Raw genomic sequence first — 57,318 nt, 5'->3', positions numbered from 1 at the left:
CTCTTAATTGCCACTATTTCTTATTTCTAACTCAAGGGGATAAGTATGCGCTATCGATTAAACTCACTGCCGCTCAAACAGAAAATCATCTTTTGTCTTGCTGCCTACTTGTGTGGTGTCGCGTTAGCCTGGTTGATTGACGGTTAATCTCCCCGACTGCTACTTCCCAAGTCAGGTCTCGCCAAGTCAAATAATGTTTTCCGGAGTTTTTATGATCGCAGCGTATAAAGCCTCGTTTAGAAAATACACCTTAGCTTTATGCGCAATGGCTGCAGCGGGTTCAATCGCATGGTTTTGTTCCGGGCAGCTTGCAGAGAATATTTTTGAGCAGCGCTTGAATAACGTTCACGACGATTTCAGTGCCGCTCAAGTCGAACCCAACACGCAAATCGATAAAGCACTGGAAGCCCTCAGCCGTTTTGATCGTTCAAGCCAGGAATGCTCCGGTGAGCAGTACTCACAAATAGCGGACACGGTGAAGAACTTTCGATTTATTTATCAAGCGGCAGTCCAACTTGAGAATGGCAGGATCTGCTCATCCTACGGGCAAAAAATCACATCGGTGTCAGCGGGAAACGAAAGCAACCGGATCCTGGTTAAAGGGCGAACCTATGAGATCAGTTCCGACCAGGCCACCTCCGCGGATACAGACTTCATCATTATTTCGCAGCAATCAGCTTACGTTTGGGTCAACAAGGAAATACTTCTGGACAATATGAACCTTCCGGAAGAGGTGCAATTGGACCTGCGCGGTCCAGGCGGTATGGCGTCCATTACCTCTATGAACCGCCAGCCCCTGAAGTTGCAAGAGCCGTTCCCCCTTGAAGAACTAGTTACCACGACAGACAAAGCCTATGTCGCCTTTCCCAACAACCGTAACGAACTGATCTCAGTCCTCTCAGTTGCGCTGAGTGACCTGACAGCGCTCAGATGGAAGTTGTTCGTTGTTCTGGCGTTCATGCTGGAAGCGTTGGTCTACATCGCATGGCGGATTCACAGCTATTACACCTCCACCGTCGTTCAGTTACGCAAGGCCACAAGAGCGAACAAACTGAACGTTCACTACCAGCCTATTGTTAATTTGAGGACAGGACATCTGGTCGGCGCCGAGGCGCTGTCTCGCTGGAGCCTCAAAGGAGCCGCTATTCCGGCGGATGTATTCATCGCGGCGGCAGAGAAGTCCGATTGGATTTGCGAGCTTACGCGCTCGGTCATGCGCCAGGTCGCGGAGGATTACAGCACCTATTTTTGGGCATGCAAGGATTTCTACATTGCGGTGAATCTTTCCGCTCAAGACATTCTCGATTCAACCTTTCCAGACTTTGTCGCCAGCATCATGGCTACGTACAACCTACCGGCGTCTGCCATCGCCTTTGAAGTCACGGAAAGAGCCTTGTTAGACCATGAAAGTGCATCCATTCAATTGCACCGACTTCGGGCGTGCGGGCATCGGATTGCCATTGATGACTTTGGCACGGGCTATTCCAGCCTCTCGTTCATCGAGTCAGTGCCTGTCGACATGCTGAAGATAGATCGCTCATTCATCACGAAGGACAAAATCGCCGCCAAGGACGCCTTGTGGCGACACATCACCCACATTGCCAAAGCGCTAAAGCTCGAGGTCGTCGCCGAGGGTGTCGAAACTCAACAACAACTACCGCACCTCGCTTCAGAAGGCATGTTGTTGGCTCAAGGTTGGTTATTTTCTAAAGAACTCCCCGCACATGCGTTGGCAAGACGTTTCTTTCAATGCCCTGTGAGCCTCAATCCTCAGACTGATTGAAGTAACCCATAAATATAAATCAATGACTTCTATCAATCTGCGCAGTCACCCAAATTCTTGGCGAACACCTCACAATCGACAACCTGTAGAAGGACTCCACCTCACATGCTATTTCGCAACCTTGCCTGCGCTACTCTGCTTTCGTTGCTGTCTTTTCAGGCACTCGCGGACGACAAAGGTTTGTATCTTGGAGCTGGCGTAACCAACATTGAAACCGACAAATCTCACCTGAGCGATGAAGACAACAGCTATAAGGTTTTTGCCGGCTATCGTCTCAACGGTTATCTGGCCTTTGAAGGTGCCTTCGTTGATCTCGGCCAATTCGAGGACAAGGATCTTGATTTCGATGGCAAATCTGTTCAGGCCGCCGCCCATATCGGTTTTCCGCTGGGAGACCGGCTGCGAGTTTTCGGTAGCGTCGGTGCTCACGCCTGGGATGCTGATGGCAATGCCAGCGATGATGACACTGGCGTGGATCTGACCTACGGTGCGGGCATTGAGTTTGATGTATTCCGCAACATTGGCATCCGCGCGGAATATGAAGTACTGGAGGTCGGCGATATCGACCTGAATCAAACAACGGCATCTGCCTACGTTCTTTTTTAACGCCAACTTGAATTTGAGCGACCCTGCTGGTCGCTCAATGCACTCCCTGCCACTTACTCCCTGTCTTTCGTCGTGCGGATGAGATTGTTCCGCAGTTTCACAATAGCCTTCTGCATTTGTACGAAGTCTTCGGGATCAAGTCCGGTTTGCGGAAAGCCATCTTCGGTCAGGCCTTCACGCAGTTGTCGCCCCTCTTTTGTGAGTCTGATCCGCACTTGCCGCTCATCTTCCGGGTCGCGCTGGCGCAGCAAATAACCCATCGCCTCCAACTTCTTCAGGATTGGCGTGAGGGTATTGGATTCCAGGAACAGCTTTTCGCCAAGGCTGCCAACGGTCTGGTTGTCTTCCTCCCACAGCGCAACAAGAGTGATGTATTGCGTGTAAGTCAGGCCGAGCCGTTCGAGCATAGGCTTGTAAGCCTTGCCAAAGGCGAGGTTGGAGGAATAGACCGCAAAACAGAGGAAGTCAGAAAGCTTGAGATCGAGGGCGGAAGTCTTCTTAGCGGGTTTCATGATCATTCTCTGTGGCCAAAGACGTTTGGGGTTGTAAGGCTCGACTATACATCGCATGCGATGGTATCGGAAGTGCCAACCCTTCTGCCGTTGTTATCTGACCCGCTCACCAGGGATGCCCCTGGTGAGCCGGCTGTTCGGTGCATCAAGCGGTAAGGACGTTAATGGCAACATCAATGTTGCCGCGTGTTGCCTTGGAGTAAGGGCAGATTGCATCGGCGTTGTGCGCCAGTTCGGTCGCTACCCCCTCTTCCAGACCCGGCACACGCAGAGTCAGTCGGGCCTGGAGGAAGTAGGCCGCGCCGGTCTGACCCAGATCGACTTCGATGTCGACGGCCGTATCGGCCGGCAATGTCACCTTCATCTGCTGGGCCGCCAGCCCCACTGCTGCGATGTAGCAGGCCGACCACGCTCCGGCGAACAGTTGCTCGGCTTTCGGGTGCGGCTGAACGCCCGTAAACGCGTGTGCCAGTGCGCCGCCGGGCGATGACAGTTCGATGTCCACGTTGCCGTTATGCCCGCGCGAGGTGCTGCCTGCACTGCTCAGGGTTGTGTGGGTTTTACCGCTGACGAGTACTTTCTCGATCTTGCTCATGATGATTTCCTTCAGGTTTATAGTTTGCGCTGTTCGCATGCGCTTGTATCGCACGCGATATTAGTGACACATCCAGGATTCACGCCGTAATAACGTTCAGGGCAACGTCGATATTGCCGCGTGTTGCTTTGGAGTAAGGGCAGATGGAATCGGCGATGTGCGCCAGTTCGGTCGCAACATCGTGTGCCAGCCCCGGCACGCGCAGGGTCAGTCGGGCCTGAAGGAAATAGGCCGTCCCAGTCTGGCCCAGGTCGACTTCGATGTCGACGGACAGATCCGCTGGCAACACGATATTTCGCTCCTGGGCCACTAGCCCTACTGCCGCGGTGTAGCAGGCCGACCACGCACCGGCGAACAGTTGTTCGGCTTTCGGGTGCGGCTGGGTGGCGGTAAACAGGTGGGTCGGTTGGGCGGAACCGGGGGACGACAATACGATATCAAGGTTGCCGTTATGGCCACCGACACCGCTGTGGGTGGTGTGGGTTTTGCCGGTAGCCAGTACTTTTTCGATTTTGCTCATGGATGTTTCCTCGGGATTTCATATTTGCGCGATAAAATCGCATGCGATGCGTATAAGTAAAAAAATGCCTTTTATCAATCAGCGGAGGCAGTGATCCAGTTGTTGCCGTTGTGACTATGGGAAGCGTGATCGCTGAAGTGAGAGATTGTGTAGCGGCTTCCGGTGTTCATGGCTGAATCTCCAACGGCAAAGGTTGTGGTTGATTGTTATCGCTTTCGATCTGATCGCATACGATGTATTAATACTCAGCCAAAGCCCCAATCATGTCAAAGATTATTTTACGACTCGGCGATGAGCGGTACATGCGGCTCATCGCCGGGGCCGAACCGCTGGTTGCGCGATTCGGATCGCTTTCACGATCGCTGCTGGAAATCCTGCACATCAGTTCCGAGACGGATTACCTGACCATCGAGCCCGGCATGCTTCCCGGCATGAACCCGGGAGTGCATGAGAAAGTGTTTGGGTCATTCCATAAAAACACTGTTGCGCGACCTCAAGATCAAGAGCAGCCTCAGTGACAGGTTCTACCTCGATACGCCTCTCATGATGAAGGTTGTCGGACACATTCATCATGGCCCTCAAGTGAGGAAATGATGATCAAGCATTCATCCGTACTCGCCGCCATTGCGACGGCTATCGTACTTGCTGTTTCGCCCTTCATCAGCGCCGCTGACGCCGACAGCAGCAAATCCATCCGCGCCTTCCACGTCGATGTTCCGCAACAGGAGCTTGTCGATCTGCGCAATCGAATTGCAGCGACACGTTGGCCGGACAAAGAAACGGTGACCGATCGCTCTCAAGGCGCACAACTGGCCAAGCTACAAGAGCTGGTTCGCTATTGGGGCACAGACTACGACTGGCGCAAGGTCGAAGCGCAGCTCAATGCCTTGCCGCAGTACACAACCACCCTCAATGGCGTAGACATCCACTTCATCTGGGTTCGCTCGCCAAACCCGAACGCGATGCCGCTGCTCATGACCCACGGTTGGCCAGGTTCTGTGCTCGAGTTCCTCAAAGTCATCGGGCCGCTCACTGATCCGACAGCGCACGGGGGCAATGCCACCGATGCATTCGACGTCGTGATTCCGTCGATTCCAGGCTACGGTTTCTCCGGCAAGCCGAATGGCACCGGTTGGGACCCGGACGCTATCGCGCAGGTTTGGGCGCAACTGATGCAACGTCTTGAGTACACCCATTACGTCGCCCAGGGTGGCGACTGGGGTGCTCCGATTACCAGCGCAATGGCGCGCCAGGCTCCGCCCGGCTTGCTTGGCATTCACCTTAACTTGCCAGCCACAGTACCGCCGGAAGCGGTCGCGGCGCTCGCTGCCGGAGGTCCCGCGCCAGCGGAATTTTCCGAGAAGGAGCGCGCGACCTTCGACGCCCTCGCCACGCTCGTCAAACAGGGCAATCTGGCTTACAGCGCAATGATGGCCGCGCGGCCACAAATGATGGGCTACGGCGTATCCGACTCCCCGGTATTCCTGGCGGCGCTTATGCTCGTGCACCCAGGTTTCGCCCAGTGGACATACGGCGCCGACCCTCAACAGTCACCGACGAAAGATGAGGTGTTGGACGACATCACACTGTACTGGCTCACGAACAGCGCTGCCTCCGCAGGACGGCTCTACTGGGAGAACATGGGACGCAGCCCGCTTTTTTCGGCAGCCCAGAAGACTGCTGACATTTCATTGCCGGTGGCCGTCACGGTGTTTCCACAGGACGTCTACTGCCCTCCCGAGTCGTGGGCCCGGCGCGCCTATCGCAACTTGATCTACTTCCACCAAGCCGCCAAGGGCGGTCATTTCGCGGCCTGGGAACAGCCGCAGCTGTTCACCGAAGAACTTCGTGCGGCGTTCCGAACGATACGCTAGCCGACCTGAAGAACCTGAAAAAACGGGCGCCTTATCGGCGCCCGTTTTCGTTCAAGGGGTCGGTGATACATCGCTGTAATTACCCTCTCCCCCGGACTGCCACTTGCCGCCCATTCTGATATGTTTTTTTTCACTATATTGATTTATGAAATATTGTGTGCCAATCATAGTCTCGCAAACCGGCCCACCTCGCCAGATCGGTCGGCCGTTCGTATCACCCAAACGCCCCCTCCAAGGAGTCAACAATATGAACAAGACAGAACTTCTAGGTGCTCTGGCACTGTGCGCCGCAAGCTTGCTGGCACACGCCGACGAAAGCAGCTTGCGTATCGGTATCGAAGCCGCCTACCCACCCTTCTCCTTCAAGACGCCAGAGGGCAACGTCAGTGGTTTCGACTACGACATTGGCAACGCGCTGTGCGAAGAGATGAAGGTCAAATGCGAGTGGGTCATCCAGGAATTCGACGGCATGATCCCGTCGCTGAAAGTGCGCAAGATCGATGCGGTGCTGTCGTCGATGTCGATCACTGAAGACCGCATGAAGTCGGTCGACTTCAGCAAAAAGTACTACCACACGCCGGGCAAGTTCGCGATGAAGGCCGGCAACGTGATCAACGACCCGCTGGTCGATCTCAAAGGCAAGAAGCTCGGCGTGCAACGCTCCTCGACCTATGACCGTTTCGCCACCGAGCAGCTTGAGAAAGTCGGCGTCGAGGTGGTGCGCTACTCCTCACAAAATGAAGCCTTCCTCGATCTGGCTGCAGGTCGCCTGGACGCCACGCTGGCAGACATCGTCAACACCGATGAGAGCTTTATCAAAACACCATTGGGTAAAGATTTCGCACTGGTAGGGCCGGACATCAACGACCCGAAATACTTCGGCAGAGGCGCCGGGATCGCGGTACGCAAAGGCGACAGTGCGAACGTTGCGCGCTTGAGTGCGGCGATTGACGCGATCCGCGCCAATGGCAAGTACCAGCAAGTGATGGGCAAGTACTTCGCCTTCGATATCTACGGCGAATAAGCCCTACCCGAAACCCCGGCGCCGGCCCCTTGCGGGCGCCGCTTTTGGCTTGTCTCGTGCGCCTCCCGGCGCTCGCTTGAGGAACTTCATCATGCTTCACGGCTACGGATCGAGCATTCTCGATGGCGCCTGGCTGACCATTAATCTGGCCCTGACTTCCATGACCCTGGCCATTTCCCTGGGACTGATCGGCGCGGCCTTTCGTTTGTCGCCGTTTAAATGGCTGGCGGTGTTGGGCGAAGGCTATACAACCCTGATTCGCGGCATTCCTGACCTGGTGTTGATCCTGCTGATCTTCTACGGCGGCCAGGATCTGATGAACCGCATGGCCCTCGCACTCGGTTACACCCAGTACATCGACATCAACCCCTTCATCGCCGGCGTCTGCACCATGGGCTTCATTTTTGGTGCCTATCTTTCGGAAACCTTTCGCGGCGCCTTTATGGCGATCCCCAAAGGTCAAGGCGAGGCCGGCGCGGCTTATGGCATGAGTGGCGCTCAGGTGTTCTGGCGGATTCTGGTGCCACAGATGATTCGTTTCGCCATTCCCGGGTTCACCAACAACTGGTTGGTGCTGACCAAATCCACCGCGCTGATCTCGGTGATCGGTTTGCAGGACATGATGTTCAAAGCCAAAAACGCAGCGGACGCCACCCATGAGCCGTTCACGTTTTTCCTCGCGGTTGCCGCGCTCTATTTGATGCTGACCAGCGTGTCATTGCTGGTGCTGCGCTATCTGGAAAAACACTACTCGGTCGGCATCAAAGCCGCCGAACTGTGACTGGGAGCACACCCATGATTCTCGACTACAACCTGATTTGGGAAAACCTGCCGCTGTATTTCAATGGCGTGTTGGTGACCTTGAAAGTGCTGCTGATTTCCCTGGCCGTTGGCCTGGTGCTTGCGGTTCCTTTGGCGCTGATGCGCGTCTCCCGCTCACCGCTGATCAACTTCCCGGCCTGGCTCTACACCTACGTGATTCGCGGCACCCCAATGCTGGTGCAATTGTTCCTGATCTATTACGGGCTGGCGCAGTTCGAAGCGGTACGTCAAAGCGCGCTCTGGCCTTACCTGTCCAGCGCGACCTTTTGTGCGTGCCTGGCCTTCGCGATCAATACCAGCGCCTATAGCGCGGAACTCCTGGCTGGCAGTCTGAAGTCCACGGCCCATGGCGAGATCGAAGCCGCCAAAGCCATGGGCATGTCGCGCCTGACTTTGTACCGCCGCATCCTCCTGCCATCGGCCTTGCGCCGGGCGCTGCCGCAGTACAGCAACGAGGTATTGATGATGCTGCAAACCACCAGCCTGGCGTCCATTGTCACGCTGGTGGACATCACTGGCGCCGCGCGAACCGTCAGTTCGCGCTTCTATCTGCCGTTCGAGGCGTTCATCACGGCCGGCCTCCTCTACCTGGTCCTGACCTTCATCCTGGTTCGTCTGTTCAAACTGGCCGAGCGCCGCTGGCTGGCCTATCTGGCACCGCGCAAGCACTAAGGAGCGTTATGAAGCACATTCAATACCTTTTGCCGTGGAGTGCCTCGGGCACAGAGCGAAAGTTGTCGCTGTTTCGTTTTGGCAGCGGACCGCGCAAGGCCTACATCCAGGCCTCCTTGCATGCCGACGAGCTACCGGGGATGCGCGTCGCTGTTGAGCTCAAGCGCCGTCTGCAGGAACTGGAAGAGCAAGGTCGCCTGAACGGGATAATCGAGTTGGTGCCGATGGCAAATCCGATTGGTATTGCCCAGATGTTCCAGGCCACCCATCAGGGGCGCTTTGAGTTCTCCAGCGGGAAGAATTTCAATCGCGACTTCCCGGAACTGACTGAGTCCGTAGCGCAGCAAGTGGAAGGTCAGTTGGGCGAGGATGCCAACGCCAACATCGCACTGATCCGTAGCGCCATGCGCGACGCACTCACCCACCTGCCGGCAGCGACATCGGAGCTCGATGGTTTGCGGCGACTGTTGATGCAGCATGCTTGTGATGCCGATGTGGTGCTGGACCTGCACTGCGACTTCGAGTCGATCATGCTGCTGTATGCAATGCCGCAAAACTGGCCGCGCTTGAGTTCATTGGCCGCCCGCCTGGACGCTGAGGTGGCCCTGCTGGCTGAGGCGGCGGGAGGTAACGCTTTCGATGAAGCCTGCGCGATTCCCTGGCTGCACCTGGCCGAGCGCTTTGCGCACGCCAATATTCCACTGGCATGCGTGGCCACCACCATCGAATTGCGCGGTATGGCTGACACCGAACGAGAGCAATGCGTCGACAGTGCGCAGGCCATTCTTGGCTATCTCGCCGACCAAGGCCTGATTAGCGGAGTCTGGCCCGCCGCGCCACCGAGTCGTTGTGAAGCGACACCGTTCGCCGGTGCGCAGTACGCCTATGCGCCGCATCCGGGGGTGGTGAGTTATCTGCAACCGTTGGGCGCCCACGTCAAGGTCGGCGATCCGCTGTTCGAAGTGCTAGATCCGCTGACCGATCAACACAGCGTGGTGCACGCCAGCACCGACGGCATCCTGTATGCCCGCGAACGCCTGCGCTTTGCCCAGCCCGGTTTGTGGCTGGCCAAAGTGGCCGGCAAGTCCCCTATTCGCCAAGGCCGTTTGCTCAGCGATTGATTCCAGAGAGTTGAAACCATGTACAAACTTGAAATTCAGGATCTTCACAAAAGCTACGGCGCCCATGAAGTGCTCAAGGGTGTTTCCCTGGAAGCGAAGGCCGGTGATGTCATCAGCATCATCGGCTCCAGCGGTTCCGGCAAAAGCACCTTCCTGCGTTGCATCAATCTGCTGGAGCAACCCAACGCCGGCAACATCGTGCTCAATGGCGAACAGCTCAAACTGGTGACCAATAAACTCGGCGGGCTCAAGGCTGCTGAACCCAAGCAGCTGCAACGCATGCGTTCGCGACTATCGATGGTGTTTCAGCACTTCAACCTCTGGTCGCACATGAGCGCCCTTGAAAACGTCATGGAAGCCCCGGTACATGTGCTGGGCATGAACAAGAAAGAGGCCCGGGAAAAAGCCGAGCACTACTTGAACAAAGTCGGCGTGGCGCACCGCATGGACGCCTGGCCCGCGCATATGTCGGGTGGTGAGCAGCAGCGCGTGGCGATTGCCCGTGCACTGGCCATGGAACCTGAAGTAATGCTGTTCGATGAACCGACGTCGGCACTCGACCCGGAACTGGTCGGCGAAGTGCTTAAAGTCATGCAGGATCTGGCACTCGAAGGACGCACCATGGTGGTCGTGACCCACGAAATGGGCTTTGCCCGCGAGGTCTCCAATCAACTGGTGTTCTTGCACAAGGGCCAGGCCGAAGAGCGTGGCAACCCGCGCGAAGTGCTGGTCAATCCTCAGTCCGAGCGTCTCCAGCAGTTTCTGGCCGGCAGCCTGAAATAATCACCGGCTCGCTCACCACTCCTTGGCCTGGCGATGCACAACGAGGTTCGGCTTCGGATACACTCCAGCCAACCTTATGCCAGGCCTTCCCTAACCCTTTGGAATTGTTGAGCCGGATATGCCGACCCCTTCGAAAAACACCACGGTCTATGCCGCGCCGGTGATGCGCAAACTGGCGGAAATCGTTTCCGATTTACCGCCGTCACTGCGCAAGGTGGCGGATTTTATCCTGCGTCACCCGCTGAGGGCCGCGACGCTGACCATCGAAGAAATGGCCCATGAAACGTCCACCTCACCCGCAGCGGTCAACCGTTTGGCCAAGGCGCTGAACCTGGGTGGCTATACCGGCATGAAGTCCGAACTGGTCGCGACGTTGCAGCAGATGGTGTCGCCGGTCGACAAACTGCGCAACGAACTGGCGCATCGTCCTGGCGGCGCGTTTGGTCTGCATGAACAAATTCAGAGCGCCACCAGCAACCTTGCCGCGGCGGCGACCAACAACCATGCAGACACCTTTGAGGCGTTCGTCACTCGCCTGACCAAAGCCCGCAAAATTTACATCCTGGGTTTTGGCAACAGTGTCTACTTCGCCGGTCTCGCGGCCTCAACCCTGATGCCCTTCTGTGCGGACGCCACCGCCATCAGCATGGAGGGCGGCAACGAAAACGCCGCTTACCGCCTGGCTGCAATTACCGATCAGGACGTGCTGCTGGCTATCTCCCTGCCGCGCTATTCCCTCGACACCTTGCAACTCGCCCGTTTTGCCAATGAGCGCGGGGCTTCGGTGCTGGCAATCACTGACTCCCCCGCGTCACCTCTCACCGGCGTTGCCGAACATGTTTTATTTGCCCCTGCCGACCATCCGGTAATGACCAGCTCCAACATCGCTGTGCTCGCTTTAATCGAAGGGTTGGTGGCGGGTGTGATGGCGCGCAACAAAGAAGCCGTCAAGCTGGCGACCGAACTGACTGAAAGCGTCATGTCATACCTGCATATCCCTTCCAGAAGCAAATCGCCGAAAAAGTGATATCGCTAGGGGACAGTCATCATGAGCGCCTGGAGTAGCGTCAAAACATTTCATCTCCTCTGCCGATTCATTTAGACTTTGCGATTGGCTCATAGGGCCATGCCATGCCCTATAACGGATATCCAAGTTAAATCCTTATGAAAAAAATAATTGATGCCGTTCGAAATCATTATTGGAAAAAATGGATTCGCAAGCATAAATGCAAAGTGGCAGGCGGCCTATTGTCATTGCACAAGAGGTCGACACTGACACTAGAAGAGGAAGTATCTCTAGGGCATGTTGTTATAGAAGCGAAAAATTTAAAGATCGGCGCTCATACCTATATCAGAAGTGATTGCGTGCTTTCGGCGGTATCCTCTATCGGCAGGTTCTGCTCTATTGGAAGCGGCTGTTTTATCGGACAGCAAAAAAGCTCACATCCGTCAGACTGGCTCAGTTCACATCCTTTTCAATATACCGATACGCATTTGTCTTTCGACCCCGACGTTGCTGATATAACGATTGGGCATGACGTTTGGGTGGGGCACAGTGCGATGATCCTTGAAGGGGTTACCGTAGGCACAGGTGCGATTATCGCAACCCGCGCCCTGGTTGCCCACGACGTGCCGCCCTACGCGATAGTTGCTGGGGTCCCTGCAAAAATCATCAAGTATCGACACGCGCCCGAGGTCATTGAAGAATTGCTCGCCAGTCAGTGGTGGGCGTGTGATGTCGGGTTCCTCCAGACGTTACCGTTGAACGACCCTAAAACCACTTTGCCTCTATTGGCTGTCCAGCATAAAGAAAAACGTGCTGACTATAAGTCCATCCAGATAACACGCAAAAAGTGCAGCGTTCTGTCCTGAACAAACCGCCTGGAAAAACCGGGCGGTAGCAGACGTATCTCTGACAAGACCCCCTCGCCAAATCACCCTTCGGACATCGACAGCAAGCCATTATCCAGTCAAACGATCGTGCTTCTGATTCCGCCAGGGTTTGGCGGTCAGCATGACAAGGCGGGCTGGCGTAGCGTCTGATCGCGTCTTGCGCCGTCATAAATCTATTTTTGATAATTATTAATTTCCCGTCCCCTTCCCATCAGTTTGAAATGCGCTTCGATGAGGTTAGTCATACCTGTCACGTGTGGGTTTTGATGGATGCCTCGAATGCAGTCAAACCTGCATTTTGGAGAGATTGTCCTCCTCACAATTTGTGTTGTTTCTCCCTGCGTCTTCACCCAAGACACGCAGACGAAAGAACACATGCAGCACTTCGATTGTTCCAGATTCGAGACTGCGCCAAGCCACTACATGGAGGGATTCCAGAATGCTGATAAAAATCGAGAAAGCGAGCACGCCGGAAGGCTGGAATGTATGGATGAACGAGTGGTGCGTTAAGTTTCACAGCTATGCACAAGCGTTGGCGTTCGTGAACAGATTGGAAGGCAGGATAAATGCATCACACACCTTGCCTGTTAGCGTAGACGCCCTTGAGTTGGAACCGTCTTAACCTGAGGCCACCCTGACTTCGGTGAACTTGAAGTATAAAAAAGCCCCGCGCTCTGGCGGGGCTCTCAATATGCACGCATTAGCGGGCATCCGACGTTAGCTTGCACTCAGGCGCAATCCGTAGCCTCAATCGAAACCGACGAACCTTGGAAAACGGCGAGCTCGCCCCGCATAACTTCGTAAAGATGTTGCGAAATAGGGGTGAAATCGTTGCCAGTGAAGTCAGCGGGACCACTTGCAGCTGAGTGACTGATTACCGTTAACTCGCCATTCTGTTCATTAACCTTAAGGTGGGAAGCAGGCGTGAATGGAGAGAAACCACCGTCTATGGCCGGGCATCGAGCGTTTTGAGGCTGAAATAGGTGCAAACCTATTTCAGGACTAGACATTTTTGACCAAGTGCATGTTCGCGTCGCCCGACCAGGCTACTGTATTTACACACCGTCCGAGTGGGAGGCAGCCGGTCACCAACGTATCGCATGTATACAATTAAAACCAACAATTTTCATGAGTGAATACAAGCATACTTTTAGCGAATGAGATTCAATGAAGCTTCGAGCACCTCACGCGGCAATGGCACGTCACTAGTCAAGACCTGTTTATCCTGAGTATATCGGAACGAAAACACCAGAAGAATGCCCTCTAACCTAGCTTCGTCGATGTATGGAAACGGCTATTAGGGTGGAGCATAGTCTCTATGCACCATTTGAAAAAAAGCGCATCCGTGCTAAAACCAATGTATTCAATATTATGTATTTTCGGATTCAATTAATGCGCACGACTCGTGTAATCGATGATTCGGCCAAGGACTGGCGGCGCAGAACGGCCGCGAGGTGCCAGGCGCTGGCTCATGGGCGCTACGCTCTTTTGCTCGTCATGTGTCAGATGTTCGCCAGCGTAGCCATGCGCCAGCTTCAGGAACGATAGCGAGCTAATATGCCCTCCAAAAAATCATCGTTAAGAATGGGCGGGCCTGGAGAAATTAGCACAAGCCCATTCCGTCGATTCCCGGAAGTAGTTGACGCGATAGGGGGTTCCTCGCGAGGCGTTTTCAAAGACGCGGGTATCAGCCTTGAGCAATTTGCATATGAAGACAACCATCTCGCCTACATGGACGTTGCTCGCCTGTTCAACACGGCATTCGAACACACTCAGTGCCCCCATATTGGCCTGTTGATCGGTGAGCGCTTTTCGCTGGATCATTTGGGTCCGGTGGGTCAGCTTATGCGTCTTGCGACTACACCAGGCGATGCATTGAACGACCTGGTCGGGCATGCCAATCTCTATGATCGTGGCGCGACCCCACTCCTTCTTCCCTTGGCGGGCCAACACAGTTTGTTGGGATATGTCATTTATCGCCACGACCTGCCCAATCAATCATTACTTGTTGACACTGCCGTCATGGTTGGCCTCCAAATGCTGCGGGCCTTATTAGGCGCTAACTGGACGCCCGCTCGCGTGCAGTTTTCATATCGCAAGCCATCAGACATCACCCCGTACGTCAGAAAATTTCGCTGTAACATTCAGTTCAATGCAAGCATTTCCGGACTTGTAATAAACAATCAGAAACTCCGACAAATTCAATGTACGGCGAATCCACGCTTACACCATCTGCTTAAACTGGCTATTTCGACCGCCACGTCACATTTGACGATTTCAGAACAAATAAAGAGCCAGACATACGCTTTATTATTGAAAGGCCAGGCGAATTCCAAGCACATCGCCAGTCAATTCTCATTGAATGAAAGAACGCTGCGACGCCGGCTGGATGCAGAAGGTTCTCACCTCAAAGAACTGATCACCGACTCCAGAAGCAACTTCGCGCGGCAGCTCTTGAAAGATACCAATTTGCCGATATCCACAATCTCTCAGACCCTTCAATACCAGGATCCAAACGCCTTCTCCCGTGCATTCAAAACGTGGACAAATACGTCACCACAGCATTGGAGAGATGGACTGGAGGTCGCCTCCATTTAAGGGTGATCCCACTGTTTCCACGCACCCGTAATACCGCGCGTCGGTGTCCGAAAATGCAAGATGCCTTTCTGATGATTGCCGTAAAGTGAACGCGACAACAGGCTAACTGCAAAGCTGATCTTCGGCTTTTTTGTGCTGTTCATGAGGCTGGCGATTAGTTGCACCTGCGGTTGGAGTTCCGCGCAGACACTCAAAAAAGCCGCACGAGTAAAAGACGGCGCCCTGGACTTGGGGCGATCTAAAGATATCGATTGAGTCATCTGCTGAGAGGGATTTCATGCCATTAAATAAAAGTGTGTTGTCGATTACTGTCCTTGGTGCGCTGACACTCTTTACCAGTGGCCGCAGTGTTGCCGGTGGCCTGATGTTGTACGAAATCGCCACCGACAACGTCGGGCTGGCCAATGCCGGTGCAGCGGCTCGGGCACAAGGCCCTTCAACCATCGCCAGCAACCCCGCTGGCTTGAGTTACCTCAGCGGAACACAGATCTCCGCTGGTGCTCAGGTTCTTTTTGGGGACTTATCGTTCGATAGGAACAGTGAAACCAATACGCCGGGCGCTGGCAGCGGTAACGCGCTCGACCCCATACCGGGCGGCAGTTTCTTCATCAGCCATCAACTGGATGATCGGTGGTCCGTCGGTTTCGGCTCCTATGGCGATTTCGGCCTCACTGAAAACTACGACAACGACTGGTCCGGCCGTTATTTCGTGCAGAACGCGAGCATTGCGGGACTGTCACTGGTACCCAGTGTCGCCTATCGCTTCAACGATCAATGGTCCGTCGGCGTCGGACTGAAAGCCATGTACGGGATGCTGAAGAGCGAAGCCGCCATCGATCAGGCGCCGCTCGGACTGACACAAAGGGGCGACGGCCAATACAAATACCGGGACAGCACATGGGGTTACGGCGCCAACGCAGGCGTCATTTATGCACCAAAACCAGGTACCCGGATTGGCCTGGCCTACACCAGTCAGGTTGACCTCGACTTCGAGGATCGCCTGGATGTGGAGAGCAGTGCTCCGCTGGTGAGCCGCCTCAACAGCGTCAACACCAAGATCGACCTGAAAGTACCGCAAACGGCGACCCTCAGCCTGTACCAGCAACTGGACACGCAATGGGCTGTCCTGGCCTCGGTCAATTGGCAGGACTGGTCGAAATTCGGTGACATCGGCATTGACGTAGACACGTCCCGAACCGGTTCCCGGTCTACCTCGATCGATGCGCATTACAAGGACACGTATCAATTGGCGCTTGGCGCTCAATACCAGATGAACCGGGACTGGCTCTGGGACTTCGGCGTTGCCTATGACACGTCCGCCGTGTCCGACGCAAATCGTACGCCCACCGTGCCCATGGGCGCCGCCTGGCGCTTCGCCACAGGCTTTACTTATTCACTGAATAAAGAGACAGACGTGAATTTCAGTTGGGTCACGGTGTGGATGGGGGACATGTCCGTCGATCAGCAAAAAACGCTGTCAGGCAATCGAGTCTCAGGCGAGTTCGACAACGCCTGGATTCAAGCCCTGACGGCCAACATGACTTGGCGCTACTGAGAAAAATCCAGGATCGTTTCAGGTGTCATGCCTAGTATCTAACCGTGGGCATGAACGCTCACGACACCGGTTTGTACAAAACTAACGAGGTGAAAATGAACAGGAAGTCTCACAGTGGCTGGACATTGGCTGCGGCGGTCGTCGTAGGTTCAACGCTTTTCACCGGGTGCACGAGCAAGCTCGATCCGATCACACAGGCCGACAAGGCGGATGTGGCCAAGGGCGTTCTCGCGCCGAGCCTGGAGCAAACCAAGGCGATCGCCGAGGAAGGCTTTATCTACGGCTTGCCGCTGGTCATGAACTACGCCGTGATGAACGAATTCGCAGTGAATTCCAAGTCCAGCCAGTTCAAGGCGCCCTTCAACCAACTGCACAACGATCATCAGGTCGCGACACCGGCTGACACGGCCATCATTACACCCAACAGCGACACGCCGTACTCCTTCCTCTGGGCCGACCTGCGCGCCGAGCCGCTCGTGATCACCGTGCCGGCCGTTTCCAAGAAACGCTACTACGCGGTTCAAATGATCGACGGCAACACCTATAACTACGGCTACATTGGGAGTCGGGCAACTGCCAGCGCGCCCGGGAACTATCTGATTGCAGGTCCTGACTGGAAGGGGGTGACACCTCCAGGCATCGAGAAGGTGTTCAGCTCCACGACCCCCTTCGCGCTGACACTGATCCGGACCCAGTTGTTCAATCCGGCCGACATGCCAAATGTCGAGAAGGTGCAGGTGGGCTACAAGATCCAGCCGCTGTCCGCCTTCCTCCATCAACCTGCGCCGCCCGCCTCGCCGAAGATTGCTTTCGTGCCGGCCACGACGGGGGGCATCAAGGCCAACTTCTTCGAGTACCTGTCAGCCGCGTTGGAGTATGTGCCGCCATCGGCAGACGACAAGGAGATCCGGTCCAAGCTGGCCAGCATCGGCGTAGGCCCCGGCCGTAGCTTCGAATTCAAGGACCTCTCGCTCGAGCACAAGGCCGTGGTCCTGCTCGGGATGAAGGCCGGCGATGAGCAGGTCGACAAGTTCCTCTCGAGCGGCATGAAAAACATCAACGGCTGGAGCGTCGGCGCGTTTTTCGGCGACCAGGCGTTCTACAAAGGCGACTGGCTGATGCGGGCTAGCGCCGCGAAGGCGGGTCTGTACGGCAATGACGCTGCCGAGGCGATGTACCCCATTACGCGTACCGATGGCAACGGCCAGACGTTGAATACCGGCAAGCACAACTACACGCTGACGTTCCCTGCCGGAAAACTGCCGCCCGTAAATGCCTTCTGGTCGGTGACCATGTACGACGGCAAGAGCCAGTTGCTGATCAAGAATCCGATCAACCGCTACCTGATCAATTCGCCGATGTTGTCGGCGATGAAGAAGAACGCGGATGGTTCACTGACCCTGTACATCCAGAAGCATTCGCCGGGCAAGACCAAGGAGTCCAACTGGTTGCCGGCGCCTGACGATACGGCCTATCTGGTGATGCGCCTCTATTGGCCGAAGACCACGCCGCCTTCAATTCTTCCCGCTGGTGCGGGCAACTGGCAGCCGCCGGCAGTGGTGGCATCGAAGTAACGCGACGCTTGCGACTGCTTGCAGTTGGCAAGCAGTCGTTCGATTGCTCAGGCTGAGATCCAGTGGGCCCTGTTCCGAAAGGGCTGAGGCCACAGGGTCTGACCTTGAATAAAAGACATTCAGGAACACATCCCTCAAGGAGTACCGTTATATGAACTTCGCGCACAAATGGATAACGGGTGCCGCACTGAGCAGTTTGTTATTGACCGGCTGCGTATCGAAAGTCACTGAAGCCGAGCAATACTCGGGCTACCTGTCCAACTACAACAACTTGCAGGAAGTCAAAACGGCAAGCGGCGGCACAACAATGCGTTGGGTCAGTCCGTCGTGGAACCCGAATGCCTATGACACGGTGGTGTTCAACAAGCTGGAGCTCTATCCCGCGCCCAAGCCCGATGAGCGGGTCAACCAGCAAACGCTGACCGACATCCAGAACTACATGACCGGTAAGGTCAAAGGCACCCTGGGTCAGAAATACCGTGTGGTTTCCAATACCAGCGCCGCGCCGGTGGGTTCCAACACCCTGCTGATGCGTGCGGCGATCACCGGGGTGAATGCCGAAAACGAAGGGATGAAATGGTACGAAGTGGTGCCGATCGCCGCCGTGGTCGGAGCAACACAGGCCGCCACCGGCCACCGTGATCAGGACAGCACTTTGTTCATCGAGGCCGAGATTATCGATGCGAGAACCAACCAGACGGTAGCCAAGATTGTACGCAAGGTGTTTGGTACAACGCTGGAAAACGAGAGCCAGAAGATCACCGCCCAAGACTTCAAAGCGGCGATAGACAAGTTGAACGTCGATCTCTGGGCGTTCATTCGCAGTTAAGCCTTGATTGAACTGCCAACAGACGTTGGCTCAATACACGTCCAGCAGAGGATGCTGACATGTCTTCCTCTTCATCGCTTCCGTCGCGGCCTATGTCACAGGTCCTCTGTGAAGCCGGGACATAGAAACGATTCAAGGACGCAGCTGAAAGGCATTGCAATCAAATACCAATAACGAGGTGCACCGCAATGAAAGTAATCCTGTCCTGGCTGTCAGTCACATTGATGACGGTGCTGATAAGTGCCTGCTCCGCCGTCGGGTCAACCGATGGCGGCGCCGGTGAAATCGAGATTCGCTCAGGGAAGATCGAGCAGATATCGCTGACGCAGATGCAAACCAGCCACGACAGTGGTGTCGGCGCCGTACTCGGTGGTCTTGGCGGCCTGGCGGTTGGCAGCTTGATCGGGGGCGGCACCGGGCGTGACGTCGCCATGGTTGCCGGCGCGCTCGCCGGTGCTGCTGGCGGTAACTACGCCGAGAAGAAAAAGTATGACCAACCGGTCGAGGCGCAACAGATCATCGTGCGGGTCAACAGTGGCGTGCTGGTATCGGTGACCCAACCGATCAATCCGTCCCTGACTAAAGGCTCGAAGGTGTATATCCAGGGCTCAGGCAATGATGCCCGCGTTGTGTCGCAAGGCAGTTAAGGCTGACTGTTCGGATTCGTAAAACACCGTACCTGCCTTCTTAACAAATTTTGTAGGAGCGAGCTTGCTCGTGATGGACTCAAGAGCGCTGCGTTTATTCTGTAAACACGCGATTTCGTTAACGACCATCGCGAGCAAGCTCGCTCCTGCAAAACCTCCCACCGGCAAAAAAAGCAAAATGGCCAAATGACCATTAGAGGCATGACCAGCGAGAGGCAGAGGCTACTCATGTAGTAGTCACTGCAACGGTAAACTTTACGCCCCTCTTACCTGGACCCGACAAATACTTGACTGATTGGAGAAGTTAAACTTGTAACGCAAGTAACCTCAGCATGAAACAAGACGTGTCAACAACAGAATTGGGGGCTGTTCGCTGCGCTTCAGTTAATTACGACCCACTGCGATTGAGGTATTCAAGTAACTTCTGCTAGTCGTTAGCAGGCTCCCGTTGATAATCGAGGGGCCCGCGGCGATCGGTATCCAGGGAATTCGACATGAACAAGTACATTGAACGACTTTTGCTATCGTCTTTGGTTTTCGGTATTTCCGTTTCCAGTCAGGCCGACGATCAGGCGGAGCTGGCTAAACAGTCATTAAATCCAGTCGCGGCGCTGTACAGCTTGCCCATCCAATACAACTGGAATCAGAAAATGGGGCCCTCCGGCGATGGAATCCAGAGTGTCACCAATATCCAGCCGGTTTTACCCTTCACACTTAATGACGATTGGAATCTGATCTCTCGCACGATCCTCCCGATCATTGATCAGCATGGGCTGGCACCGAGGGGTATCGCCGATAAAAGCGGAGTGGGCGACACCTCGCAAAGCTTCTTTTTCTCTCCCAAAAAGCCGACCGAGGACGGCTGGATCTGGGGTGTAGGCCCCGCGTTGTTGTTACCGACCGGTAGTGATGAGCTACTGAGTAGCGAACAATGGGGGATTGGACCGACAGCGGTGGCGTTGAAGCAGGCCAACGGTTGGACGAACGGTATTCTGGCGAACCACATCTGGTCGCTGGACAACAACCCGGCCAATGACAAGGAGAAGGTCAATCAGACATATCTGCAACCCTTTCTGGTCTATACCACAGCGTCGTACACCAGTTTTGGCATTAATACAGAATCCACTTACGACTGGGAAGCCAGGGAGTGGAATGTGCCGATCAACCTGTTCGTGACGCAATTGTTCAAAGTCGGCAAGCAGCCCATGAGCCTTCAGGTAGGGCCGCGATACTGGGCGGACAGTCCTGAAGATGGTGCGCACGGCTGGGGCTTTCGGGTGGCGTACACGCTACTCTTTCCTAAGTGAAACTATCCGTAAGATTTATTTTTAGCATCAGAGGACACGTTGCTGTCATGTCAGCAGCGTTGTTTGATTTGCTGCTTATACTGACCGAGCAGTCTGAGCTTGCTATCCGTCGTGTTTCTCCTCGATCAGTGTTGCGCTCGCGCCCACCCACATCATGTAAAACAAAGACTTATAGCAAGACAAGGAGCGTTATGAGATATCAAGTCGTGAGCAAACGCGACATTGAATATCGCCTGATTAGTAGTTAGCTGGCCGACTCAATCATCTAATGAAAAAAAATGGAGTTTCAGGTTCATGATAACCACACTACCGAGAACATTTGGCTGCGCGATGGTATTGCTCGCATCCTTTGGATTTACGCTCGCCCAAGCAGCGGACATCACTCCCGCCGAAACGAAAGCCATCGCCGAGGAAGGCTACATCTACGGTCTGCCCATCGTGATGAATTACGCGACCATGTACGACTATGCCGTGGACAAGAACTCCGGCCAGTACAAGGCGCCGTTCAACCACATCCACAGCATGCACAATGTCTTTAGCTACAAGGACACGGCCATCGTCTCGCCGAACAGCGACACGCCGTATTCCTTGATGTTCATGGACCTGCGTAGCGAGCCGATCGTACTCTCGGTACCGACGGTGGAGAAACCGCGGTATTACTCGGTGCAGCTAATCGATAACAACACCAACAACTTCGGTTACATCGGCAGCCGTACCACCGGCAGCGAAGCCGGCGATTACATGCTGGTCAGCCCAGACTGGAAGGGCGTGACCCCGCCAGGAATCAAGAAGGTGTTTCGTTCCAATACACAACTCCTCTTCGTGATCTTTCGCACCCAGCTCTTCAATCCGGCGGACATGCCAAACGTCGAAAAGATCCAGTCCGGTTATGCGGCTCAGCCGTTATCGGCTTATCTCAAGCAGCCCGCGCCGCCTGCCGCGCCGGCGATCAACTTTCCGAAGTTCGACAAGGCCATGGCGAAGACCGACTTCTTCAAGTACCTGGGCTTTGCCTTGCAGTTTGCCCCGGCCACACCGGATGAAGTTGCGATCCGCGCGAAGCTGGCCCGTATGGGCATTGGCGCCGGCAAAGACTTCAACTTCCAGGATCTCTCCGCCGAGCAAAAGGCCGCCGTGGTTGAAGGCATGCAGGCTGGGCATACGAAGGTCCAGAATGCAGTCAATCATCTCGGCACGCAGGTCAATGGCTGGAACATCGTGAGTTCCGGCGGTGATGCCGCGTTCTACAAGGGTGATTGGCTAAAGCGTGCCGCCATCGCACAAGCGGGCATCTACGCCAACGACGCCGAAGAGGCCACCTATCCGATGGCCAAGATCCTGTCCGATGGTACGCCGCTTGACGGCAGCAAACACAACTACACCATCACCTTTCCCGCTGAACAGCTCCCGCCGGTCAATGCCTTCTGGTCGGTGACGATGTACGACGGCAAGTCGCAACTGCTGATCAAGAATCCGATCAATCGCTACCTCATCAACTCGCCGATGCTACCCGACATGAAGAAGAATGCAGACGGCTCGTTGACGCTCTACGTCCAGAAGGACTCACCCGGCGCGGACAAGGAAAGCAACTGGCTGCCCGCACCGAATGATCTGATCTACATGGTGATGCGCCTGTATTGGCCGAAGACGGAAAACCCTTCCGTCCTGCCTCCTGGCAAAGGAACGTGGAGTCCGCCCCAGATCGTTAAAATCAATTGAGCACCTAACGACCGGTTGCAGCGGACCGCGCTGGCGCGCCGCTGCTGAACCGGGGCGTCAGGGTTTCGCAGAGGCCTTGACCGTCCGCTGTCATTACCCAAAGACCAGAGGTGGCCGCAAACCGTATACGTTGATGTTTGGACGTTATTTGCACGGCACTCCGTATGCCGCGATTCAACGCAATTGGGTGGATACCCCTCCTCAAGAGGGGGGCGGTGTGAGCACAGCCTGTTCACGATGCTCTCAACGCACCGTGTAAATCCTTCCACCGTCCAACAGAGAATAACAAGCATGTTTTATGAAAACATCGACACCTCCTCCATCAACGACAAGGACCTACCGTGGGTTCCGTYCGCACCTTACAGCGATGAAGTCTTCATCAAATACATCAAATGCGACCCGGTTCGCGGGGAAACCATCACCCTGCTCAAGGCCCCGGCCGGGTCTGCTCTGCCCAAGCACTATCACTCCGGCACGGTCATCGTTTACACCATCAAGGGTGGCTGGAAATACCTGGAGCACGACTGGATCTCGACACAGGGCGGCGTGGTGTTCGAAACCGCAGGTTCCAGCCATACGCCTATCGCGCTGACTGAATACGGCGATGAGCTGATCACCTTGAACATCACCCAGGGCGACCTGCTGTATTACGACGATAACAACAACGTCGTTGCCATCGAGAACTGGAAATCCAGCGTGGATCGTTACCTGGCGTTCTGCAAAGCCAATGATATCGAGCCCAAAGACATCACCAGCTTTGCGGTCTGACCAGCCCTCCAATCTCTCAGCCGTCCGGTGTTCGAGCGGGCGGCTGCGCCGTTGTAATGAATAAAAAACGGAGACACCCATGTCCCAGAAGCTGCAACCCGCCGGGCGTTTCACCCTGAAACTCTGCGCACTGTTGGCCAGCTCGGTCGCATCCGCACAAGACTCGCTGCCCTTCCCGCCGACGCCTTCGGCCAGTGACGCCAAACCGACGCTGCAAGAATCGAAGCACCAGAAACGTCAGCCTCAATCTCACCTTCCTGCCGAGGCCCCCAATATTCTGGTGATCATGCTTGATGACGCCGGCTTCGCGCAGTCCGACACCGTCGGCGGCGCAGTCCATACGCCGACCCTGAGTCGAGTCGCCGACAGCGGTGTGCGCTACAACGCTTTTCATACCGCGGCCATCAGCTCCGCAACTCGCGCCGCTTTGCTTACCGGACGCAACCATCACCGAGTTGGCAACGGCGTCATCGCAGAACTGGCCACTGACTGGGATGGCTACACCGGCAAGATAAGCGCCTGATAACTAATGAGGTGGCCAGCATGATCAGCAATCTGAAATATGACATCGAGTTCCGGCGCGAGAAAGCGCTGGAGCTTTCCAGCCAAGTCGAACAGCACCTGGCCACGGGCGGACGCTTCTCCAGAGCAGAGCCAGCTCAGATCAATCCACCACCGGCGGAGCGCTCGGCGAAGATCGATCCCGACACCATCCTCAAGCGTCGGCGGCCCGCCATCACCGCGGCTGAGCGCAAGGCGCTGCGGAAGCTCTCGGAGGAGTCATGAGCAAGCGCAAAGCAAACAACGGCTTCGCCCGGGCCGAACGAAGCTGCCGGGCACTGCTCCGAACCAACCACGTCGCGGTCGTGAACATAGACCCCTGCGGCGCCCAGATCATGGCGAACTGGAAAAGCCGCCGGCAGATCCGAAGTCTTGCGATTGCCAACGCTCTGTTCGACTTCGCCTCGCGGCGCATGCAATCAGGTTAATGCGTTGCAAACACCACACCTACCTCCTCGGCATATTTCAACCATGCTGCCTTGAGCCGCTGTACCGTCTCTGGTCGAGCGGCAGCCAGGTCTGTGGTTTCGCCGCGGTCCTGCGCCACATCGAATAATTGCCATTGCGGTGGCTGCGCGTCGCCGCCAAACCCTGTTTGCGGGCGGATGCCCAACAGTTTCAGGTTTCCCTCTCGGTAATAAGCATTGCCGAACAGTTCACCGGCCAGACTGTCATGACTGTGCGGGCTACCTTCTCCGGCGAGCATTGGCCGCATTGATTTACCTGTAATGGGGTGTTTGCTCTCGTCTGTTGGCACCTCGCTCGGCACAGCGATTCCCGCCAGATCGAGGAAGGTTGGCGCCAAGTCATCAACCCGCGCTATATCACGCTCTACACCCTGACGTCGCAACGCCTTGGGCAGTTGGATGATCGCCGGTACGCTGATGCCACCTTCGGCCGTGGTGCCTTTGAACAAATGGAACGGCGCGGCGCTGACCTCTGCCCAACGCAGTCCGTAATCGATTTGGGACCCTGCCTGACCGAGGTTGGTGTAACTGTTATCCGTGTGCGGGCCTGGCGGATAGAACTGGGTGTGGCTTTCTCCTGCCGCGCCGTTGTCCGACATAAATACGATCAACGTATTGTCGTATTGGCCGCTCTGGCGCAGGTATTCCACCACTCGGCCAACGTTATGGTCGAGGTTATCGATCATGGCCGCGTAGATTTCCATCTTCCGCGCTTCATTACGTTGCTGTTCCGGGGTCAGCTGTTGCCAGCCCGGCAGTTTTGGATTCACCGGGAGCGGATTCGCCGGCTGGGCGTCGCTCGCCATAAGGCCAAGACTTTTCATCCGTTCGATACGCGCCAAACGAACGCTGTCATATCCCTGATCAAACCGCCCTTTGTACTTATCCAGGTATTCCTTGGGTGCCTGCAAGGGCCAGTGCGGAGAGGTGTAAGCGGCGTAGGCAAAAAACGGCTTGCCGTCTTTTTGGCTGTTCTGCAGGTAGCTGATCAGCTTGTCGGTATAAAAGTCCGTGGAGTAGAAATTCTCCGGCAACTCCACCGCTTTACCGTTTTCGCGGTAGTGCACCTGTTCGATTTTTGCCGGGTCAACGCTCGAAGGTTTGAAGTGCGCAGCCCCGCCCTCCAACAGGGTAAAAGACTGCTCAAACCCGCGTTGATCCGGCCCCTGATCCGCTTCCAGCCCCAGGTGCCATTTACCGACCATAAGGGTGTTGTAACCTCCCTCTTTCAACAACTCGGCAATCGAGTAAGAACGTTGATTCAGGTACCCTTCATACCCCGGCTTACCCCGCTGGAACGGCTGCAAGGCTTCAGCCATGGTGCCGAGTCCGGCGAGGTGATTGTCGGTGCCTGACATCAGCATGGAACGTGTTATCGAGCAAGTGGGTGCAGCGTACATGCTGGTGAACTGCAAGCCTTGATGGGCGAGCTCATCCAGCGTAGGTGTGTTGATTTCACCGCCAAAACTACCCAGGTCGGAATAACCCAGGTCGTCGGCCACAATCAGCAAGATATTCGGTTGCTTCGCATCAGCCTTGGCGGCCATGGCCAGGCTGCTACTGAGTGTCAGTGCACCCAACAATAACGTCAGGGGCATGCGCAATAGAGGCATGTTGTCTCTCTTATTGTGATTAATCGAAGACCATGGATTTTGATAGGTGCCCGGCGCGGTGCTTATTCTTCGAATATCGCCACCGCCCGAACAAACCCCGCCGACGCGTGCTTGATCTTGTAGGGGAAACACGACACCACGAACCCGCTGGCAGGCAAGGTTTCAAGGTTGGCGAGCTTTTCCATTTGCCCATAACCGATATCGCGACCGGCTTTGTGCCCCTCCCAAATAATGGAAGCATCTCCGTCAGCGGCAAAACGCTCGCGGGTGTACTTGAACGGTGCGTCCCAACTCCAGGCATCGGTGCCCACAACACGCACACCGCGCTCCAGTAAATACAAGGTGGCTTCACGGCCAATTCCGACACCCGCATCGAGGTAACCCGGTTGACCAAATATTGCGCCGGCACGGGTGTTGATCAGCACAATGTCCAGCGGCTGCAATTCATGGCCAATTCGGGCCAGCTCGGCTTCGATCTCATCGGCGGTCACCACATGCCCGTCCGCCATGTGCCGAAAGTCCAGCTTCACCCCCGGTTGCAGGCACCAATCCAGCGGCAACTCGTCGATGCCAAACGCAGGCTGACCGCCATCAGTGGTCGAGGCGTAATGCCAGGGCGCATCCATGTGCGTTCCACTGTGGGTGGTGATGTGCAGCCGTTCGGCTGCCCAGGATTCATTGCCTGGCATCTGATCGAGTTGCAACCCCGGGAACATTGCCGCCATCTCCGGCCAACCTTGCTGGTGATCCATGTAGTCAATTTTCGGCAACAACGGTGGTGGGTCCGTGTAGGGGTTGTTGTCGAGGGTGACCGAGAGGTCCACAAGACGACGTTTAGGCTTGATTGGCTGCGACATGAATCGTGTCTCCAGTGAGCGACAAGTGGCGTGGGGTGGCGGGATTCAGGGCGTTGCGGATCAGCGTGGCAGCGTTGCCGTCATGGCTGAAACCGGCGGCACGCGCTTGCGGAGTTTTCAGTGGAGGCATGCGCCCGAACAGCGCTTCCAGCTGGATGTCGGCGACATAGCTGATCAGGCTGCGACGTTCCTGCCCATAACTCGCCGCCAATGCGTCCACCACCTGGGCAATCGACAAATGCAATACCGGTAACTGCCACACCCGTTGCGCCCCATGCAAGCCGCTATCCAGTTCTGCAGCGTGGATCAGGTTGTTCACGCAACAACGGGCTGACATCCACCATGCCGTCGCCTCTGGAGATACCGGGCAGCAATAGAATTCACCTTCGGCAAATGCCCGCAACAAATCGCTCATGAATGCCGAGCGCAAGCCATTGGGTTCACGCGGGCGGGCAACGATGCCCGGCAGGCGTAGCACGCGGCCGTCCACTTCCCCACGCCGGCCCAGGTCGATAATGGCGCTTTCGACCATGGCTTTGTGCGTGCCATAAGACAATTGCGGACGCAGCTCGGCCAGCTCGGTCATTTTCGCCGGCAAATGGCCGCCGTACACCGCCACACTGCTGGCGTACACCAGCACCGGCGGCAACGCTTTATTGCGCAATTGGTTGAGCAATTCCAGGCTGGCCAACAGGTTGACCTGGTAACCCAGTTCGAATTTCTCTTCGGCGGCGCCACCAGGGATACTGACCAGATGGAACACCACATCAATGCCGTCGGCCAACACCCGGCGCATCAAGGCCACATCGGTAATGCTGCCGTAATGACGGCGCAAACGCGGGTCCTCCGGCAAGCCTTGCAGGTCGGTATCGAGCACCAACAATGAGTCGATGACCCGACTGCGCAAGCTGCCCCGCGCCAGCAGGCAACGCACCAATTCACGCCCCACAAAACCATTGGCACCGGTAATCAATACTCGCATGTGCCGCTCCTCAGTCCTGAGCCTGAACAACACGTTGATCGATAGCACCGAACAACGACTGGCCGTCGCTACCCTGAACATCCATGTGCACGCGGTCACCAAAACGCATGAAGCCGGTTTGCGCGACACCCTGCTCGATCATTTCAATCGCTCGACGCTCGGCGATGCAGGCTGAACCCACACTGCGTTCGGCATTGGAGACCGTGCCGGAGCCAATCAGCGTGCCCGCGCCCAACCTGCGGGTCAGAGCAGCATGGGCGATCAACTGGCCAAAACTGAAGTTCATCTGCCCGCCGTGAGGATGACCAAACCATTGACCATTCCAGTGCACCTGCAGTGGCAAATGCACACGTCCGTCACGCCAGGCATCACCCAGTTCGTCCGGCGTGATCGCCAGCGGGGCAAAGCTGGATGAGGGTTTGGCCTGCAAAAATCCAAAGCCTGTGTGCATTTCCCGTGGGGCCAGGGCGCGCAAACTGACGTCATTGATTTGCAAAATCAACTTGATGTGTTGCAGCGCCTGTTCGGCGGCGCACCCCATGGGCACGTCATCCACCAGCACCACAAACTCGCCTTCAAAGTCGATGCCCTGGCTTTCGCTTGGCAGCGCGATATCGTCGCGGGCGCCAATGAAGTCGTCGCCGGCCCCCTGGTACATCAGCGGCGTGTGTTCGACGCCATCAATGGGGTCAAGGTTGAACGCTTTCTGCATCAGCGCACCATGGCTGAGGAATGCCGAGCCGTCGCACCACTGATAAGCACGCGGCAATGGCGCCATGGCCTGAGCGGGGTCAAAGGCAAAGGCATCCACCGCTTCGCCCGCATTCAGTTTGCTGGCAAAGGCCTGCAAACGCGGTTCCACGCCGCACCAGTTCTCAATCGCCTGTTGCAAGGTGGGCGCCACTGAACCGGCATCCACTGCCCACGCCAAATCCCGCGAAACCACCACGAGTCTGCCATCACGGCTACCATCTTTCAGAGTGGCAAGTTTCATGCGGAGGCTCCTTGTTCACGGTTCAACTCGTCAGCGAAGCGCCCGTCGAGGAGGATGAACACCATGCGCGCCATCGCTTCGGTGCGGTTGCTCCAGGCGTGGTTGGTACCGCGTTGCACCACCACATCGCCGCGTTTGAGGTGCACCTCTTCCTCATCCAGCACCAGCCACACTTCACCCTCGGTGACGATGCCGTAGTCGAGGGTTTCAGTGCGGTGCATCAACTTGTGCCTAGTACTGCCAAGCCCGGTACCCGCGTGGGATTGGCCAATTTCGGCGAATACTGCTGCGGCGTTTTCATCGCTGACCTGGTTCTGAGCGCTGTCCGGCGGAATGTCCACCACACGAATGACGCTGCCCTGTGGTCCGGGGCTGAGTTGCAATGGTTTGCTGCTGGGATCACGGGCATTGTCGAGTAACGCCGGGCTGGTGCTGCTGTTCCACAGTTCATGAAACACCGTGCCCGGCACGGCCAACAGCGGAAACACGTTCGGCGTCGGCCCATTGCTGGCGACGATGGCCTGACCCTGTTGATCGTGACCGGTGACTACTCGTTTGAATTCAGGAAGCGCTTGCATGGAGAATCCTCGTTCAATTTCCGTCGCCGATGGTAGTGCCACCGACAACAATGTTCGCGTCGCCCAACAGACCGCCGAGTCGGGGCACGGCCAGACACAACACCGCCACTAACAGTTGCACCCCACCCACAATGGCCAAGGCACGCGGCAGCGCCGTGGCGGTACCTTGGGTCATGCCCAGAACCACCAGGGGGCTGATAAATTCGCCGGCGAAGATGGCGGCGGTAAAACACCCCGCCGCCCGCCCGCGTTGATGGAAATTGACTTGCGCCATGATCCAGGTGATCAGCGTCGGCAACATCAAGCCAATGCCCAGGCCGTTGATCGTCACAGCGACCACGACTTGCACATGGCTTAAGGCGTCAGACATCAACAATCCGCCGATGCCCGCCAGTACATAGGCGATCAGCAGCATGTGCTGCCCGCGCATCCCACTGAACAAACGAAAACTCAGTGCACCGACGAGCACGCCCAGTTGATTGGCGCCCATGGTCATACCGATTTGTTGCGGGGCATCCACCTGCAGCAGGTTGAGGAGATAACCGACCTGCACCGGCACGATAAACAGGCTTAAACCTGCCAACAGCGCGAGCACGTACATGGGTGTGAGCGCGCGCCATGGAAATTTGCCTGTCGGCACCGCCTGTGTTGCTTGCTCCGGATGTGGGCGTGCCTGCGGCTCCCACAACTGCCAGGCCATCAGCGGCAGGAAAATCAAACCCACTGCGTACAACGCAAACGGCGTACGCCAGTCGTTTTGCCCAAGGAAGCCACCCAGCGCGATAAAAACCGCAGCGGACAATGAGGTGGCGACCATCTGCAAGGCGAACAAACGTTCACGTTTGGCGCCGCTGTAATAGTCGCCCATCAGCGTGGTGCAGCAGGTCATGATGCCCGCCTCGGCCAAACCGATACCCGCACGGCTGAGCACGATCCCCTGCAGGGAGTCGAGCCAAAGCGGCAGCACGCCGCAGAGGACGTACAGCAACATACTGGCCAGCAGCAATGGTTTGCGCCCCAGCCTGTCGGCGATCAGTCCGGCGAACGGCGCCAGCACCGCAATCACCAATGCCGGCAGGGTCAGCACGATGGGGACCAGCACGGCGGTGCCGGCCACATCGGCAAAATGCGCCTGCATCCGTGGCAACACCGGGGCGAGCAATACGGCGCCAAGCACAGGCAAACAGCTTCCCAGCAACAGCAACAGCGATTGCGGCAACCCGGCTTGTCGGGTGGGGGTTTCTACGAAAGGATTAGCGACCATGGCAGTGATCCTTGATGCGCAGGTGGTGTACGTTCGCAACAACTGGCGTGTCAGAACCCGCCACGTTGGTCGCACTCCCCGGTACAACCGCTTCGGCCGGAGCGCCGCGTGCAGGTAACAGGAAGTACGCCAATGCCGGCAGCAACACCAAGGCACCGACCATGTTCCAGATGAACATGAAGGCCAGCAGCACACCCATATCGGCCTGGAACTTGATGGGTGAAAACGTCCAGGTCGCCACGCCAATGGCCAGGGTAATACCTGTCAGCATCACCACTTTGCCGGTGGACACCAGGGCGCGATAATACGCTTCGGACAGGCTCGCCCCCTGGCGCAAATGCCCCAGTAGAATGCTCATCACGTACAACGCATAGTCGACACCGATACCGACACCCAAGGCGATGACGGGCAGCGTGGCGACTTTCACCCCCATGTTCAGCCAGACCATCAACGCTTCGCAGAGAATGGACGTCAGCATCAGAGGAATGACCGCGCAGAGCGTCGCGCGCCAGGAACGGAAGGTGATCAGGCACAGCACAATCACCGCGCCGTAGACCCAGACGAGCATCTCGCGGTTGGCTTGTTTGACCACGATATTGGTCGCCGCTTCGATACCGGCGTTACCGGCGGCCAGAAGGAACTGCACCTCGTCGGTATTGTTCTCGGCGGCAAATTTTTCCACGTGGTCGACCAAGCGGGTCAGCGTCTCGGCCTTGTGGTCGGTGAGGTAGGCGTACAGGGTCAACAGACTGCAGTCTTCGTTGTACAAACCACGCGGCGCACTGGCGGTGATCATGTTGAGCATCGCCTGGTTGTTCTGTAGCTCGTACCACTTCGGGTTGCCTTCACTGAGGCCGACCAGCATGCGACGGTTCAGCAACGCCAGTGAGTTGGTCGAATCCACACCCGGCAAAGCGCGCAACTGCCAGTCCAGGGCATCGACCTTGGCGAGGATGTCGTAGCGCGCACAACTGCTGGCTGGCGTTTTCACCATCACCGCAAACAGGTCGCTACTGGCACCGTAGTGACGGGTCAGAAAGGCATCGTCCTGGTTGTAGCGCGAGTCCGCACGCAGCTCCGGCGCACCGACGTCGAGGTCGCCGATTTTCAATTGCAGGCCCACTAGAAAGCCGACAACCGCCAACGCAAGGCTGATGGCGATGCACAAGCTGGCCCAACGACGATGGGTGAACAGATCAAGAAAGCGCCAGAACCCATGGCGCGCCTGACCCGATTGTTCGGCCTGTTCGCTCTTGAGGCTCAGTTGTGCCGCACGGGGAGAAACGCCGACATACGAGAGCAACACCGGCAGCAGAATCAGGTTGGTGAAGATCAGCACCGCGACGCCAATGCTGGCGATCACCGCGAGGTCTTGAATGACCTGGATCTTGATCAGCATCAGCACTGCAAAACCTACGGCATCACACAGCAACGCCGTCAGCCCGGCGAGGAACAAACGCCGAAAGGTGAAGCGCGCAGCCACCACCCGGTGCATGCCACGACCGATGTCTTGCATGATGCCGTTCATCTTCTGCGCCCCGTGGCTCATGCCAATCGCAAACACCAGAAACGGTACCAGCACGGAATACGGGTCCAGTTGGTAGTCCAGCAAGGGCAGCAAACCGAGTTGCCAGACCACCGCGACCAGCGAGCACAACACCACCAGCACGGTGCTGCGCAGGCAACGGGTGTACCAAAACAGCACGGCGGTGGTGATCAGGATCGCGACGGCAAAGAACAGCAGAATCTGTTTCAGACCGGCAATCAGGTCGCCGACTTTTTTCGCGAAGCCGGTGATGTGAATGTCGATTTTTGCGCTTTGATGGGTGCTGCGCAGCGTCTCCAGCTGTTCGGACAGGACCGCGTAATCAAGTACCTTGCCGTCAGAGGTGGTTGCCAATAACGGCACGTAAATAATGCTGGAGGTCTGGTCGAACGCCACCAGCTGACCGAGTTCATTTGAGCGTTGCACATTGCGGCGCAACGCATCGAGGTTGGCTGCGGTGCCGCTGTAGTCATCCGGTATCACCGGACCGCCATCAAGGCCGTCTTCGGTCACCGCGACCCAACGGGTGGCAGGTGTCCATAACGACTTCATGTAAGCCCGGTCGACACCCGGCAGCAGGTAGAGTTGGTCGCTCATGGCCTGCAGGGTTTTCAGGTACTCGGCGTCGTAGATGCTGCCTTGCCGGTTGGCCACCACAATGCGCAGGGCATTGCCTAGACCGGTGAGCTGTTTCTGGTGCTCAAGGTAGTTGGCAATGTACGGCTGTTGTGTGGGGATCATCTTTTCGAAGCTGGCATTGAGTTCAATGCGGGTGGCTTGGTAACCCAATACCAGGGTTGTCAGCACACACACCAGCAGCACCCACAGGCGGTGATTGAACAGCGTGCGTTCCACCACCGAACCGGAGCGTGGATCGAAATTCGCCAGGCTTTGCGTGGCGTTGTCGAAAGACTTCATAACCTCACTCCGAAGCGGTAACGATTGACGGCGAAAGGCGCGTCAACCCAGTGAAACCCGCCAGCACCAGGCTGCCATCGGCGGCCTGAACAACACTGGAAACGGGCTTGCCGAGCGGTTTGCCATAAGGTTGGAGCAGTGCACCGGGCTGGCTGTTGGTGCGGAACAAGGCGCCGGTTTGATTGACCAGCAACAACTGGCCATCATCGGTGCGGATTGCATCGCTGAACGACACCGGCATCGACACGGGCGCTGGCTGGAAGCTCTCGCCCAGGTCGCGGGAGGAAAACGCATTGCCCTTCAGGCCGGCCACCAACAAGGTGCCGTCATCGCGCAATTGCAGGGTGAAAAAGCTGCCCGCGTAGGGGCTTTCCAGCTGAGTGAATGACTTGCCGGCATCGTCCGAGCGCGCGAGGTAACCCTGCTCGCCGGCCAAAAACCAGTGTTCTCCCTGTTGAGCGATAGCGGACAAGTGCGCGCCCATCGGGTTGTCGATTTGCCCCATGATCGAATGCCAGGTGGTGCCGCCATCGTCGGTGTGAAAGGCCAAGCCGTACGCCCCGACAATCACGCCGTGTTGGTCATCCACGAACTGCAGGGCAAGAAACGGCTTGTCAGCGCCCTCCCCGACATAGCGTTCAGCTGTTTGCACACGTGCGGCGGCTGCATCCTGGTCGTTGGCGGCAGGCAATTGCTCCCTGGCAGCGGCCAGCTCAAGTTGCGCCGCACGCAAGCCATCCAGTTGCACGACCCAGTGTTCGCCCCCGTCGCGAGTGGCCAATACTGCACCGCCATGCCCCACGGCCCAGCCCGTGCTGGCGTTGACGAACTGCACCGCCGTAAGGCTGACCGAAACCGGCACGGCGACCTGACGCCAGCTTGCGCCGTTGTCATCGGAAAGCAGCACGATGCCCCGCTCCCCCACCGCTACCAGTCGCTTCCCCGCCCGGGCCAGATCCAACAGCACCGAGGAGGTTGCTTGCGGCACCAGCATCGCCGGGGTGTTCAGTACTTCGCCCACCGCTGCGGCCTGCGCCAGGCTCAACGGCATCGCCAGAGGCAATGCCATAAGCCACATCAGCCGACCAACCACCTGACAGATTCTGTTCATTACCGACCTCGAAAAACCCGTAAAAACCGGATCGCGCTCCGCAAACCACGATCCGGTCTGACTCAACGAACCCCGGCACCCGCCATCGCTGCAGGCGAAAACTCCGAAGCCTTGTAGCGATCCACCAAGCCGTACTGCTCTGGCAAACCGGTGTAGACGTTCTGGATAAACCAGGCACCTGAGGTCAGGTCATAAAAGCCCGAGGACAATTGCGCTTGAGCCGGCAGGTCCGGCATGACTGCCGGCAACGACCACAGGGTCTTGGCCAGTTGGCCGTTGGCGTCCCAGCGGTCGCCCAGCATCGCTTGCCAGGTGTCTTCATCGAGGTAGTAACGGCCCTTCGGCAACTGGTGACGTTTGCCCGGCGCCAAGTCCGCCTCCACGACCCAGACCCGGTGCAGTTCCCAACGCACGTAATCGGGGTTCATGTGGTGTGCGAGGAACAGGTCCTCAGGTTTGCTGGCGGTTTGCACCTTGTTGGTGTTGTAGGGGATGTACATCTCCTGCTTGCCCACCAGTTTCCAGTCGAAGCGGTCCATGCGGCCCTGGAATACGCTCAACTCGTCGAACGACATCACGCCGGCAGTGGCGGGTGTCGGGGTATCGCAGCAGGCATTCGGCAGCTTGCGTACCCGGCGTTGACCGGTCAGGTAAACGTGCGCCTGGGACAGGTCGCCATTGATGTTGGTGCGGCCCATGATCTGCTCGCCGGCGCGCAACGGTGGCCCGACGTTGAGCAGACGGAACAGCCAGTAATCACCGGCAAACGTCTCCGGCGACCCTTCCTGGTAGTAATACGGCATTTCCTGAATGGCCTTGCCATCGGTGGTCATCACCTGTTTGCCATCGGCGGTCATCAGGTAGTGACGAAAGTGCATCGCCACCGAGGTGCCGCGCCAGTTCAGTACGTGGTTCCACATGGCTTCGGCGCCATTGCTTGGCACCGGGAACGGGATGCCGCCAAACGCGCCTTGCGGTACGGGACCGGCGCTGCTGTCGACCAGTTTGGCGCGGGTAGCGTTTTTCAGGGTGTTGTCATACACCCACTGCGGTGCGGCGGCCGTGCGCCGGGTCGGGTAAACATCGATGCGGTAGGTGTCCGGGAAACGCTTGAACATTTCCTTGGTGCCATCGCTGAGCTTGCCGGCGTATTGCGCGAGATTTTTCGAGGTGATGCTGAACAACGGTTTGTCCGCGACAAACGGATCCGAGCGTTTTCCGCCTTCCTTGTAGGAGGGATCGACCTTGGTGTAACCACCGTCCCAGGCGGGAATGGAACCGTCAGCGTTGCCGGCACGTTCAGCACCGAAAGGCGTCAGGCTTTTCGAGAGTTTCGCCGCGTCTTCAGCCGTCGCTGCCACGCTCATCTGACTGCAAATGGCCAGGCTGCCCAGCAGCGCGAAGCAAAGGGCTTTGAGCTTGAACGCTCCGGTCTTTTTGTTGTGGGTCATGCGCAAGTCCTCTTAAAACGTGGTCTTGACGGAGAAAGACAAGTAGTCCCGGTCTTTCAGCGATTGCTTGAAATTGAACTGGTTGGCGCCATTGAGGTTGGTGTCCTCGGGGCCGTAGTAGTGTGTGTAAGTCAGGCCCGCGGTCACGCGGTCCAGGTAGGTGGCGGTAATGCCGATGTTCATATCGCCACCGTTGTCCGGACCGAACGAGCTGACCACCGCGGATTTGCCCAGGGGGAAGTAGCTGAGGCCGACCGGGATGCCGATATCGACGCCCGAGAAAAACTGGCGGTAGGTCGGGGTGTAAACCACCTTGAAACCGAGACCGTCATCGGTGGCATTGGGGTCAAGCGCTGCACGGTTTTTAGTGACGCTGAGCAGACGGTTCCAGGCCACCTCACCGACGAGTCCCGACTCATTAGCAATGAAGTTCGGCCCGAACGAAGCCAGCACGTTGAGGTTGATGTGGGCGGTACGGCCGACGGCATAAAGCGGGTTGTTATCGTTATCAGCGTCAACGCCAGGCAACACGGTTTGACCGTTGGAAACCAGCGGCATGTTCCAGCGCATCGAGGCTTCACCGGCGAAACTGTATTCATCCACGGTGGTGGAAAAACTGGCGCCCAGGGCGCGGATGTCTTCCGGGTACACCCAGTAATACTCACCGACTTGTCCGGTACTGAAGTTCGGCGCCCCCGCGGAAGGTTTGAGATACAGCTTGGGGGTTTTGTCGTTGTACTGGATAGCGTAAAGGCCGTATTCGACGGTCTCCGCGCTGTATTTCAACTGCAGGCCACCCTGCCCTGAGCTTTTCGCTTCCTTGTCATTGCCATGGAAGAACGCCGCCGGGCTGTTGGCATTACCACCGAGGAATGCTGGAAAAGGTGCCCCGACGATCAAGCGTTCGTTGCCTTCGCCGATGGTGTCGCTGGTGGAGAAATAACTGCCCGCACCCGGCAGGCGCGTCTCTTCCCATTCGAGTTGGTAGAAGGCGCCGAGCGACACGGCGTCGGTCAGTTGAAAAGTCCCCGACAGCTGATTGACCGGACGGGTGATTTCCTTGAACTGGGTGTTAGGGACGGACTGCGCTTTGACCACGTCGACCGGCCCCATGCCACCGGCAATGCCGTTGGCACCGAAGAACAGGCTCTCACCCCAGATCAACCCGTGGCGACCGGCACGCACTGACGTGGCGTGATCACCCAGCTCGCCGTTCCAGTACACGAATGCATCAAGCAATTCGCCGTCACCGCCGTGCAAGTGGCGAGTGTCATCGGTAAATTCGTCATAGGCCACGGAACGGGCGTTGGCGCGTGCCGGATCAGTGTTGTCGTTATCTTGCTGATATTCGGTGTCGTACCAGGCGGCGCCACTGAGGCGGGCGCCGACGTTTTTGAAGGACATATCCAGTTCGGAAAGGATGTCCGTGCGGTTGGAGATCAGGCCTTTTTTAAAGGCACGATCACCGTCATCCTGGTTGAGTGACACCTGCCCTTCAGTCAGTTTGCTGCTGGGATTCTGGGCGCGCCATGCGGCGCTGTACTTAAACGTGTTATCCCAACGCAGGCTGAAATCCGGATTGCCGGTATCCACTTGAAAGGCATGGGCAGCCTGGCTGCACAGCACCAACGCCGCCGCCAAACTGAAACCAAAGGGTGCAGACGTGCAGACCGAGCGACGCGCGAGCGTCGCAGTCGTGGAATTGACCATCGCGTTAACCTCTTGTTTTTATAGTGGTAACTGCTGTGGATGCGTTGAATCAGATAGGCTCGGCCGTGCGAGCGAGCATCTGCTTGACCAAGCCAATGCGGTCGAAGTCGCGGTCGTGCTGCATCTCTTTGTCGCCGGCCAACACCGAGCTTTCGCTGATGTATTTGCAGCGCTCGAAACGGCGGTCCATGAAGCGCTTGAGCTGTTGCTCAATACTGCCTTCACCGGTCAGTTCTTCACTGAGCACGATGGCATCTTCGATCGCCATGCCGGCCCCCTGCCCGAGGTGCGGCGTGGTGGCATGGGCCGCATCCCCGATCAACAGAACGCGGCCGCGATACCAAGGCTCGTCGACGAAAACCACTTCCATTGGCTTGTAAACCACTTGGCTGCTGTCGGTGATTTGTTCACGCAGTTCGCCGATCAGGCCGGTAAAGCCTTGCAAGCGCTGACGCATTTGCTCGGCCAGGGTGGCCGGGTCCATCCAGGGGTTGGTGGGTTCGTGGGAGGTGAGGAACAGGTACATCAGGTCACCGGCCAACGGCACCAGCCCGGCATTGCCGTCGGCGCTCTGGTAGTTGGCGAGGTGATCGATGTGCGGATCGCGTGGGAAGTTGTAGCGCCACACAGCCTGGCCCGTGAACCTGGGTGTGTACGTATCGCCAAGCAGCAGGTCGCGAACCTTTGAGAACAAACCATCGGCACCCACCACCAGGTCGTAACCGCCGCTGCTGCCATCGGTGAACAGCACTTCAACGCTGTCGCCAAGGTCCTTCAGGGATTCGACACTGAGCCCCAGGCGTACGTTGGCGCCCAGTTCGAGGGCGGTTTCGCTGAGCACTTTATGCAGCGCCAAACGGGAGATGCCAACGTTCGCCGGATAGGCAGGTCCTGCCAGACGCTGACCCGGGATGCGCGCCAGTTGCTGACCGGCCGGGCCATAGATGGCGACGTCTTCAAAGGCATACGCGGCATCGAGATAACCATCGAGCACGCCCAGCTTGGCCATCTCGCGAACCACATTGCTCTGCTGGATGATGCCGACACCGTAAACCGTCCACTCTGACTTGAGCTCGATCAGGTCGACCTCAATGCCCTTGCGCCGCAGTGCGATGGCCGCACACAAGCCACCAATCCCACCACCCACGATCAGAACTTTGTTCACTGCACTCATGGCTTACTCACTTTTTATTCTTGTGATTCGATGCAGCGCCGGGCGCTGCGTCGTTAGGTCCAGCTTCCGGTCAAAGCAGGGATTTGACTAATCGCGAGTAGGGATGCGATGTATCGCCAAACGCGATACCTCAACCGACCCCGACAACGCGGTAGATCCAGGCATTTCCAGCACCAGCCAGCCCTCCTCCAGACGCCATGGCAACGCGTCCAGACGCTGGCCCAGACACGGGCCGTAGACACATTCGCCAGTGCTCGGGAGAAACTGCGCACCGTGGGCGTAACAGACAATCAACTGGCCGTCGGCCGACAAAAACCGGTCCTTTCGGTACTCCAGGCGCACGTCCAGATGTGGGCAGCTGTTGCGATAAATCCGCACTTGCCCCTCGTGCACCAAGGCAAAAATACTGTCCTTGCCACGCTGCAACGGGTCGAAACCGCGCGCCTGCCCTTCTGCCAACTCGTCCATCCGGCACAGAAAAAAATCGCTGTGGCTCATGGTCAACACCCGCACTCAGCCGTGCTTGGGTGGCGGGCCGCCCGGTGCCCATTTTTCTTTCGAGTTGAACAGGAACAGCTGCGAGTTATCCGCCGACAGTGGCGCACGGCGCGCCTCCCAGGCGTCATCGTGCTTGTCCATGTCGGCGTCGTATTCGATGTGGCAGCCCAGCGGACTGTTGAAATACCAGAACCAGTTGGAGCCAAAGAGGTGGCGGCCAGGGCCCCAGAAACTGGTCCAGCCTTTTTGCTCGAAGCGCGTACCGGCCAACAACACTTCGGTGCCGCTGCCCATGTGGAAGGTGAAGTGTTCGCAGCCCTTCATGTGCGGTGGAGTCTGGATCATGAACAGGCAATGGTGATCATCGGAACCCGCCGGGCGCATGAACGGCCCGGCGCCGATAAAGGTGTCTGTGGTTCTGAAGCCCAGGCGTTCGGCATAGAAAGCTTCGGCCTTGGCCGCGTCGGGGACGAAATACACCACGTGCGACAAGGTGCGCGGGGTGGCATTCATTTCGAGGGTGATACCTGGTTGATTAAGCGGACGCTGTGGCGCATGGCCGGCGGCGTTGGTCAGGTCGTCCGGAGCGCTATACGCCTTGCGGACAGTGACCTGGAAAGCAATCGCAAAACCCATGTCGTCGACACTGTGCAACACGCCGTTGCCGTCACGGGTGACCTGGCGATCTCGCGCCAGTTCATCTTCGATGGCATCGAGGTCGGCAGCGCTGGCGACGCCATAAACGGTTTCGCGAATCGACGGCGCTGGACCAATGGCCGCCGGCAAGTCGGGATCGTCCGACCGTCGAATGATCACGGCGGTACCGTCCAGTGCTTCGAAACGCCCGCCGTTGCTGTCGACAGCGACAGGGGCCAGGCCGTAGTCACGCAGGCAATCGGTACAGGCTTGGATGTCATCGACGCCAAAGATTAGGGCATCAAGGCCAAGGATGTTCATGGCTACCACTCCATTGAAATTAGTATCCGGACGAAGCTGCCGCAGGCTCGATAGGCCCGTCAGTGATGCAAGGCGTCCGGTGGTGGTGTCGGCAAGGRCGCCGACTGCCACGAAGATTGCCGGGCGGTTTGGCAACTGACTAATCGTGTGTCGGGATGCGACCTATCAGAAAACGCGATACCAGAAAATCTGGGGGCGCAGGTTTTTGGGGAGAGGAAAAGAAACAGCGGGAGGTTGACGCGCTGATGTATTCATCCGAATGTATCGCCAAAATAAATACAAAAAACGGACATGCCTGATGCGTTTTAACCACCTGGATTTGAACCTGTTGGTCGCACTCGATGTGCTGCTCGAAGAACAGAACATCACCCGCGCCGCCGAACGCCTGCACATGACGCAGTCTGCCACCAGCGGTGTATTGGGACGCCTGCGTACCTATTTCGAAGACGAACTGCTGGTGCAGGTCGGCCGAAAAATGCAGCTCACGCCCTATGCCAGGGAGCTCGCCACGCCCATCCGCGAGGTGCTGTTGACGATCAAGTCATCGATCACCGCCAAGCCCGTGTTCGACCCCACCACCAGCAAACGTCACTTCCGCCTGGTGACCTCGGATTACCTGATCAGCGTGCTGTTTGCCCAGGTCATACAAAAGATCCACCAGGAAGCGCCCAACATCACCTTCGAGATGCTCGGCCCCAGCGACAATTCCGGTGAGTTGCTGATTCGCGGTGAGGTTGACCTGATGATCGTGCCCGAGCGCTACATCATCGACGGCCACCCCCACAAGCTGCTGTTCGAAGAGGAACACGTCTGCGTGGTGTGGGACGGCAATACCCAGGTCGGCGACAGCCTGACCCTGGAGCAGTACATGGACATGGGCCATGTTTCCGTCGGTTTTGGTCGCAGCCGGCACTTGAGCATCGAAGAGTGGTTCATGAACCAGTACGGTTTCAACCGCCGTCTCGAAGTCATTACCAACGACTTCAACACCCTGCCGCAGCTGGTGGTAGGCACCCAGCGCATCGCCACCATGCACCAGCGTCTGGCACGGCTATACGCCCAGCACCTGCCGCTGCGCATCCTCAATCCACCGGTGAAGATCCCTGTCATGCGCGAGGTCATGCTCTGGCACCGCAGTGTCGAAGGCGACCCGATGCACCGCTGGCTGCGCGAACGCATCAGCGAATTTATCCAGCACCTGGAAAACCCTTCTATCGCCGGTCGCGATACCTCCCATCCCGAGGCACGATTGGCCAAATAGTCGGAGCGTCCTTAACGTGCCTTGTGAACGTCAAGACAATCACAAGGACAACAACCATCATGTTCCGTTACTTTCCAACCAATTATGTGTGGAATCTTTCTGTCGACTTGGCCATAGAGATGGGCGCCCGCATGGGCGAAATCGAAGAGATGTGCGCGCCATTACAGGAAGCCGCGCAGCAGCCCGACGCCGCGGGAACCAAAGCGTTCCGCGAAACCTGGGCGAAGATGGCTGACAAACTATGTGGCCTGGCTGAGGAAGATGAAGGTAATGGCCGGCTGCTGTCCGCAGGCGAAAAGTACAACCGCGCCGCCACTTATTACCTCACTTGCGAACGTTTGCAGGCCCATGGCGCGCCGGGCCGGACTGAGTTGTACCAACGCTTTTTGCAGACCTTCAAACGCGGTATCGAGTTGTCACGCGAGAACTGCGAACGCGTTGAAATCCCCTACGAGGGCAAACATATTTCCGGCCTGCTGGTGCGTGCCGAAGGCGTGACCGGTCCGGCTCCGATCCTGGTGCAGGTCAACGGACTGGATTCAACCAAAGAAATGAAATACCGCGTCGGCCTGCCGGCCTGGTTGGCGAAACGCGGTATTTCATCGTTGATCATCGACCAGCCTGGAACAGGTGAAGCCCTGCGCCTGCATAACCTGATTGCCCGTTTCGACAGCGAGCATTGGGCTAGCCGCGTGGTCGACTGGCTGGAAACCCGAAGCGACGTGGATGCCAAACGTATTGGCCTGGAAGGCGTCTCTCTCGGAGGCTATTACTGCCCGCGTGCGGTGGCGTTTGAACCACGGTTTGCCTGCGGCGTGGTGTGGGGCGCAAACCATGACTGGCGCGATGTGCAAAAACGTCGCCTAGAAAAAGAAGGCAGCTTCCCTGTACCGCACTATTGGGCGCACGTGTGCTGGGTGTGGGGTGCAAAAGATATGGATGAATTCATGGCCATCGCCGAAAACGTGCATCTGGATGGTGTACTCGATCGCATAAAGGTGCCGTTCCTGGTGACCCATGGCGAGAAGGACTCGCAGATACCACTGAAGTGGGCACAGCGTACTTATGAGCAACTGATCAACAGCCCTAAACGAGAGCTGAAGATCTTCACCGAACGCGAAGGTGGCGTGCAGCATTCCAGCTTCGATAACAGCATCAACGCGGGTCACTACATCGCTGACTGGATTGCCGAAACGCTGGGTGGACACACCGCCTGATAAGCTTCGCGAAGCATAAAAAACGCCGGATAACCCTAGGGTTTCCGGCGTTTTGCGTTGACTGGTATACGAATTCAGTTGGGCGCACGTGTGCCATGGAACGAGCTGATCTGCCAGCCTTCGGCTCCGAGCGACCAGACCTGCGTGGCAAAGCCTTCACCGCGAATCGACTGGTCACCGCCCCGTTTACGCAAAGTGTTGCACTGCGTACCGGTCATGACCGCCAGATGGTCGCCGTAGAAGCGAATCAGCAATTCGCCACGTTCAATGTCCAGATACTCCACGGCGCTTTTTGCGTATTCCAGGTAGTCCGCCTTGTCTTGCACCAATCCTGTGGTGTGCACATACACCAGGTCATCGGCGAACAGTTCGGCGACGCGCGAATAATCTTCCTCAACCAGGGCCCGGCGGCGTTCTTGCTCAAGTGCCAGGAGTTCGGATTTTACAGTGGCGGTGGTCATATGAATGGCTCTCTGTGGATGACGAGCGCGCACCATAGACGCCCGACCCGGCTGATAAAAAATCGCCGATCATGATGCCTGCCATCGAGACTCGCGATACTCGCACCTTGAGGTCACTCATTGTTGCAAAAGCCCCGGTACTGCTGACGTACCGCAGCTATTGATGCCATCAATACGCGCGCATTGATGCAAGTTGCTGGTGGTGACGAGGGCCCCGCCCTAGCCTCGCTTCGCATAACAATCCGCAAAGTGAAAACGCCATGAACGCCCTGCACCTGAAATGCCAGACCTTGTTTGACGGTACTGGCCTGGAAACCCGTCAACAGCAAACACTGGTCGTAGAAAACGGTCTGCTGTCGTATGTCGGCCCAACAGCCCTGGCGCCACAACCGCAACCGGGAGACACCCTGCTGGAGGCCGGGGATAATTTTGTCATGCCGGGCCTGGTCGATGTGCATACCCATCTGGCCTTCGGAAACGCGCAGAGCGAAGAAGACATCGATATCTGGACCAGTGACGAGTTCCGCGCTCTGCGGGGCATGTTCTTCGCCCAACATGTGCTGGCCGCGGGTGTGACCAGCATGGTCTGCCCGGGCGATAGCGGCCAGCTCAGCATCGCTGTGCGCAATGCAATCGGCGCCGGTTTGTTCGAGGGCCCGCGCATTGCAGCCAGCAGTCGGGTCATTACTAATCGGCAGAGCCTAAACGACTGGTTCCCAAGCCGTGTGGGGGCTCCGGAGTATTTCACCGCGCGCTTGGTCACCAGCCGCAGCGAGGCATTGGCGGAAATCCGCAAACAGGCCAAGGATGGCGTCGACCTGATCAAGATCGCCATGGATGGCACCCACCGCCGCCCGAATGGCGAAATCATTGCTGCCTTCACCGCTGAAGAAACCTATGAGATGGTTGAAGAGGCACACCGCCTGGGCTGCAAAGTGGCGACTCACGCCTATGGCCGCGAAGCGGTGATGTACGCCGCCCGCGCAGGCGTTGATCTGGTGTTCCATGCCTTTTACATGGACGATGCGTGCATCGAAGCCTTGCTCGAAGCCGGCACCATCCTCGCGCCGACCATGACGTTCCCTCAAAACACCGTGGACTTCTGCCAACCCCACGATCCGGCCATTAGTACCGGCTACGCCGGCTACTGCGCACGGACCCTGGAAGTGGGTTCGGCCGTGCTCAAACGGGCCAAGGCTGCAGGAGTGCCTTTCGCGTGTGGCAGCGACAGCGGTTTTGCGGTGACGCCTTACGGCGAGTGGCACGCTCGTGAGTTGGAACTATTGGTCACCCGTCTCGGCTTCACCCCGGCAGAAGCGTTGTATGCCGCCACGGCTGTCGGCGCACGCTGCATGCCGCGTGGCGAGACCCTCGGCTCCCTCGAAGTGGGCAAACAAGCGGACTTCCTGTTGCTCGACGGTTCACCGTTGCACGACATCCGCATTCTACAAGACCGCTCGCGCCTTAACGCCGTGTACAAGGCCGGCCAGCCCGTGCGCATGGAGCGCAGCCCCTACAACCCAAAACAGGTGTCTGATTTCAACTCGCTGAAATGGACAGACCTTTACACCCGCGACCGTGTTGCCCAGTTGGGCAAGTGGGCTCAATGAGGACCAACGCCATGCAGCAACTCGACTTATTGACCGCCACCCACATCGCCAGCAGCGCTATCCGCATCGCCCGAGAATCGGGGGTTAAACCCTTGGCTGTCGCCGTGCTGGATGCCGCCGGGCATCCGCTGGCCGTCTTGCGCGATGAGCTCGCCAGTTTTCTTCGGCCACAAATCGCCACCGGCAAGGCCCGTGGCTGTCTGGGAATGGGTTTTGGTGGGCGCGAACTGGCGCGGCGCGCTCAAGCGATGCCGGCGTTTTTCGACGCTATAAACAGCCTGACTGGCGGCGAAGTTATTCCCGTAGCGGGCGGTGTGCTGATTCGCAATGTTGAGGGGCTGGTTCTCGGGGCCATTGGTATCAGCGGCGACACTTCGGACAATGACGAACGATGCGCCTTACAGGCTATCGACCAGGTTGGACTGGTGGCGGATAACGGCGATCAGCTGCCCTGCTGATCAAGCAACGCGGCCTGTTCCAGCAAGAGGCCGCGAAACCACAGCATGGCCGGGTCATGGTCTTGATACGGATGCCATTGCAACACCTGAACGGCCTCGGGAAAAGCCAGCGGTGTTGGGTGAATACGCAGTGGATAATGCTGAGCGAAGCGCTGCGCCTGTCGACGGAATACGGTGGCGATTCGCGCGGTACCAACGATAAATTCGGGCATCAGTACGAAGCTTTCAAGGGCCACCGCCACTCGCCGTTGAACACCCAGCTCATGCAGGTGCACGGCATCCATCGCCAGATTTCGGCCATCGGCAAACTCGCGAACCACGTGCTCCGCGTCGCAATAGTTGGACAGGCTCAAACCGTCGGCGAACGGCGACTGCCGAGCGCAGACAATGCAACAGAGCTGATCACTCATGAGCGGTATGTGGGGATAAGCCGGGTTCACCCTGCGCTGCGGCACAACCACGCAATCACTGCGACGATAATCGAGCGCTTCGCTGACCACATCACCGTCACGCGGTACAGGCAAATCCCGCAGGCTCAAGCGCACGCCAGGTGCAACGCGGGCCAATTCAAGACTGACCGCTGGCAGCAGCACACCAGCCACGTAGTCAGAAGCCACCAACGTGAAATGCCGAGTGCAATGGGTCGGTTCAAAATTGACCGGCGCATCGACAATCTCCCGCGTCAGTGCCAGCGCTAGACGCACTTTGGGCAGCAACTCCAAACCCAATGCCGTGGGTTCCAGGCGCCGCCCTACCTGAACCAGTAACGGGTCATTGAAATGCTCACGCAAACGCCCGAGCGCCGAGCTGGTTGCCGACTGGCCCAGGCACAAACGTTCGGCGGCCCTGCTGACGCTGCATTCGCTCAACAAGGCATCCAAGGCCACCAACAGGTTCAGGTCAAGACGTCGATAACGCATGCAGAATCCATTTTAGATTGGAAGAATAAGCGATCATCACTGATGGACACTCAATCTACAGGGTCACTTTGAAACGCTCCAACCGCTTCACCTAGGCTGACACTCAGGCGCTGCAAGTTGCCATTAGCCAATTCCAATCGAACGCACTCCTCGGCATTTTGCTCTACCACCCAATCAACCTGACCAAGGGCTACATCGACTCGGCAGACAATGTCGTGTTGAGTCGCGGCGGCGTGGGCAATGCTCTTCCCGGTGTGTTCAACACGCGAAATGGCCTCGGTAATCGCATCCAGAACCAGGCTCGCGCGCACTGTCAGATCAACGCCTTCGGCGGTCAGACGCTGACTGTCGCAAAGACTGGCAGCAGTCTCGCCAGTCACCTGCCCGAGACGTCGAATCATGCTGTCGATCTCGCCAGTCGACGCTCGCGTTCGACTGGCGAGCGCCCTCACTTCGTCCGCCACTACTGCAAATCCGCGACCATGTTCACCGGCGCGTGCGGCTTCGATGGCGGCGTTCAAGGCTAGTAGATTCGTCTGTTCGGCGATGGCGCTGATCACGTCCAGCACGCTGGTAATCGCCTGGCTCTCGGCCTGCAACAGTTGCATGGAACTCGCACTACTCGTCATTTCCCGCGAAAGCCGCTGCAGGCTTTGACTCGCCAGTCGTACCAGATCGTCCCCCTGATGGATCAGCACGCAGGCTTCGCCCAAGGTAGCCTGGCTACCTCCGACTTGTTGGTTGACCTGCGCAGCCGCTTGGGTCATATGCTGCATGGCCTCAACCACCTCAGCGGTTTTTTCGCGCTGTGCACGCACCCCCTGCCCTGTGCGCTCTACCATTGCGCCCAACGTGGCGGCGGCAGAGTCAAGCTGTTGCACATCACTGCCGATCCGTCCCACAAGACTGCGCAGCGCCTGCAACATCAGCTCGATAGCGCGGCTGAGCTGGCCCAATTCATCCTGCCGACCGAGCCGCGCGGGACGATCCTTCAGATCACCTGCGGCTACACGTTGCGCCAGACCCAGCATCAACTTCAAGGGGAAGACAATAGAGCGTCGGATCACAAGGCACGCCACCATACTCAGGACCACCGCCAGCAGCACCATTGCTCCAAGTTGCAGATCCAGGCGTTGCCGTAGTAATTCATAAGATTGCGCGGCCCTGACGCGCTCTTCTTCCAACAGCGCCATCACGTTCTCTGCCGAAATCGACATGTTCGCCTGTTGCGCCATGGCCTGCTCACCGCTTTCGGCATAAGCCAAAAATGCCTGGCGATATTCGGTCAACGCTGCGCTGGCCTCATCCAGTGCACGACGACGATCCCCGTCGAGTTGCGAATTCAGACTGTTTATCGCGGTACCCAGCTCATTTACCCGGTTTACCCAGTCGTCCCGGTAACGCTGCTGCGGATCCAGGGAAAAATACAGCTCGCTGTCGCGCAGATTGGCCAAGCGTTCGCGCAACGAAACCGCCTCCTCCAACTGCTGCATTGACTGCGTGTCAGGCAGGTTATGCTGCTCAAGATCCAGGTTGATATCGTCCAGTTGGTCGAGGAACACTTCGCTGAAACGCTGCCCCGTCGTTTCCGCTAGCACTTGCATGCGCATCCTCGCCTGTAACGCCTGTTGGCGGGCCTCAGCATATTCTTGAAATGCCTTCAGGTAACGGTCGGATGAGTCCGAGAGCGTACGCCCGAAGTCTTCGCCCGGACGCGCAAGCGGCGAACCGATTTGAAGCTGACGCAGAGAGTCCTCGACTTGCCTGGCCGTCTCCAGTGACGGCTGCAAACCGAAATCCTTCTCTGCGACTCGCGCTTGGGCGAGGTTACCTTTCTGGCGATCCAGCACGAGTAACTGTGTGGCGCTCGATTGAGTTACCTGCACTGAATACCAAGCGGTGAATGCCATGCCCATAGTGCAGATCAGCACTAGACCGAAGCCGAGCGACAACTTTCCGCCAACGCTGAGGCGGCTGAGCACAGAGCGAATAGCCATCGAACGAGCCTTCTTTTATTGTTTTGTTGGCAATATCACCTGCAACCTCCGGCCGGGAATGTTGGCTCGAACCGTTGCGAGTCACCTGGCGGGATAGACCGAGCGACGGATATAGGTTGCCGTGACACAGCCGCGCCGACTAATCGCTTGTTGGGATGTGACCTATCGGCAAACGCGATATCTGAAACGTAGGCGAGCGAGTTGCCAAGGGTGCAGATGGGACGAACGCAAGGCGGCGTTCGAGGTACGCAGACAAGCAAGTCAGAGGTAATTCAGCATTAAGAGACGTGGTGTCACGAAGCGACACCACTCAAAGGAAGTCAGGTATTCAAGCGTAGGGTCAAGCGTCTACCGGATCGTAATCGTTCACGTTGGAGACCTGGGCATGCATGCGGCCCAACAACTCGATAAGGGTGTCCACTTCTTTGGCAGAGAGCCCGCTCAGCAGGCGTCGCTCGCGTTCCAGTGCGACCTTCAACACTCGACCATGTAACGCTTTTCCGCTGTCAGTCAGGCTGACGGTGTATCGCCGCGCATCCTTAGAATCAACCTGGCTGCAAATGTGCCCTGCCACTTCCAAGGACTGCAGTGAACGGCTGACCGCGCTCTTGTCGAGACCGATCGTCTGACAAATCCGATTGGCGGTAATGTCATTTTCCACGGCGAGCATCGAGAGCATTCGCCACTCGACTACACCTATGCCGAAATGCTTTCGATAGCACTGTGAGGCCCCGGCAGAGAGCTTATTAGACAGGAAATTCAGGAGGGCCGGTACGTAACGAGTCAGATTCAGTTGGGATTCTGCGGGCATTGAGCGAACACCTTGGATCGGCGGGTCGTTGAATATTGGTTGACACCGCAACTAAATAATCGGAGGATTTCTCTACCGAACGTCACGGTCGATGACCTGCATGATAGGCCGTCGTCCTACTACATAAAAATAATTATCGGGTTTTGGTCATGGACTCTTTCAATTTCATCCCCTTCGCCTTGCTCAAGCAAACAATCGTCTCCCACGTGCCAGCGACCGGCTGACCCGTCCCCAGCTAACGCTCTAACTCATGCTTTTTTTCAGCAGCCACTTCAGTGTGGAGGGACAAGTCATGCTTCAAGTCAACGTCACCCGCAAAGCATACGAAGCCGAAGGCATCTGCAGTTTCGAATTATGTGCAGCAGACGGCGGTGCGCTACCGGCGTTCGAGGCCGGTGCCCACATCGACATCCACATTGCCGAGGGTCTCACCCGGCAATACTCCTTGTGCAACGACCCCAAGGAGCGTCATCGCTACCTGATCAGCGTGCTCAAGGACCCGAGTTCCAGTGGCGGCTCCAAGGCTATGCACGAGCAGATTCGGTCAGGACAAACGCTGACCATCAGCACTCCGCGCAACCTTTTCCCGCTTGATCGCTCAGCCAACCGACACCTGCTGTTTGGCGGTGGTATCGGTATCACGCCCATGCTGGCCATGGCCTATGAGCTTTCACATCAAGGGGCTGACTTCGAGTTGCACTACTGCTTTCGATCAAGCGAACGCGCGGCGTTCGTTGCGATGCTTGCGCAAACTCCTTTTGCTGGTCGCATAAAGTTGCATGACGACAGTGGCGCTCAAATGCAGAAGCTAGATGCATCGGCCTTGCTGGCAGAACCGGACGCTGGCACCCATCTCTATGTCTGTGGGCCAGCCGGTTTCATGAACTACATCCTCGATTCAGCGCAGAACGCTGGCTGGTCGCAGAACCAGGTACACAAAGAGTTTTTCGCCGCAGACCCGATCGATCAAAGCGCCAATGCGCCCTTCGAAGTTGAATTGGCAAGCACTGGACAGGTTTTTCAGATTCCTGCCGAACGCACCGTGTTCGAAGTGCTCGACGAAGCCGGCATAGCGATCGAGTCATCCTGCGAGCAAGGCGTCTGTGGCACCTGCGTAACCCGTGTATTCAAGGGCATCCCGGAACACCGGGACAAGTTCCTGACAGTGGCTGAACAAGCCGCAAACGACCGCTTTACCCCCTGCTGCTCGCGCGCCAGATCATCACGCCTGGTTCTTGATCTTTGAACCCAAACAACAACTTCAAGGAGACCGCCATGAACACATCCACTCTCCAAACGCTTGCCGAAGAAATACCGGCGCCTGCCTTACCAGACTTCCCCCTCAACCAGTGGTACGTCGCTGCCCTGGGATGGGAGTTGAACGACAAACCCGTGGGCCGGACATTACTCAACAAGCCTGTCGTACTGTTTCGCAAAGCCAACGGCGAGGTCGCTGCGCTGGAAGATCGCTGCTGTCATAGAGCGCTGCCACTGTCGAACGGTACGCTCGAAGAATCCGGTATTCGATGTGGCTACCATGGCCTGCTTTTCGATGAGCGTGGGAAGTGCGTCGAAATCCCGGGCCAGGACAAGATCCCGAGCAAGGCTAAAGTGCCCGCGTATCACGTGCGTGAGCAGGACCAGATCGTCTGGATATGGTTTGGCAGCGAGGCGCAACCGGAGCCGAACTGTGAGCCACCGACCTACCCAGTTCACAGCAGTGGCAAGTACTTGTTCGACGGCAACGTGTACCACTACAACGCGCCTTATCAGTTAATCCACGACAACCTCATGGACTTGAGTCATCTGGGTTATGTCCACCTGCGCACCATCGGTGGTAACGCCAGCATCCACATGAATGCCCGGATGAGTGTCGAAAGTGAAGGCAACGTGGTGCGGGTCGTGCGCCATATGCCGGACTCTGTTCCACCACCCACCTACACGGCCGCCTACCCATTCAAAGGCACTGTAGACCGTTGGCAGGAAATCGAATTTCACGTCAATCATCTGCGTATCTGGACCGGAGCAGTGGATGCCGGCACCGATGCCCTGGATGACCCCGATCGTGGTGGTTTCCATATGCGCGGATTCCACGGGGTAACGCCAGAAACCGAAACCAGCAGTCACTACTTTTGGACCATGGCCACCAACCCCGAAAGCGATCCTGAAGCCATCAAGGCCAAGGTTGTTGAGCAAACGGTTATGACGTTTGATGAAGACAAGGTGATTATCGAAGCTCAGTACAAGAATATGTGCCGGTTCGGCATGCGGCCGATGATTGATATACATGTTGATGTTGGTGCTAATCGGGCTCGCCGGATTATTGAGGAGCTTCGTCAGGCTAGCTCTTGAGTGCGCAGCGTGCGCAGACTCACGGTGTGTAACCTACCGCCCGGCGAGGTACCTTGTGTACTTGGAATCAACAGCATATTGCGCATTTCACGTAACGTTGAAATCCTTCCTGAGCAGATAATCGAACATCTGCACGCCTCGCCTAGCAAGGGGAAGTGTGCTTATCCCCTCGCTTACCCTTAATCCAGAAACGAAAAAGCCCAATCTTTTCAGATTGGGCTAAGTCGTTAAATTATATGGTCGGGACGGAGTGATTCGAACACTCGACCCCTAGCACCCCATGCTAGTGCGCTACCGGACTGCGCTACGCCCCGACTAGGCGTGAAACTCGTCCCTCTTCTCGAGGGACGCTCAAGAATATATCGCAAGCGTTTGAAAACTGGAAGTATTCAAACTCAGAAAATTATTTCTTGAGTACTACCAACACGTCTTCCAACTCGGCAATCATCTGTCGAATCATCTGCTTGTATTGGGTGGTGTCGTCTTTGGCTTCATCGCCGGACAAGCGCAAACGCGCGCCGCCGATGGTGAAACCTTGATCGTAAAGGAGCGCGCGGATCTGCCGGATCATCAGCACGTCTTGTCGCTGATAATACCGGCGATTCCCGCGGCGTTTGACGGGGTTGAGTTGAGGAAACTCCTGCTCCCAATAGCGCAGCACGTGCGGTTTTACGGCACACAGCTCGCTAACTTCACCGATGGTGAAGTAGCGCTTGCCTGGGATGACGGGTAGCTCGTCGTTATGACTTGGTTCCAGCATAAGCCTCAACTCGGGCCTTCAACTTCTGCCCTGGACGAAAGGTGACCACACGGCGAGCCGTGATCGGGATTTCTTCACCCGTTTTCGGATTGCGGCCAGGCCGCTGGCGTTTGTCTCGAAGGTCGAAATTTCCGAAACCGGACAATTTGACTTGTTCGTTGTCTTCAAGAGCGTGCCTGATTTCTTCAAAAAACAGTTCGACCAATTCCTTGGCCTCCCGTTTATTCAGGCCCAGCTCTTCATACAGACGTTCCGCCATCTCAGCTTTCGTCAGAGCCCCCATACGTCACTTCCTTAACGTGGCGTTCAACCTTTGTTCGAGCGAGGTGAGGATGTTTTGCGTAGTGTTATTCACCTCATCGTCATTAAGAGTGCGCGATGGATGCTGCCAGGTCAAGCCAACTGCAAGGCTTTTTCTATCAGGATCAATGCCTTTACCCTGATACACGTCAAATAGCCTGAGGTCTGTCAGCCATTCGCCTGCATTTTCACGGATTACGTCCAGAACAGCGCTGGCTGCAACGTCTTTTTCGGCGATCAGCGCAAGGTCACGACGCACTTCAGGAAAGCGCGATAACTCCTGGAATTTAGGCATTTTGCCCAACGCCACTTCCGCCAGAACCAGCTCGAAAACAAAGACCGGACGGTCGAGACCGAGGGTTTTCGACAATTCAGGGTGGATGGCGCCGACAAAACCTACCAGACGGCCTTCACGTTCGATGCGCGCGGTTTGACCCGGGTGCAGCGCCGGGTGTTTGCCCGGCACGAAAGTGAACGAGTCCAGAGCGCCAGCAAAGCCCAGCACCGCTTCCACGTCAGCCTTGACGTCGAAGAAGTCCACGACATCGCGACCCTGTGCCCAGCCTTCCGGCAGACGGCTACCGCAGACCACACCGGCCAGCATTGGCTCTTGCTTCAGGCCTTCGAGTTGACCGACGAAACGCAGGCCGCTTTCGAACAGACGGACGCGATCCTGTTGACGGTTCAGGTTGTGCTGAAGCGCCTTGACCAGACCCGGCCACAAGGACGAGCGCATGGCAGCCATGTCGTTGGAAATCGGGTTGGCCAGCAGCAGCGGCTCCACACCCGGATTAAACAGTTCGAATTGTTTCGGATCGATGAAGCTGTAAGTAATCGCTTCCTGATAACCACGCGCCACCAGCAGACGACGCAGTTCAGGCAAATCGCTACGCGCTTCCGCTTTGGCTTGCGGCGCCAGGCGAGCTTGCGGGTAACGAACCGGCAGACGGTTGTAGCCGTACAGGCGGGCCAGCTCTTCGATCAAATCGACTTCCAGGCTGATATCGAAGCGATGGCTTGGCACTTCAACGCGCCATTGCCCTGCCCCATCGGCCGAAACGGACAAGCCCAAAGCGTTGAGCAGACGCTCAACTTCGGCCGAATCCATTTCCATGCCCAGCATTTGAGTAATGCGTTGCGCGCGCAAGGTAACCGGAGCGATCTTCGGCAGATGTTGCTCGCTGACGGTTTCGATGATCGGGCCGGCTTCGCCACCGGTGATTTCCAGCAGCAGGCCAGTAGCGCGCTCCATGGCTTCACGGGCCAATTGCCAGTCCACGCCACGCTCGTAGCGGTGCGAAGCGTCAGTGTGCAGGCCGTAGGAACGAGCCTTGCCAGCGACTGCAATCTGATCGAAGAATGCGCTTTCCAGGAAAATATCGCGCGTAGTCGCGGTGTTGACGCCGCTGTGCTCTCCGCCCATGACGCCAGCAATTGCCAGAGCGCGGGTGTGGTCGGCAATCACCAGCGTATCGCTACGCAGGGTAACTTCCTGACCGTCGAGCAGTACCAGCTTCTCGCCCTCTTCGGCCATCCGCACGCGGATGCCGCCATTGATTTCGGCGAGGTCGAAGGCGTGCAGCGGTTGACCCAGCTCCAGCATCACGTAGTTGGTGATGTCGACAGCTGCGTCGATACTGCGCACGTCAGCACGACGCAGACGCTCGACCATCCACAGCGGTGTAGGCTTGGACAGATCGACGTTACGGATCACACGCCCCAGATAACGCGGGCACGCCGCCGGAGCCAGCACTTCAACCGAACGCACTTCGTCGTGCACGGCTGGAACGGAAGCAACAACCGGGCGAGTGACCTGGGCGGCGTACAGTGCGCCAACTTCACGGGCCAGACCGGCCAGGGACAGGCAGTCACCGCGGTTCGGGGTCAGGTCGACCTCGATGCTGGCATCTTCCAGGTTCAGGTACTCACGAATGTCCTGGCCCACCGGCGCATCGGCCGGCAGCTCCATCAGGCCATCGTTGCCTTCGCCCACTTGCAGTTCGGCTTGCGAACACAGCATGCCGTTGGACTCAACGCCACGCAGCTTGGCTTTCTTGATCTTGAAGTCGCCTGGCAGCTCGGCACCGATGGTGGCGAACGGGATCTTCAGGCCCGGGCGCACGTTTGGCGCACCGCATACGACCTGAAAAGTCTCCGTGCCATTGCTGACCTGGCAAACGCGCAGCTTGTCGGCGTCCGGGTGCTGTTCGGTGCTCAGCACCTCGCCCACTATCACGCCGCTGAATACGCCGGCGGCCGGAGTAACGCTATCGACCTCAAGACCGGCCATCGACAAACGAGCAACCAGCTCGTCACGACTTACCTGCGGGCTTACCCAGCCACGCAGCCATTGTTCACTGAATTTCATCCTGCTCTCCTAAGAATTCGTTACGACTAGCGAAATTGCGCGAGGAACCGCAAGTCGTTGTCGAAGAACAGACGCAAGTCGTTCACGCCGTAACGCAGCATGGCTAGACGCTCAACGCCCATGCCGAAGGCAAAGCCCGAAAACTCTTCCGGGTCGATCCCGGACATACGCAACACGTTCGGGTGAACCATGCCGCAGCCCATCACTTCCAGCCAGCCCGTCTGCTTGCAGACACGGCAGCCTTTACCGCTGCACATCACGCATTCCATGTCGACTTCTGCGGATGGCTCGGTGAACGGGAAGTAGGATGGGCGGAAACGTACGGCCAGTTCTTTTTCGAAGAACACGCGCAGGAATTCTTCGATAGTCCCTTTCAGGTCGGCGAAGTTGATATCGCGATCGACCAGCAGGCCTTCGACCTGGTGGAACATCGGCGAGTGGGTGATATCCGAGTCGCTACGGTACACACGGCCTGGGCAGACGATGCGGATCGGCGGCTGTTTTGATTCCATGGTGCGGACCTGTACCGGTGAGGTATGGGTGCGCAGCAACATGTTTGCATTGAAATAGAAGGTGTCATGCATCGACCGGGCCGGGTGATGGCCTGGGATGTTGAGTGCTTCGAAGTTGTGATAATCGTCTTCGACCTCAGGGCCTTCGGCGATGCCGTAGCCTATATGGGTGAAGAACTGTTCGATACGTTCCAGAGTGCGGGTAACCGGATGCAGACCACCGGAGGTCTGGCCGCGGCCAGGCAGGGTCACGTCAATCGACTCGGCGGACAGTTTGGCGGCTAGATCAGCCTCTTCAAACAGTGCCTTGCGCGCATTGAGAACCTCTGTGACACGCTCCTTGGCAACGTTGATCAGCGCACCGACTTGCGGACGCTCTTCTGCCGGCAAATTCCCCAGGGTCTTCATCACCTGAGTCAATTCACCCTTTTTGCCAAGGTAGTGAACCCGGATTTGCTCCAGGGCATTGATATCTTCAGCGCTTTGCACAGCCTCTAGTGCTTGAGAGACGAGCGCGTCCAGGTTTTCCATGTACAGACTCCAGATACAAAATAGGGGAAGAGCTTGAAGGCTCTTCCCCTATTTATGACGTTTAACACCTGGCCCCACAGAGGTGAGGCCGGGTGACTGTCGGGGGTACTTAAGCCAAGGTGGCTTTAGCTTTCTCGACAATCGCAGCAAACGCCGCTTTTTCGTTCACTGCCAGATCAGCCAGAACCTTACGGTCGATCTCGATGGACGCTTTTTTCAGGCCGGCGATGAAACGGCTGTAGGACAGACCGTTGATACGTGCACCAGCGTTGATACGAGCGATCCACAGAGCGCGGAACTGACGTTTTTTCTGACGACGGTCACGGTAGGCGTATTGGCCTGCCTTGATTACCGCTTGCTTGGCAACACGGAATACGCGCGAGCGAGCGCCGTAGTAGCCTTTAGCAAGTTTCAGAATTTTTTTGTGACGTTTACGGGCAATGACGCCACGCTTTACACGAGCCATGAGTTACTTCCTCTATTCTTGACTAAAATTAACGAAGGCGCAGCATGCGCTCGACTTTTGCCACGTCAGACGGATGCAGCAAGCTGCTACCGCGCAGTTGACGCTTACGCTTGGTCGACATTTTAGTCAGGATGTGGCTCTTGAAAGCGTGCTTGTGCTTGATACCGTTAGCAGTTTTCAGAAACCGCTTAGCAGCACCACTTTTGGTCTTCATTTTTGGCATGTTCGGATACTCCGCATTCAGTTGATAAACATAATCAGAAGGCCTGCCGTGCCCTGTTGATTACTTCTTCTTTTTCGGGGCGATGACCATGATCAGCTGGCGTCCTTCCATCTTAGGATGCTGTTCGACCGAACCGTACTCGAGCAAGTCACCTTCAACTCGCTTGAGGAGTTCCATCCCCAGCTCCTGGTGGGCCATCTCACGGCCGCGGAATCGCAAGGATACCTTGGCCCTGTCCCCATCACTCAGGAAACGTACCAGGTTGCGCAGTTTTACCTGGTAATCCCCTTCCTCCGTCCCTGGACGAAACTTGATTTCTTTAACCTGAATCTGCTTCTGGTTTTTCTTGGCCGCAGCAATCTGCTTCTTCTTCTCGAAGATCGACTTGCCGTAGTCCATCAGCTTGCAAACAGGGGGTACTGCATCGGCGGAAATCTCCACCAAATCCAGCTTGGCCTCTTCAGCCTTAAGAAGCGCGTCTTCAATTGACACAATCCCAAGCTGCTCACCTTCAGCCCCAATTAACCGAACCTCGCGTGCCGAGATATTCTCGTTGATCGGGGCTTTCGGTGCAGCTCGTTTATCTTGTCTCATTTCACGCTTAATAATAATTACTCCGAATCTGGGCGACCACGCCGGGAAACCGCTTGCGCGAGAAACTCAGCGAACTGGGCGACGGGCATCGAGCCCAGGTCAGCACCTTCACGAGTACGCACAGCGACAGTCTGCATCTCGACTTCCCGATCTCCGATAACCAAGAGATAGGGAACCTTGAGCAAAGTATGCTCGCGGATTTTAAAGCCGATCTTTTCATTTCTCAAGTCAGACTTGGCACGAAACCCGCTTTCGTTGAGAGTTTTTTCAACTTCGGCGGCGAAATCAGCCTGTTTATCAGTGATATTCATGATCACTGCCTGGGTCGGCGCCAGCCACGCGGGGAATGCCCCTTCGTAGTGCTCGATCAGAATTCCGACGAAACGTTCGAAGGAACCCAGGATCGCCCGGTGCAACATTACCGGGTGCTTGCGACTGTTGTCTTCGGAGACGTATTCGGCTCCCAGACGGACAGGCAGGTTAAAATCGAGCTGAAGGGTACCACACTGCCAGACGCGACCGAGGCAATCTTTCAGCGAGAACTCGATCTTCGGACCGTAGAACGCACCTTCGCCCGGCTGCAAATCGTACGGC

The 57,318-nt window shown here is 57.0% G+C and carries 55 protein-coding genes, 1 tRNA gene and 2 pseudogenes; 28 read left to right on the top strand and 30 right to left on the bottom strand.

Annotated elements, in window-relative coordinates:
- Positions 1–211 precede the first annotated feature (211 nt).
- A complete protein-coding gene (locus tag AC1D2P_RS09260) occupies positions 212–1,783 on the top strand; it encodes an EAL domain-containing protein (protein WP_477757583.1) in 1,572 nt (523 codons plus the stop codon).
- 105 nt (positions 1,784–1,888) lie between these two features.
- Complete coding sequence (locus AC1D2P_RS09255) at positions 1,889–2,389, top strand: outer membrane beta-barrel protein (RefSeq protein ID WP_046028143.1); 501 nt, start codon at positions 1,889–1,891, stop codon at positions 2,387–2,389.
- A gap of 53 nt (positions 2,390–2,442) precedes the next feature.
- Here the strand turns inward: AC1D2P_RS09255 and AC1D2P_RS09250 are convergent, their stop codons facing one another.
- From AC1D2P_RS09250 to AC1D2P_RS09240, 3 genes are all read right to left on the bottom strand, one after another.
- Positions 2,443–2,901 carry a MarR family winged helix-turn-helix transcriptional regulator gene (locus AC1D2P_RS09250; RefSeq protein ID WP_046028153.1) on the bottom strand — a complete coding sequence of 153 codons (459 nt, stop codon included), beginning with the start codon at positions 2,899–2,901 and terminating at the stop codon, positions 2,443–2,445.
- 145 nt (positions 2,902–3,046) lie between these two features.
- Positions 3,047–3,496, bottom strand: a complete 450-nt coding sequence (locus AC1D2P_RS09245) for an Ohr family peroxiredoxin (RefSeq protein ID WP_477757584.1) — start codon at positions 3,494–3,496, stop codon at positions 3,047–3,049.
- 79 nt (positions 3,497–3,575) lie between these two features.
- Positions 3,576–4,016 (bottom strand): Ohr family peroxiredoxin, encoded by a 441-nt coding sequence (locus AC1D2P_RS09240; RefSeq protein WP_046028155.1) that lies wholly within the window; start codon positions 4,014–4,016, stop codon positions 3,576–3,578.
- 263 nt (positions 4,017–4,279) lie between these two features.
- On the opposite strand from AC1D2P_RS09240, the gene AC1D2P_RS09235 reads away from it, so the two are divergent.
- The 20 genes and pseudogenes from AC1D2P_RS09235 to AC1D2P_RS09140 all read left to right on the top strand — a co-directional run.
- Complete coding sequence (locus AC1D2P_RS09235) at positions 4,280–4,534, top strand: hypothetical protein (protein WP_223523241.1); 255 nt, start codon at positions 4,280–4,282, stop codon at positions 4,532–4,534.
- A 72-nt stretch (positions 4,535–4,606) separates the two neighbouring features.
- On the top strand, positions 4,607–5,890 hold the full coding sequence (locus AC1D2P_RS09230) for an epoxide hydrolase family protein (RefSeq protein WP_177412264.1): 1,284 nt from the start codon (positions 4,607–4,609) through the stop codon (positions 5,888–5,890).
- A 247-nt stretch (positions 5,891–6,137) separates the two neighbouring features.
- Positions 6,138–6,914, top strand: a complete 777-nt coding sequence (locus AC1D2P_RS09225; RefSeq protein ID WP_077430450.1) for an ABC transporter substrate-binding protein — start codon at positions 6,138–6,140, stop codon at positions 6,912–6,914.
- Positions 6,915–7,005: 91 nt separating this feature from the next.
- The gene (locus AC1D2P_RS09220; RefSeq protein WP_109787048.1) at positions 7,006–7,695 is read left to right on the top strand and encodes an ABC transporter permease; all 690 of its coding nucleotides are present in this window, start codon (positions 7,006–7,008) and stop codon (positions 7,693–7,695) included.
- Positions 7,696–7,709: 14 nt separating this feature from the next.
- The gene (locus tag AC1D2P_RS09215; RefSeq protein WP_223523243.1) at positions 7,710–8,408 is read left to right on the top strand and encodes an ABC transporter permease; all 699 of its coding nucleotides are present in this window, start codon (positions 7,710–7,712) and stop codon (positions 8,406–8,408) included.
- A gap of 8 nt (positions 8,409–8,416) precedes the next feature.
- The gene (locus tag AC1D2P_RS09210; RefSeq protein WP_077430451.1) at positions 8,417–9,529 is read left to right on the top strand and encodes a succinylglutamate desuccinylase/aspartoacylase family protein; all 1,113 of its coding nucleotides are present in this window, start codon (positions 8,417–8,419) and stop codon (positions 9,527–9,529) included.
- An 18-nt stretch (positions 9,530–9,547) separates the two neighbouring features.
- Complete coding sequence (locus AC1D2P_RS09205; protein WP_046028165.1) at positions 9,548–10,312, top strand: ABC transporter ATP-binding protein; 765 nt, start codon at positions 9,548–9,550, stop codon at positions 10,310–10,312.
- A 118-nt stretch (positions 10,313–10,430) separates the two neighbouring features.
- A complete protein-coding gene (locus AC1D2P_RS09200; RefSeq protein WP_223523245.1) occupies positions 10,431–11,339 on the top strand; it encodes a MurR/RpiR family transcriptional regulator in 909 nt (302 codons plus the stop codon).
- A gap of 137 nt (positions 11,340–11,476) precedes the next feature.
- Positions 11,477–12,184: a CatB-related O-acetyltransferase gene (locus tag AC1D2P_RS09195; protein ID WP_477757585.1), complete on the top strand. Its 708-nt coding sequence runs from the start codon at positions 11,477–11,479 to the stop codon at positions 12,182–12,184.
- Between the two features lie 1,578 nt (positions 12,185–13,762).
- The gene (locus AC1D2P_RS09190) at positions 13,763–14,803 is read left to right on the top strand and encodes an AraC family transcriptional regulator (protein ID WP_109787054.1); all 1,041 of its coding nucleotides are present in this window, start codon (positions 13,763–13,765) and stop codon (positions 14,801–14,803) included.
- 277 nt (positions 14,804–15,080) lie between these two features.
- Positions 15,081–16,358, top strand: a complete 1,278-nt coding sequence (locus AC1D2P_RS09185; protein ID WP_109787055.1) for an OmpP1/FadL family transporter — start codon at positions 15,081–15,083, stop codon at positions 16,356–16,358.
- A 95-nt stretch (positions 16,359–16,453) separates the two neighbouring features.
- A complete protein-coding gene (locus AC1D2P_RS09180; protein ID WP_080943011.1) occupies positions 16,454–17,932 on the top strand; it encodes a DUF1254 domain-containing protein in 1,479 nt (492 codons plus the stop codon).
- A 151-nt stretch (positions 17,933–18,083) separates the two neighbouring features.
- Complete coding sequence (locus AC1D2P_RS09175) at positions 18,084–18,761, top strand: DUF3313 domain-containing protein (protein WP_109787056.1); 678 nt, start codon at positions 18,084–18,086, stop codon at positions 18,759–18,761.
- A 188-nt stretch (positions 18,762–18,949) separates the two neighbouring features.
- Complete coding sequence (locus AC1D2P_RS09170) at positions 18,950–19,408, top strand: glycine zipper 2TM domain-containing protein (protein WP_046028173.1); 459 nt, start codon at positions 18,950–18,952, stop codon at positions 19,406–19,408.
- A 494-nt stretch (positions 19,409–19,902) separates the two neighbouring features.
- Positions 19,903–20,715, top strand: a complete 813-nt coding sequence (locus tag AC1D2P_RS09165) for a hypothetical protein (RefSeq protein ID WP_109787057.1) — start codon at positions 19,903–19,905, stop codon at positions 20,713–20,715.
- A 330-nt stretch (positions 20,716–21,045) separates the two neighbouring features.
- The gene (locus AC1D2P_RS09160) at positions 21,046–22,434 is read left to right on the top strand and encodes a DUF1254 domain-containing protein (protein ID WP_477757712.1); all 1,389 of its coding nucleotides are present in this window, start codon (positions 21,046–21,048) and stop codon (positions 22,432–22,434) included.
- Between the two features lie 291 nt (positions 22,435–22,725).
- Positions 22,726–23,202, top strand: a complete 477-nt coding sequence (locus AC1D2P_RS09155; protein ID WP_477811399.1) for a 2,4'-dihydroxyacetophenone dioxygenase family protein — start codon at positions 22,726–22,728, stop codon at positions 23,200–23,202.
- A gap of 79 nt (positions 23,203–23,281) precedes the next feature.
- Complete coding sequence (locus AC1D2P_RS09150) at positions 23,282–23,725, top strand: sulfatase-like hydrolase/transferase (protein WP_272482620.1); 444 nt, start codon at positions 23,282–23,284, stop codon at positions 23,723–23,725.
- A 20-nt stretch (positions 23,726–23,745) separates the two neighbouring features.
- Complete coding sequence (locus AC1D2P_RS09145) at positions 23,746–23,988, top strand: hypothetical protein (protein ID WP_109787059.1); 243 nt, start codon at positions 23,746–23,748, stop codon at positions 23,986–23,988.
- Positions 23,985–24,173: pseudogene (locus AC1D2P_RS09140) on the top strand (hypothetical protein); the annotation flags it as partial. The gene AC1D2P_RS09145 and the pseudogene AC1D2P_RS09140, both read left to right, overlap by 4 nt.
- 14 nt (positions 24,174–24,187) lie before the next feature.
- Here AC1D2P_RS09140 and AC1D2P_RS09135 read toward each other — a convergent pair.
- The 13 genes from AC1D2P_RS09135 to AC1D2P_RS09075 all read right to left on the bottom strand — a co-directional run bounded on the left by AC1D2P_RS09135 (position 24,188) and on the right by AC1D2P_RS09075 (position 39,883).
- Positions 24,188–25,843, bottom strand: coding sequence for an arylsulfatase (locus AC1D2P_RS09135; RefSeq protein WP_223523252.1), 1,656 nt, complete (start codon positions 25,841–25,843; stop codon positions 24,188–24,190).
- A gap of 62 nt (positions 25,844–25,905) precedes the next feature.
- On the bottom strand, positions 25,906–26,700 hold the full coding sequence (locus tag AC1D2P_RS09130; protein WP_109787061.1) for a cyclase family protein: 795 nt from the start codon (positions 26,698–26,700) through the stop codon (positions 25,906–25,908).
- A complete protein-coding gene (locus AC1D2P_RS09125) occupies positions 26,678–27,682 on the bottom strand; it encodes an NAD-dependent epimerase/dehydratase family protein (RefSeq protein WP_223523254.1) in 1,005 nt (334 codons plus the stop codon). Before AC1D2P_RS09125 ends, AC1D2P_RS09130 begins: the two co-directional genes overlap by 23 nt.
- Before the next feature lie 10 nt (positions 27,683–27,692).
- Positions 27,693–28,676: a fumarylacetoacetate hydrolase family protein gene (locus tag AC1D2P_RS09120; RefSeq protein ID WP_223523255.1), complete on the bottom strand. Its 984-nt coding sequence runs from the start codon at positions 28,674–28,676 to the stop codon at positions 27,693–27,695.
- Positions 28,673–29,254, bottom strand: coding sequence for a cupin domain-containing protein (locus AC1D2P_RS09115; protein WP_109787064.1), 582 nt, complete (start codon positions 29,252–29,254; stop codon positions 28,673–28,675). Before AC1D2P_RS09115 ends, AC1D2P_RS09120 begins: the two co-directional genes overlap by 4 nt.
- A 13-nt stretch (positions 29,255–29,267) precedes the next feature.
- Positions 29,268–30,518 carry an MFS transporter gene (locus tag AC1D2P_RS09110; protein ID WP_223523257.1) on the bottom strand — a complete coding sequence of 417 codons (1,251 nt, stop codon included), beginning with the start codon at positions 30,516–30,518 and terminating at the stop codon, positions 29,268–29,270.
- Positions 30,508–32,982 carry an efflux RND transporter permease subunit gene (locus AC1D2P_RS09105; RefSeq protein WP_109787066.1) on the bottom strand — a complete coding sequence of 825 codons (2,475 nt, stop codon included), beginning with the start codon at positions 32,980–32,982 and terminating at the stop codon, positions 30,508–30,510. The genes AC1D2P_RS09110 and AC1D2P_RS09105 overlap by 11 nt, the downstream gene beginning before the upstream one ends.
- A gap of 4 nt (positions 32,983–32,986) precedes the next feature.
- Positions 32,987–34,093 carry a WD40/YVTN/BNR-like repeat-containing protein gene (locus AC1D2P_RS09100; protein WP_477757587.1) on the bottom strand — a complete coding sequence of 369 codons (1,107 nt, stop codon included), beginning with the start codon at positions 34,091–34,093 and terminating at the stop codon, positions 32,987–32,989.
- A gap of 62 nt (positions 34,094–34,155) precedes the next feature.
- The gene (locus tag AC1D2P_RS09095) at positions 34,156–35,544 is read right to left on the bottom strand and encodes a DUF1329 domain-containing protein (protein WP_109787068.1); all 1,389 of its coding nucleotides are present in this window, start codon (positions 35,542–35,544) and stop codon (positions 34,156–34,158) included.
- A 12-nt stretch (positions 35,545–35,556) separates the two neighbouring features.
- Positions 35,557–37,254, bottom strand: a complete 1,698-nt coding sequence (locus AC1D2P_RS09090; protein WP_223523260.1) for a DUF1302 domain-containing protein — start codon at positions 37,252–37,254, stop codon at positions 35,557–35,559.
- A gap of 49 nt (positions 37,255–37,303) precedes the next feature.
- Positions 37,304–38,428: an FAD-dependent oxidoreductase gene (locus AC1D2P_RS09085; RefSeq protein ID WP_223523262.1), complete on the bottom strand. Its 1,125-nt coding sequence runs from the start codon at positions 38,426–38,428 to the stop codon at positions 37,304–37,306.
- Between the two features lie 87 nt (positions 38,429–38,515).
- The gene (locus tag AC1D2P_RS09080) at positions 38,516–38,926 is read right to left on the bottom strand and encodes a Rieske (2Fe-2S) protein (RefSeq protein WP_109787086.1); all 411 of its coding nucleotides are present in this window, start codon (positions 38,924–38,926) and stop codon (positions 38,516–38,518) included.
- Positions 38,927–38,941: 15 nt separating this feature from the next.
- Entirely contained in the window at positions 38,942–39,883 is a 942-nt protein-coding gene (locus AC1D2P_RS09075; protein ID WP_223523264.1) for a VOC family protein, read from the bottom strand.
- Positions 39,884–40,181: 298 nt separating this feature from the next.
- On the opposite strand from AC1D2P_RS09075, the gene AC1D2P_RS09070 reads away from it, so the two are divergent.
- Positions 40,182–41,144: a LysR family transcriptional regulator gene (locus AC1D2P_RS09070; RefSeq protein ID WP_109787087.1), complete on the top strand. Its 963-nt coding sequence runs from the start codon at positions 40,182–40,184 to the stop codon at positions 41,142–41,144.
- A gap of 59 nt (positions 41,145–41,203) precedes the next feature.
- A complete protein-coding gene (locus tag AC1D2P_RS09065) occupies positions 41,204–42,361 on the top strand; it encodes an alpha/beta hydrolase family protein (RefSeq protein ID WP_109787072.1) in 1,158 nt (385 codons plus the stop codon).
- Between the two features lie 74 nt (positions 42,362–42,435).
- Here the strand turns inward: AC1D2P_RS09065 and AC1D2P_RS09060 are convergent, their stop codons facing one another.
- Positions 42,436–42,822 (bottom strand): nuclear transport factor 2 family protein, encoded by a 387-nt coding sequence (locus tag AC1D2P_RS09060; RefSeq protein WP_223523266.1) that lies wholly within the window; start codon positions 42,820–42,822, stop codon positions 42,436–42,438.
- Between the two features lie 260 nt (positions 42,823–43,082).
- Between AC1D2P_RS09060 and AC1D2P_RS09055 the strand changes: the two genes are divergently transcribed.
- Both AC1D2P_RS09055 and AC1D2P_RS09050 read left to right on the top strand, forming a co-directional pair.
- A complete protein-coding gene (locus AC1D2P_RS09055) occupies positions 43,083–44,432 on the top strand; it encodes a metal-dependent hydrolase family protein (RefSeq protein WP_109787074.1) in 1,350 nt (449 codons plus the stop codon).
- 11 nt (positions 44,433–44,443) lie between these two features.
- Positions 44,444–44,890 carry a GlcG/HbpS family heme-binding protein gene (locus AC1D2P_RS09050; RefSeq protein ID WP_223523268.1) on the top strand — a complete coding sequence of 149 codons (447 nt, stop codon included), beginning with the start codon at positions 44,444–44,446 and terminating at the stop codon, positions 44,888–44,890.
- Here AC1D2P_RS09050 and AC1D2P_RS09045 read toward each other — a convergent pair.
- The 4 genes and pseudogenes from AC1D2P_RS09045 to AC1D2P_RS09030 all read right to left on the bottom strand — a co-directional run bounded on the left by AC1D2P_RS09045 (position 44,875) and on the right by AC1D2P_RS09030 (position 48,618).
- Positions 44,875–45,810 (bottom strand): LysR family transcriptional regulator, encoded by a 936-nt coding sequence (locus AC1D2P_RS09045; protein WP_223523270.1) that lies wholly within the window; start codon positions 45,808–45,810, stop codon positions 44,875–44,877. The genes AC1D2P_RS09050 and AC1D2P_RS09045 overlap by 16 nt on opposite strands.
- A 50-nt stretch (positions 45,811–45,860) precedes the next feature.
- A complete protein-coding gene (locus AC1D2P_RS09040; protein WP_408980993.1) occupies positions 45,861–46,652 on the bottom strand; it encodes a methyl-accepting chemotaxis protein in 792 nt (263 codons plus the stop codon).
- Positions 46,653–46,730: 78 nt separating this feature from the next.
- Positions 46,731–46,892, bottom strand: a pseudogene (locus AC1D2P_RS09035) (HAMP domain-containing protein); the annotation flags it as partial.
- 1,255 nt (positions 46,893–48,147) lie between these two features.
- The gene (locus AC1D2P_RS09030) at positions 48,148–48,618 is read right to left on the bottom strand and encodes a MarR family winged helix-turn-helix transcriptional regulator (protein WP_109787078.1); all 471 of its coding nucleotides are present in this window, start codon (positions 48,616–48,618) and stop codon (positions 48,148–48,150) included.
- 292 nt (positions 48,619–48,910) lie between these two features.
- Between AC1D2P_RS09030 and AC1D2P_RS09025 the strand changes: the two genes are divergently transcribed.
- Positions 48,911–49,864 (top strand): PDR/VanB family oxidoreductase, encoded by a 954-nt coding sequence (locus AC1D2P_RS09025; protein WP_477757588.1) that lies wholly within the window; start codon positions 48,911–48,913, stop codon positions 49,862–49,864.
- A gap of 29 nt (positions 49,865–49,893) precedes the next feature.
- Positions 49,894–50,970, top strand: coding sequence for a Rieske 2Fe-2S domain-containing protein (locus AC1D2P_RS09020; protein WP_477757589.1), 1,077 nt, complete (start codon positions 49,894–49,896; stop codon positions 50,968–50,970).
- A gap of 237 nt (positions 50,971–51,207) precedes the next feature.
- Here AC1D2P_RS09020 and AC1D2P_RS09015 read toward each other — a convergent pair.
- The 9 genes from AC1D2P_RS09015 to AC1D2P_RS08975 form a co-directional block, all read right to left on the bottom strand.
- Positions 51,208–51,284: transfer RNA gene (locus AC1D2P_RS09015), tRNA-Pro, on the bottom strand.
- Between the two features lie 89 nt (positions 51,285–51,373).
- On the bottom strand, positions 51,374–51,730 hold the full coding sequence (locus tag AC1D2P_RS09010) for a MerR family transcriptional regulator (RefSeq protein ID WP_003179985.1): 357 nt from the start codon (positions 51,728–51,730) through the stop codon (positions 51,374–51,376).
- Positions 51,711–52,013 carry an integration host factor subunit alpha gene (ihfA, locus tag AC1D2P_RS09005; protein ID WP_002553164.1) on the bottom strand — a complete coding sequence of 101 codons (303 nt, stop codon included), beginning with the start codon at positions 52,011–52,013 and terminating at the stop codon, positions 51,711–51,713. The genes AC1D2P_RS09010 and ihfA overlap by 20 nt, the downstream gene beginning before the upstream one ends.
- 3 nt (positions 52,014–52,016) lie before the next feature.
- Entirely contained in the window at positions 52,017–54,398 is a 2,382-nt protein-coding gene (pheT, locus tag AC1D2P_RS09000; RefSeq protein ID WP_109785846.1) for a phenylalanine--tRNA ligase subunit beta, read from the bottom strand.
- Positions 54,399–54,424: 26 nt separating this feature from the next.
- A complete protein-coding gene (gene pheS / locus AC1D2P_RS08995) occupies positions 54,425–55,441 on the bottom strand; it encodes a phenylalanine--tRNA ligase subunit alpha (protein ID WP_007905876.1) in 1,017 nt (338 codons plus the stop codon).
- Positions 55,442–55,550: 109 nt separating this feature from the next.
- Entirely contained in the window at positions 55,551–55,907 is a 357-nt protein-coding gene (gene rplT, locus AC1D2P_RS08990) for a 50S ribosomal protein L20 (protein WP_007905879.1), read from the bottom strand.
- A gap of 28 nt (positions 55,908–55,935) precedes the next feature.
- Positions 55,936–56,130, bottom strand: coding sequence for a 50S ribosomal protein L35 (gene rpmI, locus AC1D2P_RS08985; RefSeq protein ID WP_002553160.1), 195 nt, complete (start codon positions 56,128–56,130; stop codon positions 55,936–55,938).
- Positions 56,131–56,190: 60 nt separating this feature from the next.
- A complete protein-coding gene (gene infC / locus AC1D2P_RS08980) occupies positions 56,191–56,742 on the bottom strand; it encodes a translation initiation factor IF-3 (protein ID WP_172435341.1) in 552 nt (183 codons plus the stop codon).
- On the bottom strand, positions 56,742–57,318 hold a 577-nt coding region (locus AC1D2P_RS08975; RefSeq protein WP_477811398.1), incomplete at its 5' end, for a His/Gly/Thr/Pro-type tRNA ligase C-terminal domain-containing protein. The genes AC1D2P_RS08975 and infC, both read right to left, overlap by 1 nt.

This window comes from Pseudomonas sp. P1_F1_2 (assembly GCF_056405815.1).
The sequence above is the reverse complement of the archived record's forward strand: the minus strand, read 5'-3'. Positions and strand labels throughout refer to the sequence as shown.

Coding starts and splice junctions, on each gene's coding strand:
- AC1D2P_RS09175 (WP_109787056.1), top strand. CDS start 18,084: ATGAACTTCGCGCACAAATGGATAACGGGTGCCGCACTGAGCAGTTTG.
- AC1D2P_RS09025 (WP_477757588.1), top strand. CDS start 48,911: ATGCTTCAAGTCAACGTCACCCGCAAAGCATACGAAGCCGAAGGCATC.
- AC1D2P_RS09125 (WP_223523254.1), bottom strand. CDS start 27,682: ATGCGAGTATTGATTACCGGTGCCAATGGTTTTGTGGGGCGTGAATTG.
- AC1D2P_RS09010 (WP_003179985.1), bottom strand. CDS start 51,730: ATGCTGGAACCAAGTCATAACGACGAGCTACCCGTCATCCCAGGCAAG.
- AC1D2P_RS09045 (WP_223523270.1), bottom strand. CDS start 45,810: ATGCGTTATCGACGTCTTGACCTGAACCTGTTGGTGGCCTTGGATGCC.
- AC1D2P_RS09235 (WP_223523241.1), top strand. CDS start 4,280: ATGTCAAAGATTATTTTACGACTCGGCGATGAGCGGTACATGCGGCTC.
- AC1D2P_RS09255 (WP_046028143.1), top strand. CDS start 1,889: ATGCTATTTCGCAACCTTGCCTGCGCTACTCTGCTTTCGTTGCTGTCT.
- AC1D2P_RS09210 (WP_077430451.1), top strand. CDS start 8,417: ATGAAGCACATTCAATACCTTTTGCCGTGGAGTGCCTCGGGCACAGAG.
- AC1D2P_RS09115 (WP_109787064.1), bottom strand. CDS start 29,254: ATGCAAGCGCTTCCTGAATTCAAACGAGTAGTCACCGGTCACGATCAA.
- AC1D2P_RS09130 (WP_109787061.1), bottom strand. CDS start 26,700: ATGTCGCAGCCAATCAAGCCTAAACGTCGTCTTGTGGACCTCTCGGTC.
- rpmI (WP_002553160.1), bottom strand. CDS start 56,130: ATGCCAAAAATGAAGACCAAAAGTGGTGCTGCTAAGCGGTTTCTGAAA.
- AC1D2P_RS09200 (WP_223523245.1), top strand. CDS start 10,431: ATGCCGACCCCTTCGAAAAACACCACGGTCTATGCCGCGCCGGTGATG.
- ihfA (WP_002553164.1), bottom strand. CDS start 52,013: ATGGGGGCTCTGACGAAAGCTGAGATGGCGGAACGTCTGTATGAAGAG.
- AC1D2P_RS09095 (WP_109787068.1), bottom strand. CDS start 35,544: ATGACCCACAACAAAAAGACCGGAGCGTTCAAGCTCAAAGCCCTTTGC.
- AC1D2P_RS09165 (WP_109787057.1), top strand. CDS start 19,903: ATGAACAAGTACATTGAACGACTTTTGCTATCGTCTTTGGTTTTCGGT.
- AC1D2P_RS09080 (WP_109787086.1), bottom strand. CDS start 38,926: ATGAGCCACAGCGATTTTTTTCTGTGCCGGATGGACGAGTTGGCAGAA.
- AC1D2P_RS09245 (WP_477757584.1), bottom strand. CDS start 3,496: ATGAGCAAGATCGAGAAAGTACTCGTCAGCGGTAAAACCCACACAACC.
- AC1D2P_RS09110 (WP_223523257.1), bottom strand. CDS start 30,518: ATGGTCGCTAATCCTTTCGTAGAAACCCCCACCCGACAAGCCGGGTTG.
- AC1D2P_RS09135 (WP_223523252.1), bottom strand. CDS start 25,843: ATGCCTCTATTGCGCATGCCCCTGACGTTATTGTTGGGTGCACTGACA.
- AC1D2P_RS09145 (WP_109787059.1), top strand. CDS start 23,746: ATGATCAGCAATCTGAAATATGACATCGAGTTCCGGCGCGAGAAAGCG.
- AC1D2P_RS09120 (WP_223523255.1), bottom strand. CDS start 28,676: ATGAAACTTGCCACTCTGAAAGATGGTAGCCGTGATGGCAGACTCGTG.
- AC1D2P_RS09195 (WP_477757585.1), top strand. CDS start 11,477: ATGAAAAAAATAATTGATGCCGTTCGAAATCATTATTGGAAAAAATGG.
- rplT (WP_007905879.1), bottom strand. CDS start 55,907: ATGGCTCGTGTAAAGCGTGGCGTCATTGCCCGTAAACGTCACAAAAAA.
- AC1D2P_RS09220 (WP_109787048.1), top strand. CDS start 7,006: ATGCTTCACGGCTACGGATCGAGCATTCTCGATGGCGCCTGGCTGACC.
- AC1D2P_RS09060 (WP_223523266.1), bottom strand. CDS start 42,822: ATGACCACCGCCACTGTAAAATCCGAACTCCTGGCACTTGAGCAAGAA.
- AC1D2P_RS09030 (WP_109787078.1), bottom strand. CDS start 48,618: ATGCCCGCAGAATCCCAACTGAATCTGACTCGTTACGTACCGGCCCTC.
- AC1D2P_RS09020 (WP_477757589.1), top strand. CDS start 49,894: ATGAACACATCCACTCTCCAAACGCTTGCCGAAGAAATACCGGCGCCT.
- AC1D2P_RS09160 (WP_477757712.1), top strand. CDS start 21,046: ATGGTATTGCTCGCATCCTTTGGATTTACGCTCGCCCAAGCAGCGGAC.
- pheT (WP_109785846.1), bottom strand. CDS start 54,398: ATGAAATTCAGTGAACAATGGCTGCGTGGCTGGGTAAGCCCGCAGGTA.
- AC1D2P_RS09215 (WP_223523243.1), top strand. CDS start 7,710: ATGATTCTCGACTACAACCTGATTTGGGAAAACCTGCCGCTGTATTTC.
- AC1D2P_RS09100 (WP_477757587.1), bottom strand. CDS start 34,093: ATGAACAGAATCTGTCAGGTGGTTGGTCGGCTGATGTGGCTTATGGCA.
- AC1D2P_RS09225 (WP_077430450.1), top strand. CDS start 6,138: ATGAACAAGACAGAACTTCTAGGTGCTCTGGCACTGTGCGCCGCAAGC.
- AC1D2P_RS09240 (WP_046028155.1), bottom strand. CDS start 4,016: ATGAGCAAAATCGAAAAAGTACTGGCTACCGGCAAAACCCACACCACC.
- AC1D2P_RS09250 (WP_046028153.1), bottom strand. CDS start 2,901: ATGAAACCCGCTAAGAAGACTTCCGCCCTCGATCTCAAGCTTTCTGAC.
- AC1D2P_RS09170 (WP_046028173.1), top strand. CDS start 18,950: ATGAAAGTAATCCTGTCCTGGCTGTCAGTCACATTGATGACGGTGCTG.
- AC1D2P_RS09085 (WP_223523262.1), bottom strand. CDS start 38,428: ATGAGTGCAGTGAACAAAGTTCTGATCGTGGGTGGTGGGATTGGTGGC.
- AC1D2P_RS09230 (WP_177412264.1), top strand. CDS start 4,607: ATGATGATCAAGCATTCATCCGTACTCGCCGCCATTGCGACGGCTATC.
- pheS (WP_007905876.1), bottom strand. CDS start 55,441: ATGGAAAACCTGGACGCGCTCGTCTCTCAAGCACTAGAGGCTGTGCAA.
- AC1D2P_RS09185 (WP_109787055.1), top strand. CDS start 15,081: ATGCCATTAAATAAAAGTGTGTTGTCGATTACTGTCCTTGGTGCGCTG.
- AC1D2P_RS09070 (WP_109787087.1), top strand. CDS start 40,182: ATGCGTTTTAACCACCTGGATTTGAACCTGTTGGTCGCACTCGATGTG.
- AC1D2P_RS09150 (WP_272482620.1), top strand. CDS start 23,282: ATGTCCCAGAAGCTGCAACCCGCCGGGCGTTTCACCCTGAAACTCTGC.
- AC1D2P_RS09065 (WP_109787072.1), top strand. CDS start 41,204: ATGTTCCGTTACTTTCCAACCAATTATGTGTGGAATCTTTCTGTCGAC.
- AC1D2P_RS09205 (WP_046028165.1), top strand. CDS start 9,548: ATGTACAAACTTGAAATTCAGGATCTTCACAAAAGCTACGGCGCCCAT.
- AC1D2P_RS09260 (WP_477757583.1), top strand. CDS start 212: ATGATCGCAGCGTATAAAGCCTCGTTTAGAAAATACACCTTAGCTTTA.
- AC1D2P_RS09190 (WP_109787054.1), top strand. CDS start 13,763: ATGCCCTCCAAAAAATCATCGTTAAGAATGGGCGGGCCTGGAGAAATT.
- AC1D2P_RS09040 (WP_408980993.1), bottom strand. CDS start 46,652: ATGGTAGAGCGCACAGGGCAGGGGGTGCGTGCACAGCGCGAAAAAACC.
- AC1D2P_RS09105 (WP_109787066.1), bottom strand. CDS start 32,982: ATGAAGTCTTTCGACAACGCCACGCAAAGCCTGGCGAATTTCGATCCA.
- AC1D2P_RS09090 (WP_223523260.1), bottom strand. CDS start 37,254: ATGGTCAATTCCACGACTGCGACGCTCGCGCGTCGCTCGGTCTGCACG.
- AC1D2P_RS09055 (WP_109787074.1), top strand. CDS start 43,083: ATGAACGCCCTGCACCTGAAATGCCAGACCTTGTTTGACGGTACTGGC.
- AC1D2P_RS09050 (WP_223523268.1), top strand. CDS start 44,444: ATGCAGCAACTCGACTTATTGACCGCCACCCACATCGCCAGCAGCGCT.
- AC1D2P_RS09180 (WP_080943011.1), top strand. CDS start 16,454: ATGAACAGGAAGTCTCACAGTGGCTGGACATTGGCTGCGGCGGTCGTC.
- AC1D2P_RS09075 (WP_223523264.1), bottom strand. CDS start 39,883: ATGAACATCCTTGGCCTTGATGCCCTAATCTTTGGCGTCGATGACATC.